Annotated in this window: 53 protein-coding genes and 1 riboswitch (2 of these 54 cut by a window edge); of the genes, 17 read left to right on the top strand and 36 right to left on the bottom strand. The window is 62.5% G+C overall.

The window, feature by feature from the left end:
* The 16 genes from ftsZ to AS9A_RS06370 all read right to left on the bottom strand — a co-directional run.
* A protein-coding gene (gene ftsZ, locus AS9A_RS06440) for a cell division protein FtsZ (RefSeq protein WP_013806131.1) crosses the window boundary here: on the bottom strand, nt 1-1,146 show its 5' portion. Its footprint begins 90 nt before the window's first position; 1,146 of the gene's 1,236 nt are visible here — the first part of the coding sequence; its start codon is at nt 1,144-1,146; its stop codon lies beyond the left edge, outside the window.
* Between the two features lie 230 nt (nt 1,147-1,376).
* On the bottom strand, nt 1,377-2,105 hold the full coding sequence (locus AS9A_RS06435) for a cell division protein FtsQ/DivIB (RefSeq protein WP_237707882.1): 729 nt from the start codon (nt 2,103-2,105) through the stop codon (nt 1,377-1,379).
* Between the two features lie 3 nt (nt 2,106-2,108).
* The gene (gene murC / locus AS9A_RS06430) at nt 2,109-3,569 is read right to left on the bottom strand and encodes a UDP-N-acetylmuramate--L-alanine ligase (protein ID WP_049793855.1); all 1,461 of its coding nucleotides are present in this window, start codon (nt 3,567-3,569) and stop codon (nt 2,109-2,111) included.
* A gap of 56 nt (nt 3,570-3,625) precedes the next feature.
* Nucleotides 3,626-4,762 carry an undecaprenyldiphospho-muramoylpentapeptide beta-N-acetylglucosaminyltransferase gene (gene murG, locus AS9A_RS06425; protein ID WP_013806128.1) on the bottom strand — a complete coding sequence of 379 codons (1,137 nt, stop codon included), beginning with the start codon at nt 4,760-4,762 and terminating at the stop codon, nt 3,626-3,628.
* Between the two features lie 18 nt (nt 4,763-4,780).
* A complete protein-coding gene (ftsW, locus tag AS9A_RS06420; protein ID WP_013806127.1) occupies nt 4,781-6,367 on the bottom strand; it encodes a putative lipid II flippase FtsW in 1,587 nt (528 codons plus the stop codon).
* The gene (gene murD / locus AS9A_RS06415) at nt 6,367-7,950 is read right to left on the bottom strand and encodes a UDP-N-acetylmuramoyl-L-alanine--D-glutamate ligase (protein ID WP_013806126.1); all 1,584 of its coding nucleotides are present in this window, start codon (nt 7,948-7,950) and stop codon (nt 6,367-6,369) included. The genes ftsW and murD overlap by 1 nt, the downstream gene beginning before the upstream one ends.
* On the bottom strand, nt 7,947-9,032 hold the full coding sequence (mraY, locus tag AS9A_RS06410; RefSeq protein ID WP_013806125.1) for a phospho-N-acetylmuramoyl-pentapeptide-transferase: 1,086 nt from the start codon (nt 9,030-9,032) through the stop codon (nt 7,947-7,949). The genes murD and mraY overlap by 4 nt, the downstream gene beginning before the upstream one ends.
* On the bottom strand, nt 9,029-10,570 hold the full coding sequence (locus tag AS9A_RS06405; protein ID WP_013806124.1) for a UDP-N-acetylmuramoyl-tripeptide--D-alanyl-D-alanine ligase: 1,542 nt from the start codon (nt 10,568-10,570) through the stop codon (nt 9,029-9,031). The genes mraY and AS9A_RS06405 overlap by 4 nt, the downstream gene beginning before the upstream one ends.
* Nucleotides 10,567-12,207, bottom strand: a complete 1,641-nt coding sequence (locus tag AS9A_RS06400) for a UDP-N-acetylmuramoyl-L-alanyl-D-glutamate--2,6-diaminopimelate ligase (protein WP_083826472.1) — start codon at nt 12,205-12,207, stop codon at nt 10,567-10,569. The genes AS9A_RS06405 and AS9A_RS06400 overlap by 4 nt, the downstream gene beginning before the upstream one ends.
* Nucleotides 12,208-12,335: 128 nt before the next feature.
* A complete protein-coding gene (locus AS9A_RS06395; protein ID WP_407636564.1) occupies nt 12,336-14,183 on the bottom strand; it encodes a peptidoglycan D,D-transpeptidase FtsI family protein in 1,848 nt (615 codons plus the stop codon).
* Nucleotides 14,180-14,875, bottom strand: a complete 696-nt coding sequence (locus tag AS9A_RS22610) for a hypothetical protein (protein WP_013806121.1) — start codon at nt 14,873-14,875, stop codon at nt 14,180-14,182. Before AS9A_RS22610 ends, AS9A_RS06395 begins: the two co-directional genes overlap by 4 nt.
* Nucleotides 14,872-15,882 (bottom strand): 16S rRNA (cytosine(1402)-N(4))-methyltransferase RsmH, encoded by a 1,011-nt coding sequence (gene rsmH / locus AS9A_RS06385; protein ID WP_013806120.1) that lies wholly within the window; start codon nt 15,880-15,882, stop codon nt 14,872-14,874. The genes AS9A_RS22610 and rsmH overlap by 4 nt, the downstream gene beginning before the upstream one ends.
* 20 nt (nt 15,883-15,902) lie before the next feature.
* Nucleotides 15,903-16,070 (bottom strand): hypothetical protein, encoded by a 168-nt coding sequence (locus tag AS9A_RS24060; RefSeq protein ID WP_158307348.1) that lies wholly within the window; start codon nt 16,068-16,070, stop codon nt 15,903-15,905.
* A 1-nt stretch (nt 16,071) separates the two neighbouring features.
* Nucleotides 16,072-16,503 carry a division/cell wall cluster transcriptional repressor MraZ gene (gene mraZ, locus AS9A_RS06380; RefSeq protein WP_013806119.1) on the bottom strand — a complete coding sequence of 144 codons (432 nt, stop codon included), beginning with the start codon at nt 16,501-16,503 and terminating at the stop codon, nt 16,072-16,074.
* Between the two features lie 446 nt (nt 16,504-16,949).
* A complete protein-coding gene (locus AS9A_RS06375; RefSeq protein ID WP_013806117.1) occupies nt 16,950-17,390 on the bottom strand; it encodes a DUF3040 domain-containing protein in 441 nt (146 codons plus the stop codon).
* A gap of 191 nt (nt 17,391-17,581) precedes the next feature.
* Entirely contained in the window at nt 17,582-18,019 is a 438-nt protein-coding gene (locus tag AS9A_RS06370; RefSeq protein ID WP_013806116.1) for an SAV_6107 family HEPN domain-containing protein, read from the bottom strand.
* A 239-nt stretch (nt 18,020-18,258) separates the two neighbouring features.
* Here AS9A_RS06370 and AS9A_RS06365 point away from each other — a divergent pair, with 239 nt between their 5' ends.
* Genes AS9A_RS06365 through AS9A_RS06345 form a run of 5 tightly spaced genes read left to right on the top strand, consistent with a single transcriptional unit; the run spans nt 18,259 to nt 23,186 of the window.
* Complete coding sequence (locus AS9A_RS06365; RefSeq protein ID WP_083826662.1) at nt 18,259-18,807, top strand: GNAT family N-acetyltransferase; 549 nt, start codon at nt 18,259-18,261, stop codon at nt 18,805-18,807.
* A gap of 19 nt (nt 18,808-18,826) precedes the next feature.
* Nucleotides 18,827-20,413 (top strand): phytoene desaturase family protein, encoded by a 1,587-nt coding sequence (locus AS9A_RS06360; RefSeq protein WP_041450916.1) that lies wholly within the window; start codon nt 18,827-18,829, stop codon nt 20,411-20,413.
* Nucleotides 20,401-21,294: a carotenoid biosynthesis protein gene (locus AS9A_RS06355; protein WP_013806112.1), complete on the top strand. Its 894-nt coding sequence runs from the start codon at nt 20,401-20,403 to the stop codon at nt 21,292-21,294. The genes AS9A_RS06360 and AS9A_RS06355 overlap by 13 nt, the downstream gene beginning before the upstream one ends.
* Nucleotides 21,295-21,298: 4 nt before the next feature.
* Nucleotides 21,299-21,991 (top strand): LppM family (lipo)protein, encoded by a 693-nt coding sequence (locus AS9A_RS06350; RefSeq protein ID WP_013806111.1) that lies wholly within the window; start codon nt 21,299-21,301, stop codon nt 21,989-21,991.
* A gap of 28 nt (nt 21,992-22,019) precedes the next feature.
* Nucleotides 22,020-23,186, top strand: a complete 1,167-nt coding sequence (locus tag AS9A_RS06345; RefSeq protein WP_237707881.1) for a glycosyltransferase — start codon at nt 22,020-22,022, stop codon at nt 23,184-23,186.
* 4 nt (nt 23,187-23,190) lie between these two features.
* Here AS9A_RS06345 and metF read toward each other — a convergent pair whose 3' ends face one another.
* Nucleotides 23,191-24,120: a methylenetetrahydrofolate reductase [NAD(P)H] gene (gene metF / locus AS9A_RS06340; RefSeq protein ID WP_049793673.1), complete on the bottom strand. Its 930-nt coding sequence runs from the start codon at nt 24,118-24,120 to the stop codon at nt 23,191-23,193.
* A gap of 218 nt (nt 24,121-24,338) precedes the next feature.
* On the opposite strand from metF, the gene AS9A_RS06335 reads away from it, so the two are divergent.
* The 4 genes from AS9A_RS06335 (at nt 24,339) to AS9A_RS06320 (ending at nt 29,724) form a co-directional block, all read left to right on the top strand.
* Nucleotides 24,339-25,445: a polyprenyl synthetase family protein gene (locus AS9A_RS06335; protein ID WP_192808167.1), complete on the top strand. Its 1,107-nt coding sequence runs from the start codon at nt 24,339-24,341 to the stop codon at nt 25,443-25,445.
* A gap of 62 nt (nt 25,446-25,507) precedes the next feature.
* Nucleotides 25,508-27,121, top strand: a complete 1,614-nt coding sequence (gene crtI, locus AS9A_RS06330) for a phytoene desaturase family protein (RefSeq protein WP_049793672.1) — start codon at nt 25,508-25,510, stop codon at nt 27,119-27,121.
* 132 nt (nt 27,122-27,253) lie between these two features.
* Nucleotides 27,254-28,810, top strand: a complete 1,557-nt coding sequence (locus AS9A_RS06325; protein ID WP_013806106.1) for an alpha-(1->6)-mannopyranosyltransferase A — start codon at nt 27,254-27,256, stop codon at nt 28,808-28,810.
* Complete coding sequence (locus tag AS9A_RS06320) at nt 28,807-29,724, top strand: phytoene/squalene synthase family protein (protein WP_013806105.1); 918 nt, start codon at nt 28,807-28,809, stop codon at nt 29,722-29,724. Before AS9A_RS06325 ends, AS9A_RS06320 begins: the two co-directional genes overlap by 4 nt.
* Before the next feature lie 12 nt (nt 29,725-29,736).
* Here AS9A_RS06320 and AS9A_RS23155 read toward each other — a convergent pair whose 3' ends face one another.
* The gene (locus AS9A_RS23155) at nt 29,737-30,123 is read right to left on the bottom strand and encodes an Rv2175c family DNA-binding protein (RefSeq protein WP_083826471.1); all 387 of its coding nucleotides are present in this window, start codon (nt 30,121-30,123) and stop codon (nt 29,737-29,739) included.
* A gap of 177 nt (nt 30,124-30,300) precedes the next feature.
* On the opposite strand from AS9A_RS23155, the gene pknB reads away from it, so the two are divergent.
* Nucleotides 30,301-32,337 (top strand): Stk1 family PASTA domain-containing Ser/Thr kinase, encoded by a 2,037-nt coding sequence (pknB, locus tag AS9A_RS06310; protein WP_041450912.1) that lies wholly within the window; start codon nt 30,301-30,303, stop codon nt 32,335-32,337.
* Between the two features lie 3 nt (nt 32,338-32,340).
* On the opposite strand, the gene AS9A_RS06305 is transcribed toward pknB, so the two are convergent.
* From AS9A_RS06305 to AS9A_RS06270, 8 genes are all read right to left on the bottom strand, one after another.
* Nucleotides 32,341-33,726, bottom strand: a complete 1,386-nt coding sequence (locus AS9A_RS06305; RefSeq protein ID WP_013806101.1) for a class II 3-deoxy-7-phosphoheptulonate synthase — start codon at nt 33,724-33,726, stop codon at nt 32,341-32,343.
* 75 nt (nt 33,727-33,801) lie between these two features.
* Nucleotides 33,802-34,290, bottom strand: coding sequence for a polyadenylate-specific 3'-exoribonuclease AS (locus AS9A_RS06300; RefSeq protein WP_013806100.1), 489 nt, complete (start codon nt 34,288-34,290; stop codon nt 33,802-33,804).
* Between the two features lie 51 nt (nt 34,291-34,341).
* Nucleotides 34,342-35,109 carry a lysophospholipid acyltransferase family protein gene (locus AS9A_RS06295; protein WP_013806099.1) on the bottom strand — a complete coding sequence of 256 codons (768 nt, stop codon included), beginning with the start codon at nt 35,107-35,109 and terminating at the stop codon, nt 34,342-34,344.
* Nucleotides 35,110-35,160: 51 nt separating this feature from the next.
* Nucleotides 35,161-36,141, bottom strand: coding sequence for an ROK family protein (locus AS9A_RS06290; RefSeq protein ID WP_041451600.1), 981 nt, complete (start codon nt 36,139-36,141; stop codon nt 35,161-35,163).
* Nucleotides 36,142-36,191: 50 nt separating this feature from the next.
* Complete coding sequence (locus AS9A_RS22605) at nt 36,192-36,752, bottom strand: hypothetical protein (RefSeq protein WP_013806097.1); 561 nt, start codon at nt 36,750-36,752, stop codon at nt 36,192-36,194.
* Entirely contained in the window at nt 36,746-38,005 is a 1,260-nt protein-coding gene (locus AS9A_RS06280; RefSeq protein WP_013806096.1) for an ArsA family ATPase, read from the bottom strand. Before AS9A_RS06280 ends, AS9A_RS22605 begins: the two co-directional genes overlap by 7 nt.
* A 32-nt stretch (nt 38,006-38,037) precedes the next feature.
* Nucleotides 38,038-38,478: an SRPBCC family protein gene (locus tag AS9A_RS06275; RefSeq protein WP_041450911.1), complete on the bottom strand. Its 441-nt coding sequence runs from the start codon at nt 38,476-38,478 to the stop codon at nt 38,038-38,040.
* Nucleotides 38,479-38,488: 10 nt separating this feature from the next.
* Nucleotides 38,489-38,902: a hypothetical protein gene (locus AS9A_RS06270; protein WP_013806094.1), complete on the bottom strand. Its 414-nt coding sequence runs from the start codon at nt 38,900-38,902 to the stop codon at nt 38,489-38,491.
* A gap of 158 nt (nt 38,903-39,060) precedes the next feature.
* Here AS9A_RS06270 and AS9A_RS06265 point away from each other — a divergent pair, with 158 nt between their 5' ends.
* Complete coding sequence (locus AS9A_RS06265; protein WP_013806093.1) at nt 39,061-40,866, top strand: AMP-dependent synthetase/ligase; 1,806 nt, start codon at nt 39,061-39,063, stop codon at nt 40,864-40,866.
* Between the two features lie 50 nt (nt 40,867-40,916).
* On the opposite strand, the gene AS9A_RS06260 is transcribed toward AS9A_RS06265, so the two are convergent.
* The 4 genes from AS9A_RS06260 to AS9A_RS06245 all read right to left on the bottom strand — a co-directional run bounded on the left by AS9A_RS06260 (nt 40,917) and on the right by AS9A_RS06245 (nt 45,368).
* Nucleotides 40,917-42,047, bottom strand: coding sequence for a glycosyltransferase family 4 protein (locus tag AS9A_RS06260; RefSeq protein ID WP_013806092.1), 1,131 nt, complete (start codon nt 42,045-42,047; stop codon nt 40,917-40,919).
* Nucleotides 42,048-42,108: 61 nt separating this feature from the next.
* Nucleotides 42,109-43,443, bottom strand: a complete 1,335-nt coding sequence (locus tag AS9A_RS06255; RefSeq protein ID WP_013806091.1) for a hypothetical protein — start codon at nt 43,441-43,443, stop codon at nt 42,109-42,111.
* A 9-nt stretch (nt 43,444-43,452) separates the two neighbouring features.
* Nucleotides 43,453-44,508, bottom strand: coding sequence for an NlpC/P60 family protein (locus AS9A_RS06250; RefSeq protein ID WP_013806090.1), 1,056 nt, complete (start codon nt 44,506-44,508; stop codon nt 43,453-43,455).
* Between the two features lie 263 nt (nt 44,509-44,771).
* Entirely contained in the window at nt 44,772-45,368 is a 597-nt protein-coding gene (locus AS9A_RS06245; RefSeq protein ID WP_013806089.1) for a C40 family peptidase, read from the bottom strand.
* A gap of 16 nt (nt 45,369-45,384) precedes the next feature.
* Nucleotides 45,385-45,549, bottom strand: a riboswitch (cyclic di-AMP (ydaO/yuaA leader).
* 598 nt (nt 45,550-46,147) lie between these two features.
* On the opposite strand from AS9A_RS06245, the gene AS9A_RS06240 reads away from it, so the two are divergent.
* Complete coding sequence (locus tag AS9A_RS06240) at nt 46,148-47,914, top strand: DEDD exonuclease domain-containing protein (protein WP_013806086.1); 1,767 nt, start codon at nt 46,148-46,150, stop codon at nt 47,912-47,914.
* A 43-nt stretch (nt 47,915-47,957) separates the two neighbouring features.
* Complete coding sequence (locus AS9A_RS06235; protein WP_013806085.1) at nt 47,958-48,233, top strand: Lrp/AsnC family transcriptional regulator; 276 nt, start codon at nt 47,958-47,960, stop codon at nt 48,231-48,233.
* A gap of 2 nt (nt 48,234-48,235) precedes the next feature.
* Here the strand turns inward: AS9A_RS06235 and trpD are convergent, their stop codons facing one another.
* The gene (gene trpD, locus AS9A_RS06230; RefSeq protein WP_013806084.1) at nt 48,236-49,291 is read right to left on the bottom strand and encodes an anthranilate phosphoribosyltransferase; all 1,056 of its coding nucleotides are present in this window, start codon (nt 49,289-49,291) and stop codon (nt 48,236-48,238) included.
* 59 nt (nt 49,292-49,350) lie between these two features.
* The gene (locus tag AS9A_RS06225) at nt 49,351-49,809 is read right to left on the bottom strand and encodes a hypothetical protein (RefSeq protein ID WP_013806083.1); all 459 of its coding nucleotides are present in this window, start codon (nt 49,807-49,809) and stop codon (nt 49,351-49,353) included.
* A gap of 220 nt (nt 49,810-50,029) precedes the next feature.
* Here AS9A_RS06225 and ctaE point away from each other — a divergent pair, with 220 nt between their 5' ends.
* From ctaE to qcrB, 4 genes are all read left to right on the top strand, one after another.
* Complete coding sequence (ctaE, locus tag AS9A_RS06220) at nt 50,030-50,638, top strand: aa3-type cytochrome oxidase subunit III (protein WP_083826657.1); 609 nt, start codon at nt 50,030-50,032, stop codon at nt 50,636-50,638.
* A gap of 61 nt (nt 50,639-50,699) precedes the next feature.
* The gene (gene qcrC / locus AS9A_RS06215; protein ID WP_083826470.1) at nt 50,700-51,587 is read left to right on the top strand and encodes a cytochrome bc1 complex diheme cytochrome c subunit; all 888 of its coding nucleotides are present in this window, start codon (nt 50,700-50,702) and stop codon (nt 51,585-51,587) included.
* On the top strand, nt 51,584-52,732 hold the full coding sequence (qcrA, locus tag AS9A_RS06210; RefSeq protein WP_013806080.1) for a cytochrome bc1 complex Rieske iron-sulfur subunit: 1,149 nt from the start codon (nt 51,584-51,586) through the stop codon (nt 52,730-52,732). Before qcrC ends, qcrA begins: the two co-directional genes overlap by 4 nt.
* 2 nt (nt 52,733-52,734) lie before the next feature.
* Nucleotides 52,735-54,378 carry a cytochrome bc1 complex cytochrome b subunit gene (gene qcrB / locus AS9A_RS06205; RefSeq protein WP_041450908.1) on the top strand — a complete coding sequence of 548 codons (1,644 nt, stop codon included), beginning with the start codon at nt 52,735-52,737 and terminating at the stop codon, nt 54,376-54,378.
* Between the two features lie 170 nt (nt 54,379-54,548).
* Here qcrB and AS9A_RS06200 read toward each other — a convergent pair whose 3' ends face one another.
* The 4 genes in view from AS9A_RS06200 to ctaC are tightly spaced (at most 58 nt apart) and all read right to left on the bottom strand, a layout consistent with a single transcriptional unit that may run on beyond the window.
* Nucleotides 54,549-55,298 (bottom strand): TIGR03943 family putative permease subunit, encoded by a 750-nt coding sequence (locus tag AS9A_RS06200; RefSeq protein WP_041450907.1) that lies wholly within the window; start codon nt 55,296-55,298, stop codon nt 54,549-54,551.
* Nucleotides 55,295-56,305, bottom strand: coding sequence for a permease (locus AS9A_RS06195; protein WP_013806077.1), 1,011 nt, complete (start codon nt 56,303-56,305; stop codon nt 55,295-55,297). The genes AS9A_RS06200 and AS9A_RS06195 overlap by 4 nt, the downstream gene beginning before the upstream one ends.
* A 58-nt stretch (nt 56,306-56,363) precedes the next feature.
* Nucleotides 56,364-56,780, bottom strand: coding sequence for a cytochrome c oxidase subunit 4 (locus AS9A_RS06190; protein ID WP_013806076.1), 417 nt, complete (start codon nt 56,778-56,780; stop codon nt 56,364-56,366).
* A gap of 33 nt (nt 56,781-56,813) precedes the next feature.
* Nucleotides 56,814-57,671, bottom strand: partial view of an aa3-type cytochrome oxidase subunit II gene (ctaC, locus tag AS9A_RS06185; protein WP_041450906.1) — the 3' portion only. Its footprint extends 213 nt past the window's final position; the window shows 858 of its 1,071 coding nt (coding positions 214-1,071); the start codon falls outside the window, past its right edge; its stop codon occupies nt 56,814-56,816.

Below are 57,671 nucleotides of genomic sequence, written 5' to 3'. Positions count from 1 at the left end.
GGGCCGGGAAGGGGCCTCCCCGCGCCGTCCATTGCCTGCTGGAATCGGAGGCAAATCGCCGCTGAACCGGTTCCGTGAGGATGAATACTCGCGTCCCGCTGGGGCTTCAGGAGCGCCACGCCGGGTGCTCTCGGGGGCGGGCCGTGCCGCTGCCTGCCGTGTCGGTTCACGACGCTCGTCACGGATGTTCCGGGCGGGTGGGGCTCCATCGAATCCCGCAGCGATGACCGTGACGCGAACCTCGTCACCAAGAGAGTCGTCGATCACCGTTCCGAAAATGATGTTGGCATCGACGTGCGCAGCCTCTTCGACCAGGCTTGCAGCGTCGTGGATCTCGAACAGGCCGAGATCAGAGCCACCGGCGATGGACAGGAGCACACCGTGCGCACCGTCCATGGACGCCTCGAGCAGCGGTGAGTTGATGGCCGCTTCGGCTGCCTTGACAGCGCGCCCCTCACCCCGGGATGAACCGATACCCATGAGCGCGGTGCCCGCTCCGGACATCACACCCTTGACGTCGGCGAAGTCGACGTTGATGAGACCCGGAGTGGTGATCAGGTCAGTGATGCCCTGCACACCGTTGAGGAGGACCTCATCGGCTGAGCGGAAGGCATCCATGAGGCTGACCGCTGCGTCACCGAGCTGCAACAGGCGGTCGTTCGGGATGACAATGAGTGTGTCGCAGGACTCGCGCAGTGAGGCGATGCCGGCTTCAGCTTGTCCTCCGCGACGCTTGCCCTCGAAAGAGAACGGCCGTGTGACAACACCGACCGTCAGCGCGCCGAGCTTTCGAGCGATGCTCGCAACCACCGGGGCGCCTCCGGTACCCGTACCGCCGCCCTCCCCGGCGGTAACGAACACCATGTCTGCGCCTTTGATGACTTCTTCAATCTCGTTCTTGTGATCTTCTGCAGCTTTACGGCCGACTTCGGGGTCTGCACCTGCGCCGAGACCTCGTGTGAGTTCACGACCCACATCGAGTTTCACGTCAGCGTCGCTCATCAGCAACGCTTGCGCATCCGTGTTGATCGCGATGAACTCAACACCTTTGAGTCCAGCTTCAATCATTCGGTTTACTGCGTTGACCCCACCGCCGCCGATGCCGACGACTTTGATAACGGCGAGGTAGTTGTGCGGGGGCGTCATGGGCTCTCGCCTTCCATGTGTCTTGCTCTACCAGCGTTCTTTGTGGACCTTCGGGGGCCGGGAACTCAAACTGTAAACTCTAAACCTCAACCACAGGGTTAGAGTTATGTCAAGTACCTGACTGCTCGGAAACGCTAGGCATGACGCAAGACGATCTCCATTAGGCGCGCCGAGACTGCACAGTTATTTCTTCTTCGCGAAACGTTGACCGTGTCGCACCGCCGGAAACGTCAGCGGATTGTCGGCAGATCTGGACTGGACACGTCGTAGATCTGCCCCGGCTGCGTAAGGAGGGCGTTCGCGACTCTGGCCTTACGCTCGGTGCCTTCCGAACTGCCCCAGATCACGGTGCGCCCGTCGTCGAGCACCAAACGCACGTCGGCAGGCGAGTCGGCACTGACTTCCACGACTTGCCCACGCATCTCGGGCGCGAGCGACGAGAGCACAGATAGGGCAGACCTCGTCGCAGAGTCGTCCGCTCCGGGGTCGTCGACTACCAGTCGAGGAACTCCAGGAGGCGGTGGTTCGATCGCATACGTCACTGCGTACAAATCCATCAGATGGGGCCCAGCCGGTTTGTCGTAGAACACCGCAGGAACACGCTCAGTGACCACGATTCGTAGCGTCGACGGATAACTCCGCTTCACCGCCACCTCAGCAACCTTGGGCAGTTCGGCCACACGAGAGGCGATATGGTGCGTGCTCACCTGCAGCAGCGGCGTCTCAGGTGCGACATCGACTACGGCCCGCACCATCTCGTCTGGAACTGTCGGGCCTGTTTCGACATCGATGCTGCGGACCGCGAGAACAGGCGAAAAATACGCCGCCGCGCCCACTCCAACAACCGCCGACACCGCGAGCACGATGATCAGGATCACTTTACCGCGCGCCAGCCGGGGGCGTCCCTCTCGTGGATTCCGCTGCTGCCGCCGTGGCCGCTGGGCTGTTCTCGAGCTCACCTGCTACCCCGAGTTTCCCCGGGTGTTCAACGCTCCTGGCCGCAGATGATTCCGCTTCGCACGCAGGGCGTCGAGAATCGATGGGCCCAGCATTGTGACGTCGCCCGCCCCCATCGTGAGGACAACATCCCCAGCGTTCGCCAGTTTCGCTACCTGACGCGGAAGCTCCGACACATCGGGCTGGAAATACACGGGCTTCGCCACCTGCCGTGCGATGAGTTCACCGGTGACGCCCGGTACGGGCTCTTCCCTGGCACCGTAGACATCGAGGACGATGACTTCATCTGCGATGCTGAGTGCCTCAGCGAACTCCGGCGCGAAGGTCTGCGTGCGCGAATACAGGTGCGGCTGGAAAACGACGACGACCCGGCCCGGAGGTGTCGCAGGGTCAGCCGCGTGCTCCTGCGCCACCATGTCCTGAGCGGTGGACAGTACGGCCCGAACCTCGGTGGGGTGGTGCGCGTAGTCGTCGAACAGACGTACCCCTGCTTCACGCCCGGTGTACTGGAAACGGCGACGCACACCGCCAAACCCCTCTAGCCCCTCCAGAATTTCGTCGGTTTGCGCCCCGACCTCACGGGCGGCGAGGAACGCGCCGAGTGCATTCAGTGCCATGTGCCTGCCAGGTACAGCGAGCCGCATGGCCCTAGGGCTGTCCTCACCCGCAATATGGATCTGGCCAGCGCCGCCGCCATCACGCGCTTCCCAGTTGATGAGCTGCACGCCAAGTTCAACTCCGGTCGGCACCGTTTCGCCCGAGCCGTAGCCAACGACCCTGATGCCGCGTGCCGCGGCGCGTTCCGCGAAGGCGGCAGCACCAGGATCGTCAAGGCACACAACCATCAGGCCACCGGGCTGCATTCGACCGGCAAAGTCATCAAAAATCCGTACGTAGGCCTCGGCGGAACCGAAGTAGTCAAGATGATCTGCCTCGACGTTGGTCACGATGGCCACACCGGGCTCGTAACGCAACAGCGAACCATCACTCTCATCAGCTTCCGCCACGAACACCTCGCCAGTGCCATGGTGCGCGTTGGTGCCAGCTTCGTTGAGCTCACCACCGACCGCGAACGACGGATCAAGTTTGCAGTGCTGCAGAGCAACGACCAGCAGCGACGTCGTCGAAGTCTTTCCGTGTGTACCCGAAACGAGCACTGGTGTGCTCCCCCGCATCAAAGTGGCGAGGACGTCGGGCCGGTAACTCGTCGGAATTCCGCGGCGCTGCGCTTCGACCAGTTCGGGGTTGGTCTTTGGAATCGCACTCTGGGTGCTCACCACCATTGTGGGGCCGCCCTCAATGAGATCGAGAGCAGCCGCATCGTGACCTACCCGCACTTCGGCGCCGCGCGCACGCAAATCGAGCAGCACCCGGCTATCTTTCGCATCCGAGCCCGAAACAGCACCTCCGCGAGCCATCAAAATGCGAGCGATGCCCGACATCCCGGCGCCACCGATGCCAATCATGTGAACTCTCTGCAGTTCGGGAGGAAGGTCAGTGGGACTATCGAGACTCTGTCCGGTCACGCGCGGTCTCCTCTCGCGACATCCATCACGATCTTCGCTACCTGAGCAGCCGCGGACCGGTGTCCCGCATCAGCTGCGTTTTCACTCATTCGCCGCAACCGGTCCTTATCCTGCAGCATCGGAATGATCGTATCGACCACCCGGTCGCGGGACAGGTCGCCGTCAGACACAACTATCCCCCCGCCTGCCGCAACGACAGGCCTGGCATTGAGTTCTTGCTCCCCGTTGCCATGCGGCAGGGGGACATACACTGCAGGCAATCCGACCGCTGAAACCTCAGCGACAGTCATTGCCCCCGACCGGCATACCACCGCGTCCGCAGCGGCATATGCGAGGTCCATCCGGCTCAAATACGGAACAGCGACATAGGGCGGGCCGACATCAACAGCGGGGACCTCGAGAGAGTTCTTTGGCCCGTGAGCATGCAACACCCCGATACCTGCTGCCGCGAGGTCCGGTGCGGCAGCGGACACCGCGTCATTGAGTGATCGTGCCCCTTGTGAACCGCCGAAGACAAGAAGCGTCGTCGCTTCCGGATCGAGTCCAAAGCTCTCCCGCGCCTTAGCTCGCAGCGCACCGCGATCGAGACCGGTGATAGCCGCCCGGACGGGAATCCCGACCACCTCGCCGTTCGGCAAGCCCGATTCCGGAAACGCCGTCAGAACGCGCGACGCTCGCCGGGCTCCGACCTTGTTCGCGAGACCTGCGCTCGCGTTCGCTTCGTGTACGACAATCGGGATACGTTGGCGGCGACGCAGCAGGCCAGGCCCCGCTGCGAGATACGCAGGCAGCGACACGTAACCACCGAAACCAATGATCACATCGGCCTCGACCTCATCGAGGATCGCCCGTGTCTGTTTGACAGCCTGGCGTACGCGACGCGGCAGGCCGAACATTTGACGGGAGGCCTTTCTTGGCAGCGGCACCGGCGGGATGAGCTTCAGGGGATATCCACGCTCAGGAATGAGCTTCGTTTCGAGGCCGCGTTCCGTTCCGAGCGCAGTGATCCGGACGTGCGGGTCGATGCTGCGCAGAGCGTCAGCGACCGCCATCGCTGGCTCAATGTGGCCAGCAGTCCCACCACCGGCCAGTACGACCGAAACCGATCGGACTCTGGACTCCGTCACTCCCACGCACCCCTATCACCTAGTTCACCGACCACGCCTGAAATCCCGGTTGTCCCCGGAACGCCCGCCGTGCCCCGGGTGGCGTGACCGATTTCCGTCTGAGCTCCGATTCTGCTGGCCGCGCCGTGCTCCACGACCTTCATCAATACCACTGCTGCCCGTGCTTCGGCGCCCACGGGTCCGGTACTCACGCTCGGGCGGAACCGGTGTTGCAGAACCGTAAGCCGCCGTGGGGGCACGACCCCCAGGATAGGGCCGGGGGCTTCCGGCGCGTCCATATTCCCACGACTCGGCCGCACGCACATCACCGTATGAGTGCGCAGTGTACGAAGCTTCACGTCGAGGTGCGCCGCGAACGGGCTTCGCTGGCACGTACTTTTCCGGATCGGGCAAGCGCAAGAAGCGCGAGAGTTTGCTCTTCTTCGGCGCTGACCGCAAGGCCGCAATCGCCTCCGGTTCGTGGCGGGCCGCATTCGCGATGATCCCGAACATAAACAGAGTCATCACGGCGGAGGTCCCGCCGGCCGAGACTAGGGGTAGCTGCAGTCCAGTAACGGGCAGCAGGCCGACGACATAGCCCAAGTTGATAAACGATTGCCCGATCACCCATACCGTTGACGTCGCAACGAAGATACGGAGAAACGGGTCGACCGATCTCGTGGCGATACGCAAACCGGTGTAGGCGAATAGAGCGAACAAGCCAAGGACAGCAACGCAGCCGAGGAATCCGAGTTCCTCACCGATGATCGCGAAGATGAAGTCGTTGTGCGCTTCAGGCAGGTATGCCCATTTCGCGCGGCTTTGTCCGAGACCGACTCCCCAGAAACCACCATCGGCGAGCGAGAATTTTGCCTGTCTCGCCTGATAACTCGCACCAAGGGGATCGTCGTCTGAGTTGAAAAAGGCCCTCAGTCGCTGAGACCGGTAGCCTTCAGCGACCGCCATAACCGCGGCGACCGACATCGCCGCACCCACACCAACAACGAAAAATCCCAGTGGCAGCCCCGCGAACCACAAAAGCCCTAAAAGGATGAAGAACAGCACGACCAGGGTGCTGTAATCCGGCTGCATCGCCACCAGATAAAAGACCACGAGTGCGCCCGGCAGCAGCGGAATCAGCATGTCACGGATGCTGCGTGTACGCACGGCGCGGTCGCCAAGAAGCACGGCGCCCCACATCGCGAGCGTGATCTTGACGAGCTCCGACGGCTGGAACGCGAATCCAGCGAACTGGAACCAGCTGCGAGCGCCATTGACGAGCACGCCGATCCCCGGTATTAGCACGAGCACGAGCATCACGGTGGACGCCAGGAAGGCGACGAGCGCAAATCTGCGGAAGACGCGGACCGGTGTACGTAACGCCAGGTAGAACATGATCCAGCCGGCTGTGATGAACATCAATTGGCGGAAGAACATGGAGTACGCCGACCCTGAGCGACCGATCTCGGACACACTCGACGCCGAGAGCACCATCACCAGGCCAAGAATCGACAGCAGCGCAGAGATCGAGAGGATCAGGTGAAACGACGCGAGCGGACGATTCAGCCACGCGCCGAACCTGGCAGCCACGGCAGTGCGCCACCCAGCGAGCCCGCCAACAGCACGGGCCATCAGTCCCCGACACCCTTCACGCCAGGGACTGGCGGAGATCCGAGCGCTGCCACCGCAAGAGAGAAGCTCCGACCGCGATGACCATAATCACGGAACATGTCTAGCGACGCGGCTGACGGCGCTAGCAGCACCGTGTCTCCCCGCCGTGCGAGCGCGGCGGCGGCGTTGACCGCACGCGCCATGACCGCATCGGCGAGGTCAGTGTCCACGGGTGCGGCGTACCGCTTCTCCTGCGCTGCCAAAGGGGTGCCAGCGCGTCCGCTCTGAATCGTCGTCACTGTCACTGACCTATCGTCGCCCGCGAACACCTCGACGACAGGAACATCCGGCGCGTGTCGCGCTAATGTCTCCGCTATCACCCGGCGATCCGCTCCTATAAGGACCGCAGCCACCAGTTGGTCTCGGACGTCGGCAATGAGTTCCTCGACGTTGGCGCCTTTGAGTAGACCTCCCGCAAGCCACACGACGCGCGGATACGTCGAGATCGACGCAAGCGCGGCATGTGGGTTGGTCGCTTTCGAATCATCGACATATGTGACGCCGCCGAGCGACGCCACCTTCGCATTGCGGTGCGGACCAGTCTCATGGGTACGCAGCCCTTCTGCGACCGCTTCCGCGGCTACGCCGAGTCCCCGGGCCAGCGCTGCCGCGGCGAGACCATCGAGCAAGCCCGGCCGCCCTCCTGGCCGTACCTCGTCCGCCTTCACCAGCCGGACGCCCGCAGCATCACCGAATGCACGATCAACCAGGTAACCGTCGGCAACGCCAAACTCGTTGCGCTCGGGGGCACCCAAACGGAACCCGATCGTCCGTGCTGCCATCGATCTGTTAGTCAATTGGGAAGCGACGGGATCATCTAGTCCCAGCACGCCGATGCGGCCCGTGAGGACCCGCAGCTTCGCCTCGACGTAGGCATCCATGCTGCCGTGCCAGTCGAGGTGGTCCTCAGCGATGTTCAGGATCACTCCCGCTTCCGGGGTCACTGAGGGTGCCCAGAAGAGCTGGAAGGACGATAACTCGATTGCGAGCACATCGATTCGGGCTTGAAGATCAGGGAGATCAGTGCCATACCCCGCCATCATCGCGTCCAGTATCGGGCGCCCGATATTTCCGCACGCTGCGCTGTGGAGTCCAGCGGCACGAAGAATCGAGTTCAGCATGGTGGTGGTAGTGGTCTTGCCGTTGGTTCCAGTGACGGCAAGCCATCGCCGCGGCGGACCGAATATTCCGGCTTGGTCGAGCCGCCAGGCGAGCTCCACGTCACCCCAGACCGGGATCCCGTTGCGTGTCGCCTCCGCTAGCAGATCGGCGTCTGGCCGCCATCCCGGGCTCGTCACGACGAGGCGGATCCCCTCGAAGATCTCCCTCCCTGGGGGCATGGCGGAGTCGAGCAGAAGACCGCGAGCCCCCTGTTCGATGGCCGGTTCGAGCGCATGCTCACGCGTGTCGGCTACTACCGCGCGCGCACCGATCGCGTGCAGCGCACGCACCGTAGCGAGGCCGGAGACCCCCGCTCCCGCAACCAGGACCTCTCTCCCCGCGAAGTCGTGCGGAAGCGGTGCGGGCGAAACGCCAGGGGTCACGAGACTCCCCCGGAGGCAGCAAGCCACTCACCGTAGAACAAGCCAACGCCGAGTGCGCATGCAATCGCTGTGAGCAGCCAGAATCTGATGATCACCGTGGTTTCCGCCCAGCCACCGAGTTCGAAATGGTGGTGGAACGGGGCCATGCGGAACACACGCCGCCCAGTTGTGCGGAATACAGCGATCTGGATGACGACGGAGAGGAACTCGGCGACGAAAATTGCTCCAACGACGATCATCAGTAGCGCGGTCTGCGTGGTGAGCGAAACACCGGCGATCAGTCCGCCCAGAGCGAGCGACCCCGTGTCGCCCATGAAGATCTTTGCTGGCGCAGCGTTCCACCACAGGAAGCCAACACACGCACCGGCGGCTGCGGCACACAAGATTGCAATGTCGAGTGGATCACGAACGTGATAGCAGCCGGGCACGAAATCTGCCTGGCAAGAGTTCCGGTACTGCCAGAAGGTGATGATGACGTATGCCCCGACGACCAGACCGGTGGTACCTGCCGCAAGCCCATCAAGCCCATCGGTGAAGTTGACGGCATTAGACCACGCCGTCACGACTAGGTACACGAAGATCATAAACACGATCACGCCCATCGAGATGGTCGTGATGTCACGCACGTAGGAGAGGTGCGGGCTGCCTGGCGTCAGATCGTCCTGGTTGCGGAACTGCAGCAGCAGACCGCCGAAAACCAGAGCGGCAACGAGTTGCCCCACGAGCTTAGACGTCTTGTTGAGGCCGAGATTGCGCTGTTTACGGATCTTGATGAAGTCATCGAGGAAACCCACACCGGCGAGCATCGTGGTGAGACCGAGCACGAGCATTCCCGACGCCGTCGGCCCTTCGCCATCGATGCCCAGCCCCACCAGGTGCGAGCCCCAGTAACCCGCCCAAATCCCGGCAAGTATCGCGACGCCGCCCATAGATGGGGTGCCCCGCTTGGACTGGTGTGACTGGGGCCCTTCGACACGGATCTCTTGACCGAAACCCTGCTTCGAGAAAACGCGGATCAGTACTGGAGTCAGGAGAATCGACACCGCAAGCGCGAAGCCCCCAGCGTAGAGAACCTGAGTCATTGGATGCTCTCCGTCCTCGTCGCCGTATCAGTGCTGTCAGTGCTCTCACCGCCGGCTAGCAGCGCCTCCGCCACAGTCCACAGGCCTACTGACTGTGATGCCTTCACGAGCACGACATCTCCGGGGCTCACCTCGGCGGTCAGTGCCGCTATCGCGGCTGCTGCATCCGGTACGAGCACCGACTCGTTGTCCCAGGACCCTTCCATCACGGCCCCTTGATGCATGGCGTGCGATGGCCGCCCAGTCCCCACCACTACGAGCCGGTCGACGAGCAGCCGCACCGCCTGCCTGCCGATCCCGTCGTGCTCGATCACCGAATTTTCGCCAAGCTCAGCCATTTCCCCCAGGACCGCCCAGCAACGACGCGACGGCTTCCCAGACCGAGCCATAGTGACCAGCGCCTTAAGCGCAGCTTTCACCGAATCAGGGTTCGCGTTGTAGGAGTCGTTGATCACTGTCACGCCATCAGATCTGGTACTGACGTCCATCCGGCGCGCTGAGACGGCCTTGGCCTCACCCAGCGCAGCCGCGACCTGGTCGACCGTGGCCCCACATTCGAGTGCTACCGCGGCCGCGCACAGCGCATTGGTTACCTGATGCTCGCCGTGTACCGCGAGCGTCACCTCAGTAACGCCCTGCGGAGCTGTCAGCGTGAACGACGCGCGAGCCTGATCATCGAGGCGAACGTCGGTGGCGCGCACATGAGCGTTCCCGGACTGTCCAATAAACACCACACGGGCAGTTGTTCGTTTCGCCATCGCAGCGACGAGGGGGTCGTCGGCGTTCAAGACTGCGACGCCTCCGGCGGCCGCATCAGGCAGCGACTCCACGAGTTCACCCTTGGTAGCCGCGATTACCTCCCGGCTACCAAACTCTCCTAGGTGCGCGGTACCCACATTGATCACAACCCCGATACGGGGTGGCGCCGTCGCTGCCAGGGCCGCAATGTGCCCCGGGCCGCGTGCGGACATTTCGAGGACGAGAAACTGCGTACCGATACCGGCACGCAGTGCAGTCCAGGGGTGGCCGATCTCGTTGTTGAATGATCCAGGCGGGGCGATAGTTGATCCGAGTGGTTTCAGGACTGATGCAATCAGATCCTTCGTAGACGTCTTACCTGCTGACCCCGTTACGCCGACCACTGTGAGGCCGTGCTGTTCAGTGAGCACATCGACGTTTGCGCGGGCTAGTTTAGCGAGCGCCGCAAGGACGGCAGCACCAGATCCATCGGCATCATGCTCGAGCGCCATCGCGGTACCCTGCCAACTCGAGTCCTGCGCTGCTATTGGCGGGACCACGACAGCCGGCACCCCGACTGGGCGGGCCGCCAGGATCGCGCATGCTCCCGCATCCACAGCTGCCCGCGCGTAATCGTGCCCATCCGCCTGTGCCCCCGGCAGCGCTAGGAATAGTCCGCCGGCCGTTACCTTGCGTGAATCGAACTCCACTGTGCCCGTGACGACCGCGTTCTCGTCCGGCACGTCATGAAGCGTCCCTCCCGTGAGATCCGCTACCTCACGCAGTGTCATGGCGATCACTCAGCTACCTCGCTCCTCAGCGCAGCATCGATGGCGTCGGCAAGGATAAGCCGATCGTCGAAAGGATGCTTCACACCTCTTATCTCCTGCCCCGTCTCGTGACCTTTCCCCGCCACGAGAACCACATCGTCGCCAATTCCATGGGCGGCGACCCACTCGACAGCAACTCGGATAGCTTTCGCGCGGTCACCGATCTCCTGGATTTCCGCGCGTTCGGCCTCCGGTACACGTCGCGCGCCAGCGAGCATCTCCGCGCGTATTGCCGACGAATCCTCATCACGCGGATTGTCATCGGTGATGATCACAACGTCACTGCCCCGTGCGCTCGCCTCACCCATCGGCTGACGTTTGCCGGTATCGCGATTGCCGCCAGCGCCGATCACCAGCGCGATCTTGCCCCGCGCCTGGGCGCGCAAGGTAGCGAGCACTGCCTCCACCGCGCCAGGCTTGTGCGCGTAGTCCACGACCGCCAAGAACGGCTGTCCACGGTCGATACGTTCCACGCGCCCGGGAACCTGAACATCCGCTAGGCCTCGTGCCGCTTGGGTCGTATTCGCGCCAGCAGCGTCCAGGATCGCGAGCGCCAGGAGCGCGTTCGCCACGTTGTATCTGCCGGGCAACCTGACTGTCACGTCGTATTGCCGACCGTCACTGCGTTCCGCTGCGAAGGCCTGCACTCCGGTACTCACCACATGAGCGCTGCGAGCGAGCCACTGAGCCGGGTGACCATCAGCGGATACTGTTACCACGTCGCCCTCGGCGCAGTCCGCCATCCGGCGGCCCCAATCATCATCTACGCAGATGACCGCACGTTCACATTTCACCCGTGATTCTGCGACAAACAGACGCGCCTTCGTGTCGAAGTAATCTTCCATGTCGCGATGGAAGTCGAGATGATCGTGCGACAGATTCGTGAAACCGCCGACAGCGAAGTGGCATCCGTCGACGCGGCCCAGCGCAAGCGCGTGGCTCGACACTTCCATCACCACAGAGTCGATTCCCCGCTCCGCCATGACGGCGAGCAAAGCCTGTAACTGTGGCGCCTCGGGCGTAGTCAGCGCGCTCGGGACCGGTTTCCCCTCAATGCGCGTCTCCACAGTGCCGATCAGTCCTGCGCGGAGTCCGGCAGCCACAAGACCACCTTCGATGAGGTATGCAGTTGTCGTCTTCCCTGACGTCCCCGTGATGCCGATCAGCTGAAGTTTGTCCGATGGGTTGCCGTAGATGCGAGCGGCGGTATCGCCCAGAATCCGGCGGGGCTCATCATGCACAAGCACCGGTACCTGGATGTCACTGCTGACGTGCGCTAGGCCAGCCTCATCCGTGAGAATGGCAGCGGCGCCGCGTGCGAGCGCCCCCGGAATGAACGAAGCTCCGTGTGCTCGAGCACCAGGAAGTGCGGCGAAGAGGTCTCCATCGACCACATGCTGGGCTCGCAGCTCCACACCTGACACAGTCTTCGCCTCGACGGGCGGTCCCGCAGCAGCGCGCGCACCTGACACGACAAGCAGCTCGGAAAGAGGAGTTGGGGGCAAGGTCGACGGTCGCGGAGACGACGGCTCCTCCCCTGGTCCGCCCGCTGCCTGTCCGATTGGCACCAGTCCACTCCTCTCCCACTTCGCTGCAGCACCCCACATTTATGCAGCCCCGAACACAGCGTCGTAGCTGGCCATAAGCTACGGCGAACGTTACCGGCCCGCCGCGCGCTTCACAGGCTCACGGCACAATACACGCGAATCTCGCTTTACGGTCGGCACGTTGCCCCTTATGGCGCACTGGTGTCGAGGACGAGCCGGGGACCGGCGTCCTCCGACAGCGGAATGTTCTCCCGCTGCAGCAGCCACGAGGCGATATTGTGGAATAGAGGCGCCCCTGACGTGCCGCCGCCGCCGTCGACCCCGCGGACCGGCGCATCAAGCATCACGCCGATCACGTAGCGCGGGTCATCGGACGGGGCGATCCCAGCGAAAGTGATCCAATAAGTCGAGTTGGAGTAGCACCCGCAATTCGGATCGACCTGCTGCGCGGTGCCGGTCTTTCCGGAAACCTGGTATCCCTCGATAGCTGCCTGGGGCCCCGTGCCCTGCTGATACCCCATCGGGTCGCGCTGGACGACACTGCGGAACATGTCCCGAACGATCTCGGCAGTCTCCGCGCTAACTACCTCCACCGGTTCAGGTCGCTCAGATTCGGTGCGGTTCCCGGACGCATCGACCGATGCCCGAATGATGCGAGGCGGGACTCGAACACCATCGTTCGCGACTGCTTGATACATACCTGTCATCTGAAGCAGCGACATCGACAGACCCTGCCCGATAGGCAGGTTTGCGAATGTGCCGCCACCCCACTGATCCAGCGGCGGTACCATACCCGAGCTTTCGCCAGGGAGTTCAATTCCGGTTGGCAGCCCAATCCCGAAGCGCCACAGCATTTCTGCATACCGTTCTTCACCGACTCGCTCCGCGAGCAGCAGTGTGCCTACGTTGGAGGACTTACCAAAGATTCCAGTAGTGGTGTAAGGCACCACCCCGTGTTCCCAGGCGTCACGCACTGTCACCCCGGCCATATTGATGCGGCCGTCGACGTCAAGCACCTCATCGGGCGTGGTAAGACCGTCTTCGATGGCGGCGGCAGCCGTCACTAGCTTGGCCACCGAACCCGGCTCGAATGGTGTCGATACTGACAAGTTTCCGAGCTCGGAAACCTTGTTCTCCGGTGCGCCGAGGCCAAGCGCCGGGTTGAATGTGCCGTCATTCGCCATGGCCAGGATTTCGCCGGTGTGTGCGTCCATCACGACAGCTGACACGTTGCGCGCTCCGGAGCGATCCTTGGCGAGTTGTGCCTGCTGCTGGACGAAGAATTGAATATCCGCATCGATCGTCAACTCGACAGTGGATCCGTCGACGGCTGGATACACATCGCGGGTGCTACCGGGAATGACCGCGCCGTCCTCGCTGCGGTCGTAGGTGCGCGATCCGTTCTGGCCCGCCAGTTCAGCGTCCATTGCCTTTTCCAGGCCCATCAGGCCGTGTCCGTCCCACCCCGTGGACCCCACGATGTTCGCTGCAAGTGCACCGCCTGGATATTGGCGGATGTCTTGGCGCTCGGAGCCGACTTCAGGGAAGTCCTCCTGGATCTCCGTGGCAACAGCGGGGTCGACTCCGCGAGCGAGGTACGTAAACGTCTCGTCGCTCATAATCTGGCGCCGAAGTGTCCGTTCCGTCACCTGATCGTCGAGCGCACGCGCGACACCCCTCGCGATTTCTCGAAGCCGCGCGTCCGGATCAGGTGCGGTCGGATCATTCTCCGCCACGGTCTCGAGTTGCTCCCGGACCCTGCGCGGCTGGAAGGTCAACGCTCGTGCCTCTGTGGTGAAGGCGATGACGTTGCCATTTCGATCGACGATCGGCCCCCGTGTGGCGGGGTCGACTAAGGATACGGTCCGCTGCATGGCGGCCTCGGCGGAAAGGCGCGGCGCGGAGAAGCCCTGAACATTGATGAGCTGAACAACGATGAGCCCGATTGCTAGGAACATGACGAATCCAGCGACACGGAAGCGGTACACGCGTGCCCCCGGCTTCGCTGGCTGCCGTCGCGACCGGGATGGGCTCACGGCAGGTCCGTCGGCTCGTCGGAATCTGGCTCCCCACCCACTGGCACCAGCGTCTCCGAAGGCTCACCATTCTCACCGAGTTGCGGAGTCATCTCTGGCCCGGGCAGTTCGTCCACCGGAATCGGTATCGCCACCTCGATTTCACGTTCCGGAGATCCGGAAAGCGGGCCTGTCAGGTCACGGCGCTGGGGGTCGATGTTGAACGGCGGAAGCGGTGCACCCTGCGCAACCCGTGGCTCGCCTATCAGGTTCACCGAGCCGTCGCGAGCAACCCTGAGATACGCAGGGTCAGGCGCTGGGATCATTCCCTCTTCGGAAGCGAGGCGGGCGAGTTCCGGGGCGGAACGGCCGCGCTCGACGTCGCGGCGCAGCGCTTCGCGCTCCTCTGCGAGCTTTTTGTATTCCATCTTCGCCTCAGTGATCTGATACGCCTGCTGCGCCGCTTGTGTCGACAGCAACAAGGTGAGCGCGAGTCCGCCTACTAGCATCGCAATGATCAGCGCCACAAACGGGATACGACTCGCCTTTTCCCGCATATCAAAACGGGCCGCTCCGCCGTCAGGACTGCCGAGCCTGGTTGAGCGGCGCGCATACGCGCGGCGCGCAGCCGGAGACATCCCATGTGCTCCCGGGCGCCCGTTCTTTCGTTTCTGGTCATTGCCGCGCCGGGTAGGGGTCAGCGTCGTCGTCATTGCGATCTCCTTGCGATCCGCTCGGCAGCGCGAAGCCGTACCGGCGCTGAACGTGGATTTGTTGCCGCTTCCGTTTCCGAGGCACGTTCGGCCCCACGCGTCAGCAACCGAAACTCAGGGCCAGTTCCGGGCAGGTCAACTGGTAGACCCTCAGGCGAGCGAGACTTCACGCGCTGCGCAAGTTCTCTTTTGACAATGCGATCTTCGAGCGACTGGTACGACATGAAGGCGACACGACCGCCCACTGCGAGCGCTGCACAGGCTGGTTCGATGACCTTTTCGAGTGCATCGAGCTCGCCATTGACTTCAATACGCAGCGCCTGGAAAGTGCGCTTCGCAGGATGCCCGCCGGTCCGTCGCGCGGCCGCGGGTATGGCGCCGTACAGCAACTCCACCAGTGGTGCACTCGTCGTGAAGGGCTGCTGTTCGCGGTACCGCACGATAGCCGACGCTATTCGCCCAGCGAAGCGTTCTTCCCCGTAAACGCTCAGCACTCGAGCCAGTTGACCTCTCGAATAAGTGTTCAATACATCCGCGGCGGTTAAATCGGTGGTGGTATCCATGCGCATGTCGAGGGGTGCGTCGATCGAATACGCAAACCCGCGGCCCTTCTCATCGAGCTGCATGGATGACACACCAAGGTCGAACAGAATTGCGTCGACAGCTTCGGACTGCGCCAAACCAGCTTGGTCGAGGGCAGTCACGATCCCGTCGAAACGGGTATGAACGAACGTCACGCGATCTCCGAAGGCCGCCAGTCTCTCCCTGGATAGGGAGAGCGCGCGCTGGTCGCGATCCAGACCCACAACTCGCAAACCCGGGAAATCCCGCAGGAACCGTTCTGCATGTCCGCCGAGGCCCAGGGTGGCATCGACCAGGACAGCGCCAGTACCGTCCGCAGCTCGCTGGGTGATCGCTGGTGTAAACAGCTCGACCGCGCGGTCTGCCATCACCGGGACATGTTTCGGCTGCCCCTCAGATGGACGCCCGGGCATCTCATCGGTCATGACAGCTCCTACGGTGATCGTCACGGGGCGGCAACCTTGCCGAACATCGGGGGATGCCACGTGGGCTCTGTCCGGACGGAGTACCTGGCGTTGGGGAAGTACGCCAGGGGCTCTACCGGGCAGAGGCCGCGTAACACCCGGCCCAAGGCGGCCTTGGCGAGCGCTGAAAGCGAACCTGATTTCGACACGTCAGAGGATCTCCTTGAGCACCTCGTCACGAGCCTGCGAGTAGTCCTCCTCGTTCTCCGAGAGATATTCCTCCCACGATCCGGAATCCCAAATCTCCAGAAAGTCCACGGAGCCGACGACGACACAGTCCTTCGCGAGCCCCGCCCATTTGCGGTGAGCTGAGGAGATCGTGATGCGGCCTTGAGCATCAACATGCTGCTCATCCGCACCCGAAGCGAGGCTGCGAATAAACGCGCGTGCCTGCGGATCGCTGCGCGAGATAGATGCCGCTTTCCTAGCAAGCTCCATGAACTCGGCGCGCGGGTAGACGGCAAGGCTATGATCCTGCCCCTTAACAACCATCACACCTCCCACGAGCGATTCCCTGAACTTCGCCGGCAATGTGAGCCGACCCTTGTCGTCCAACTTGGGCGTGTAGGTGCCGAGAAACATTCCGACACCTCCTACTCCGCCCCGAGAGACCAGTAGCGGAACTTGGGTACGTTCCACCGCGCACCACGTTACCCCACTTTCCCCCACCAGCAATCGATAACAGGGGTGTTTCATTGTGGTGTGGGCGTATTTAGCCTGATACACGAGGTGGGAGAAGGTGGGGGCGTTCAGACCGTTACGGGACCTTGGCCCAAATCGAGTCCAGCCCGCGACCTCCCCGTTACCGCAGAGCTCCCCAGCCCACACCCTCTTTACCGGCCAAGACCCGCCTGCAGCGGTGTGTGGTCAGTATTCGGGGTGTGCGGTGACTACAGCACCGCGAACAATGGGGCTTCGGGTGGGGAGATGTGGGGGACGTCCGCGAGATGCTGTGGAGCGATACCGCGCAAGCAAAGAGGGTGTGGCTCCCGGCCGGGAGCCACACCCTCTTTACATATGAGAAGCCGCTATTGCTCGAAACGCTTCCGGAATCTCTCTTCCATCCGCTTCGAGAAACTTTCGGATGAACCCCGGGGCTTGCGCGCTCCTGGCTGCGGCTTCTTGCCGCCTTGCTTGCCAGAAGCACCGGAGTCCGTTGAGGCCTCTTGGCCTTCTCCATCTGCTGTGCGCTGGTGGTTACCCGCAAGCGCCCAGACTCCTGCGCCGAACATCACCAGGAAGCCGACGAGACTCAGAATGGGAAAATCACCCAACTTGAGCGGCAGCGCAACCCCGGCGATCAGCAGGACAAGCCCCAGCAAGAAGATCGCAGCGACCTGGAGTCGCCGACGCGGAGATGCACCGCGAGTGCTTGCTGTGCGCACTTGCGAAGCGAACTTCGGATCCTCGGCATAGAGCGCGCTCTCGATCTGTTCGAGCATGCGCTGCTCGTGCTCGGAGAGTGGCACGGTCCCTCCCCCGCACTTGGTGGTGGCCGCCACACCATACGGCGCAGCGGGTTCCTGACTCTTGCAAGAACCTACCACTATGATAAGTGCACTTCTCATCCCGTACCACACAGATCGCTGTGCGGTTTGCCGCATCTTTCGTTCAGTTGAGTCCTGGACGTCGATTTGGGGACGGAACGCCGGGAACTTCCTCACGCCGCACCTGGCTCACGCAGTCCAAACACCGTCTCGTGAACCACGTCAAGGAACTCACCAGCCAATTGGCAGAGACCGTCTGCCTCCGCAAGAGTGGCTGAGGCGATCCCTGCCTCGAAAGCTGTTCGCCGACGCGAATAGGTGGCGAACTCCCCGCTCCAGCGCGCCCATTCTTCAGAGACGCCTTCCAGCAGAACCCAGGCGTTTCTCGTCCTACGGCCTCGCCGCTGAGGTTTGTCATACAGTGCCAGCACTGTTGCCGCACCCCGAAGTGCCGCCAGATAAGCGGCGCGGAATTTGTCGTCAGCCCTACATTCGCTGACTGACTCCGCGTGGAGCTGATCCGCCCGTCGCAGCAGGTCACGCGCTCGCGCTGCCGCTACACCGGCTCCAGGGCGCGAAACACAGGGCGCCGGGCTCATCTGTGAGCGCATCCATCCTCCTAACAGCGCGGGCCCGCAGACTGATGCGGGGCCGTACCTAACTTTCGGCGGGCTGGCCTGCGTCGCTTCCCTCGAACAGACCAGCCGCCGTATCGAACAGCTGTTCGACGTATTCAATATAGCTATACCCCCTGACAATTTCTGACGAAGCCGAGGAGCGGATACCGAGAAATGTGGCACTTGATGTGAGCACCGTGATCGAGCTCTCGCCCGCCACGCTGCGCGAACGAATGCATGAGGCGCTCCAGATTTATGTGGCGGCGATGGGATACCCGCCGTCAGTCGCCCGTCGCAGGGCCCCGATGTGGGCGGAACATGCCCTGCGACCAGGGTGGAAGGCGGTGGCGGCAGTCCTGGAACCAGACGACCCGCTCCGCGGGGTCAGCAAGCTCGCGCCGCACCGTGCTCCGCTTGTCGGCATCGCATATGGCTACTCGGGTGCCCCCAGCCAGTGGTGGTACCGGCAGGTCTGGGCCGCCCTCGAGTCGGGGCAGGGCGAGTTTAACGCGGAGCGCGCACTGGAGAACTACTTCGAACTGACCGAACTCCACGTCCACCCTGACGCGCAGGGCATGGGCGTGGGTCAGGCACTGATTACTGCACTGCTCGATGCCAGGCCGGAGAACTCGGTGCTGCTATCCACACCAGAAATCGGTGCGGAGGACAATCGCGCGTGGCGGCTCTACCGTCGGCTCGGCTTCGCCGACGTGTTACGGCATTTTCAGTTTGACGGCGACCCTCGGCCCTTTGCTGTCCTCGGACGGGAGCTTCCGCTCTGAGCAGCTACGCTCAGAAACCGTGAGTGAGGCTGTCGTCGTCGGGTCAGGACACAATGCGCTCGTTGCAGCATGCTACCTCGCACGCGCGGGGTGGGAGGTACGGGTGATCGAACGGGACACCGTTATCGGTGGCGCCGTCTCGACGGTCGAACGGTTCCCCGGACATCGTGTTGACCGCGGATCGTCCGCACATTTGATGATCCGTCACAGCGGAATCATTGAGGAACTCGACCTCGCCTCGCACGGGTTGCGATACATCGACTGCGACCCCTGGGGCTTTGCTCCAGCTGAGCCCGGTTCGGGTGGCAGAGGCATTGTCTTCTGGCGCGATCTCGACCGCACATGTGAGTCGATCGCACGCGCATGCTCACCCCGTGACGCACGCGCCTACCGAGAGTTCGTCAAAGTCTGGGCCCCGCGGAGCAGCCACGTCATGCGCGCGTTCAGTGCCCCGCCCTCGGGGCCGCACCTCCTGCGGTCATTCTGGGGCCTCGACAGCGGTGGTGACCCCGCACAACTCTCACGCGAGTTCCTCTCACCTGGTGACGCGGTACTCGACGAGTTCTTCACGAATGAGCGCCTCAAGGCGGCCTTGGCCTGGTTCGGCGCTCAATCAGGCCCTCCAATGTCCGAGCCGGGAACTGCGCCGATGGTGGGTTTCGCCGCACTGATGCACGTCCTCCCGCCTGGGCGCGCGGTCGGCGGCAGTGGGGCGCTGACAGCCGCACTGGCTCGCCGCCTCGAGGCCGACGGAGGATCGATCACGTGCGGTGACGCCGCCGTTTCCCTCGCACAGCACAACGGCGGGTGGACGGTGACGACCGAATCTGGCACGCAACTTCGCACACCTGTCGTGATTGCAGGGTGCCACGTCCTGACCACCCTAGATCTCTTGGCTGAAGGCAAATTTGACGGCGCCAGACTGGCCGACTGGCGGAAGCGAATCCGTGTGGGCCCCGGCATCGGAATGGCTGTTCGCGTGCGAGCGCGAACGCTCCCGATATACCCGACCGTGGACGAGGATGCGGCGGTCATAGGCGCCAGCCTGCAACTACTGGCGACCGATCGAGCGCATCTGAGGGCAGCTCACGGAGCTGCCCTGGCAGGCGAACTCCCTCCTAGACCCGTCTCCCTCGCGATGAGTTTCAGCGCTATCGACCCTTCGCTCGCGCCGCCGGGAGAACATCAGTTGACACTCTGGTCCCAATGGCACCCGTTCAGTCCCCGTGAAAAAGACTGGGACACACTGGCAGACCGCGAAGCAGACCGTATTCAGGCTGAGCTCGAGCGTTTTGCGCCCGGCTTTTCAGGGTCCATCCTCGATCGCCATGTACAAACACCGAAGGGGCTTGCCGACGAGCTAGGACTGATTGGCGGGAACGTGATGCACGTCGAGATGGGACTGGACCAGATGATGATGTGGCGGCCAGTTCCTGCCCTCGCCGGCCAGAAAGTGCCGGGCGCACCTGGCGTTTACCTCACCGGTGCGTCCACCCACCCCGGCGGTGGTGTCTCGGGATTCAGCGGGCGAAGCGCTGCGCGGTTGGCAATCCACGACGCACGGCTGCCAAGACGACTGCGGCGCGGGCTCACATGGCCCCGCTGATGCGTATCGCCGTGGTCCTTGCGACTGCGGCGATCGGGATGCAGATCGTGTTTCCACTCGCACAGGGAGCCCTGCTTGACGCCGTTACCGCGGCCGTGGTCGTCCTCCTTGCTGCCGCAGCGCTGGCCCATGCGCTGGTAACGCGGGGTGCGATTTTTATGGTCACCCTCCTGCTGTCAGCGGCAGGGGTCGGATTCGCGGCTGAAGCTCTGGGAGTCGCTACGGGTTTCCCCTTCGGCTGCTACGAGTACGCGCTCGATCGCTTGGGTCCGCACCTTGCCGGAGTTCCGCTGGTGGTGCCGCTGGCCTGGGCGGCAGGTAGTTACCCCGTGTGGTGCGCGGTTTCTGCGCTTCTTTCGGGTCACCACGGCTTGCGGCGGGCCGCAGTGCGGGTCCCGCTGGTGGCAGTGACGATCACGGCCTGGGACCTTTATCTGGATCCCCAGATGGTCACGATGGGTTACTGGACGTGGTGTGCGAGCGGGCCGGTGTTGCCAGGCGCCGGACAGATACCGCTGACGAACTTTGCCGGGTGGCTGCTTGTCGCGACTGTGATCGCGATAGCACTCGAAGTTGCCGCAGCTCGTTCTGATCCTGGTTCCGAGCCGCCTGACCGGTGGGCGCGACTCGGCGCCGATGCCGTCCCCCTCGCGCTTTTCCTCTGGACATGGCTCGGATCCGCGCTCGCCCATGCAGTTTTCCTCCATGCCCGCTTTCCCGATGCGGGCCTGCAGATCTCCGCATCGTTTGGCCTGCTCGGGATGGCTGTTACGGGCGTACCGCTGCTCTTCTGGCTTTATCGAACGGCACAATCGCGGCCACGGATTCGGGGCCGCTCGGCAGGTCAGCGCGCAACCAGCGAGTCAGACCTGGCACGATAGCGGAGTGCCGTTGCGAAACAAGATGCGATCGCCCAGGTGGAGCCGGTTTGCGCCAGCAAGCCTGCTGCTCGCCGCTGTCCTGCTGCTGACGACTGGATGCCTGTATACGGATGCGAACATCCGATTGAGCGAGGATGATCGTCTATCCGGGCGGATAATCGTGGCGCAAGAGCCCACGGAAGAGAACGATCAAGGTCCGCAACTGCGTGTGCCCGATTCGCTCTATGGACGCGCGCGCGTCCAGCGCTGGTCTGATGAGGGCTACGTTGGCAGTGAGCTGATTTTCAGCGATTTGAGTTTCACTGACTTCCGGCAATTGGGGCAGTTCGCGTCTGACGCACCCGGCAGCTTCGATTTGCGATTTACGCGCTCCGGTAACGTAGTCACCATGACTGGGCGCGCTGACCTGCGCAATGTCCCTGACGGCTCCCCCGTCACGCTCGCTGTGAGCTTCCCATCAAACATCACAACAACCAATGGGGAGATGACTACTAACAGATCTGTCGTCTGGACTCCGGCTCCGGGAGATCTCACTTCCCTGCGCGCTGAAACGTCGTACACAGATCCGAATACGCGCAGCTTCGCGGGCTGGACCGGGCTGATGATCGCGCTAAGTGTTGCTGCAGCAGTCATCGTCGGGGCATTGGCCTGGTTCAGCCGGGACCGGTCCCCCAAGCCGAGCGACCTCGTACACTAATTTGCCGCCAACCAACTGGACGTATCGCGTGGCAGCCGCTGGAGCCGCACTCTCCGTGGCTGGAGCGGCTACCGCGCTCGTCAACATGCGCACGACCCCTCAACTAAGAGACTTCCGTCCGGCACGGAATGGGGGCGCGTTGCAGCGGTCCCGTCCGAAACACCATGCTGGTACGGTCGCCGTCTGCGTTCCGGCGCGAGACGAGGAGCGGACGCTCCCGCTGTTGATCGACGACCTTCGTGCTCAGCGTGGCGTGCCGGGGATGAGAGTGTTCATCGTCGACGACGGCTCTACCGACAAGACCTTCGATGCAGCCATCGCTGCGGCGGCAGATGACACGCGCTTCAGCATCCAGCGTTCTGAGCAGGAACCTCCACCAGGCTGGCTGGGTAAGCAGGCCGCATGCTCGGCGATGAGCACAGAAGCGCTGCACGCGGGCGCTCAGATCTTGATATTCATCGACGCCGATGTCCGGCTCGGACCTGAAGCGCTCGCCCGCGCTGCGACAGCGCTCCGCAGCACCGAGGCGGGGCTGGTCAGCGTGTGGCCTTCGCAAGGGGCGGTGTCGTGTGCTGAGAGGCTCGTTCAGCCGTTGCTGGCTTGGTCGTGGATGACGACGATGCCGATCGCGCTAAGCAATCGGAGCTTAAGACCATCTACCGCTGTCGCGTGCGGCCAGTTCCTCGCGTTCACAAGGGAGGCGTACCTCCGCGCGGGCGGGCACAGCAAGGTTGCTGCAAGCCTCACCGAAGATCTGAATATCGCACGGAATCTGCGGCGGTGCCAGTACCGGACCGTCCTGGTCAGCGGCAGGGCCCATGTGCGCTGCCGCATGTATTCGTCGCGGCGCGAACTCTCCGCAGGATACGGAAGGTGGCTCAGCACTGCATTCGGGAGTACCGGCGGATCAATCGTCGTTGCGGCGCTGGCAGTGCTCGCCTACCTGGTACCGCCTGCGGTCGCGCTTTTCGGCCACGGCTCTGCACGCCGTCTCGGATTCATCGGCTATTTAGCCGCCGTGACCAGCAGGCTCGCGAGTTCCCAAACAGAACACGGCCGCCGCCCGGGGGCTGCGCGCGTCGCAGAGTGTCTCCTGCACCCATTGTCAGCGCTGGCTTTCGTCGCGCTGCTGGCTGACTCGATCCGGCAATCGCACGGACGCAGCGCGCACTGGAAAGGGCGGCCACTGCGATAACCGACTATGCGGGTACTGGTGCCAGCCCCAGATTTGTGAGGACTTCTTGGGTGGCCCGCGAGAAGTTCAGCGTGCAGAAATGCAGGCACGGCGCGCCTTCAGCAATCAGCCGCTCACTCATCTTGGTTGCCAGCTCGATTCCTACTTTCCGTACCTCCGCGCGATCTTCCTCCGGCCCGGAGCCGGCAGCTCGTGCCAGCCTCTCTTCCAGGTACGGCGGGATCTGGGAGCCGGACAGCTCAACGATCTTGCGGACCTGCTTCAATGATGTGATGGGGAGCAGGCCCGGAATGATGGGTTTTTCACCCTGGACAGGGTCAGCGGCCACGACCCGGTCTCGGAGCCGTAAATAGTCCTCCACCTCGAAAAACATCTGGGTTATCGAGTAATCAGCGCCTGCACGCAGCTTGTTGAGCAGGTAGTAGGTATCGTGATCGAGGTCCTTCGCTCGATAGTGCCCCTCCGGGAACGACGCAACGCCCACATGGAAGTCGCCAAGTTCCCTGATGAGGCGGACGAGCTCTTCCGCGTATTCGACACCTTCGGGATGCATGACCCAGTCTCCGAGGGGGTCGCCCGGCGGATCACCGCGAAGTGCGAGGAGATTCACAATTCCCCGGTCTGCGTAAGATCCCACCAGGCCACGGAGTTCGCTGATGCTGTGGTCTACCGCCGTGAGGTGTGCCACCGGGAGCAACGTGGTCTCGGTGGCGATCTGACCCGCGATTCGAACGGTGCGGTCGCGTGTCGAGCCACCGGCGCCGTAGGTCAGGGAGACGAACGCTGGATGCAGTTGTTCGAACGTCCGAACCGCACGCCAGAGCCGCTGCTCTTCCTTTTCATTGCGCGGTGGGTAGAACTCAACAGAAAACGGGGTCGAGCGCGGGTCGGAGGTAATCCGCTCCACGATCGACGGGGTCCGGCCCGGTCTCATTCCACGCACACCTGTCTGCCTCACCTGACTCGTCACCTAAGCAAGCATACGGATTCGGTGCAAATGATCGCCCTTCGATCGACCGGTATGCTGCGAGCAACGGCCATTGTCGCCGACCGATACCTTGGTCGCGCGGCTTCCGGCAGACGGACTCCAGCACAAGTAAGGCGTGCCCGTAGGTTACGCGTCGACGACAGGAGCGAGCGCTGAGCGCGCCAATGATGCCCCCCCACCTGCCTTCTGGGCTCCCGCAAGCTCCTTACGATATTCGGGAAGATGTGGCAGGTGCGCTGCGGGACTTCTTCCGCAAGCGGAGAAGCCTGGTCGAACCCGTCGGCACCGAGTTTCGTAGCGCCGTCAACCACCTTGAAGACTTCGTGCTCCGCGGGGGTAAGCGCGTCCGGCCAACATTCGCCTGGGCGGGGTGGCTGGGCGCGGGCGGCCACGTCGATGCCCCAGGTACGCACAACGTGCTTGCCGCCTGCGCGTCCTTGGAGCTGATTCAGGCGTGCGCATTGATTCACGACGACATCATCGACAACTCCCGCACCCGGCGCGGCTTTCCCACCCTCCATGTGGAGTTCGCCCGGCAGCATCGGGACAAAGGATGGGGCGGAGACCCAGAAGCGTTCGGGGAGGCTGCCGGAATTCTCATTGGCGACCTCGCGCTCGCGTGGGCTGATGACATGTTCCATGGCTCGGAGATCGGAACCGATGCTCGTCAGCGCGCGCTGCCCGTCTGGGCCGCGATGAGGACAGAGGTCCTCGGCGGCCAGCTCCTCGATATCGTTGTTGAGGCTTCGGGGGATGGCAGCCACGGTTCCGCGCTGAAGATCAACCGTTTCAAGACGGCGGCATACACCGTCGAGCGTCCATTGCATCTCGGAGCGGCGATCGCTGGTGCAGACGATGCACTGATTTCTGCATTCCGGACCTTCGGTGCAGATATCGGGATTGCATTTCAGCTTCGCGACGATTTACTCGGCGTCTTTGGGGATCCCGCTACTACGGGTAAACCCTCTGGAGACGATTTGCGCGCGGGAAAGCGCACCGCTCTGCTCGCATATGCTCTCGAGTCTGCTGACGCTAGCCGGCCTGGCGCTGCCGCTACGCTACGCAGCGCCGTGGGAACTGACCTCAGCGAAGCGGACGTCGACTCACTTCGTTCATTGATAATCAGTCTCGGAGCAGTGGCGCGCGTCGAGAAGCAGATAGCGGACCTCACTGATCGAGCCCTGACGGCGCTCCACGCGAGTTCCGCGTCCTCGGGTACAAAGGATGCGCTCCACGCGATGGCTCTGGCGGTGACGCGCCGCACCTACTGATCGACTTGATTTGCGGTCCCATAGCGGGCCGGATCGCCGCGTGAATCTACTGGAGGAAGATAATGTCTGCCTATTCGCCGGCGGCGGGAGCCGCTGCGAGCAAGCCTGGAAACAGCCGCGCTACCGTGTCGGGCCGGTCCGACCACGTTGTCGTCGTCGGGGCGGGCCTGTCCGGGCTTGCGGCCGCTCTCCACTTGCGTGGTTCAGGACGCGAGGTAACCCTGCTTGAAAGATCGAGCCACCCAGGTGGACGAGTAGGTTTCTACGCTGGCTCCCACGACGGGGACGGGTTCCGGATCGACTCGGGTGCGACTGTTCTTACAATGCCCGACCTGATCGACGAGGCACTCGCGGCAGTAGGGGCCACACGGCGATCGACCACACCGCAACTGCACATCCGTCGGCTTGACCCCGCCTATCACGCACGGTTCGCTGATGGCACAGAGATCAATGTCCACAGTGATCCCGAGCAGATGGAAGAGGAAGTCCGGCGCACGTGTGGTGCAGATGAGGCCAGCAGGTACCGGGATCTCCGCGCGTGGCTGCAATCGGTCTTTGAAACTGAGTTCGACCGCTTCATCGCCTCGAACTTTGATTCGCCACTTGACCTCGTCAATAGCCCGGCAGCTTTGCGCGAAATCAGCCAACTCGTCGCGATTGGCGGTTTCGGGCGCCTCGGGCGCCAGGTATCGAAGCGACTGAAAGATTCCCGGCTACAGCGAATTTTCACCTTCCAGGCGCTCTACGCGGGGATGCCCCCAGCCAAAGCGCTTGGCGTCTACGGCGCCATTGCTCATATGGACACGTCACTCGGCGTGTACTTCCCTGAAGGCGGAATGCACTCAATCACCGCCGCAATGGCGGACGCGTTAGTCCACGCTGGCGGCACGATCCACTACGACGCTGACGTCACATCGCTAGAATCCAGCGGTCCCCGCATCACCGCCGCGCGCTGCGCCGATGGACAACGCTTCACTGCAGACGCATTCGTTCTTACTGCTGACTTGCCGATCGTTGACGGTCTCCTCCGTTCAACACCAGCCCGCCCGGCACGGCGGAGCACGCGATGGTCACCGTCTGCATTCATCATGCATGGAACCGTTCCGAAATCCACTGCCTCACTGTGGCCGGCGCAAGGGCACCACATCATCGACTTCGGCGGCGCGTGGGATCGCACATTCCGGGAGTTGACCGGGCGCAGCGGCCGCGGCCAGCTCATGACTGACCCTTCGCTCCTGATCACTCGACCGTCCCTCACTGATGCCGGCATGCTTCTCGGGGATCCAGATGAGCCGAGCGAATTGCTTTCCGTTCTCGCTCCCTGCCCCAACCTCGACTCGGCTCCGCTGGACTGGGAGCGCGTGACGCCGGCGTACCAGGAAGAACTGCTGATGGCACTGGAGGAGCGTGGGTACAAGGGTATCTCCGGTTCAGACGGCAGCGGCTTCACGATCAGCCATGTCGATTCGCCGGCGACGTGGCAGGCCCAGGGAATGGCAGCCGGCACGCCGTTCTCTGCAGCCCACAACTTCCCGCAGACCGGCCCCTTCCGTCGACGTAACCTCGTCAAGGGCGTGGAGAACGCAGTACTAGCAGGCTGCGGCACGACGCCCGGCGTCGGTGTTCCCACCTGCCTCATTTCGGGGAAGCTCGCCGCCTCACGCATCACCGGGTGACACGTATTGCTCATGCCGCTCAAGTCGGACACGGAGCTGGCCGATACAATAAGCCGTCTTTAGCTGCGTCTTGTGGGGACCGCTCTTCAGAAGATGCAGCATCCCAGGACTCAAGGGGGTGAATCGGCGCCGATGAACGCCACGCCACGGGTGTCGCTGCGCACTACCGCTGAAGAGCGGCGCCTCGGCAGCCTCCGCGTGTTCTTCGGGCGTCCGCAAGGCAGGGCGGCGCTGCTCGGCGTAATCGGTGCGCTGATTCTTGTTGCTGGCGGACTGGGCGCGGGAAGTACTCGACGCCATGACCCGCTCCTCGAAACAGCCAACTTGTCGTGGCTTCGGTACGGCCACGGACTCGTTCTCGCGAGCATCTTCGTATGGGTCGGTGTCCTCCTCATGATCTGGGCATGGGTGCGACTCGGACGCGCCACATTGCGCGGAAACGTGTCGCTAGCGGAACTTCGATTCACGGTCTTGCTGTGGACCGTCCCAATGTTGCTGTCTGTACCGCTGTTCAGTCGTGATGCGTATTCGTACCTCGCCCAGGGTGCGCTGCTGCGCGACGGTTTCGATCCTTACGTTGTTGGTCCTGTCGTGAATCCAGGGACCTTGCTCGACAACGTGAGTATCGTCTGGACAACCACACCCGCGCCTTACGGTCCCGGCTTCATGCTCATTGCGGAGACGGTGACAAAGATCTCGGGTGACAGTGTCGTGATCGGCACGATGCTCATGCGTCTCGCGATGCTCCCCGGCTTGATTCTCACGCTCTGGGCGGTGCCCCGACTCGCACGCTATCTTGGCGGAAATCCAGCAATCGCGATCTGGCTGGCAGTTCTCAACCCTCTGGTGCTCATTCACCTCATTGGAGGCGTCCACAACGAAGTCCTGATGGTCGGGCTCATGGCCGCAGGTGTTGTCCTCGCTCTGCAGCGTCACCATGTCGCGGGTATAGCCGTCATTACTGTCGGCGTCGCGGTCAAAGCCACTGCTGGGGTCGCACTCCCTTTCGTCGTGTGGATTTGGATGGTTCACTTACGTGAGAATGCCCGGCAGCGCGGGGTACCGCCAGCACATTCCTTCATTTTGTTCGCGCGGGCCGCAGGTATCGGCTTCGGCGTATTCGCGGTAGTCCTCGGTGCGCTGTCAGCAATTGCTGGACTGGGCATGGGCTGGCTGTCAGCGCTGCAAGGCTCAGCCCGAATAGTCAACTGGCTGTCCTTGCCCACGATTCTCGCTCACGTCGTGACATGGGTCACCAATTTCTCCCTCAGCCCAGTGCTCGACATCACTCGGATGCTGTGCGGCGCAGCGATGCTCATCATCCTCGTCTACGTCTGGTGGCGTTACCGGCATTCGCAGCGAGATGCGTTGATCGGGATCCTCTTCGCACTGCTCGCGATCGTCGCACTCTCGCCCGCGGCGTTGCCCTGGTACTACTCGTGGCCACTGGCGATTGCCGCAGGTTTCGCGCTCAGCCAGCGCACACTGGTGGTGCTCGTGGCACTTTCAGTGTGGCTCATGGTCATCTTTAGACCGGATGGCTCGCACGGAATGTACTCATGGGTGCACGTACTCCTGACGTTTGCGGTAGCGATCGTGGCGGCATTGTCACTGCGCCAGGAAGACCCTCTTCGTGTGCGCGATTGGCTACGGGAGAAGCCCAAGCAGGAAGCCGACCAGGCAGCGTGAGCAGCACGTCATCTCAGCATCTCGCACTGGCCTACCAGCACTGCCGAGACATTACTCGTGCCCATGGGCGAAGCTACTACCTAGCAACGAAAGCGCTTGATTCACGGAGCCAGAGTGCAATCTATGCGCTATATGCCTTCGCCCGGGTTGTTGACGACGTGGTCGACGAAGGCGAGCACACTCCGGCCCAACAAGCCGCGTATCTTGATGAGGTCGAGTCGACGATTAGGGCTGGCTTTGCGAGCATGCCCCTCGCCGAGCCCGTGCTAGCGGCGTTATGCGACACCGTCGACCGGTACGCGATATCACACGACTACTTCTGGGCGTTCCTTAAGTCAATGCGGATGGACATCCCTGGTACTAGTGTGTACCGAGCGCGGTACCGAACGATGGATGAACTGCATGACTACATGTACGGGTCGGCAGCAGTGATCGGCCTCGAATTGCTGCCGGTGTTCGGCTCACGCAGCGAGGATGCTCAGGTGGGCGCCGCCGCACTCGGAAATGCCTTCCAGCTGACCAATTTCCTGCGCGATGTGGCGGATGACTACCGGCGAGGCCGGATCTACCTCCCTTTCGATGAGACCATCCCGTTCGGTGCGACAGAAGACGTCATCGCAACGTGCGTGCAGAGCGGCAGGACAGACCCACGGATGCGCGCTGCGCTCGCACACCTCATTGCGGTGACTCGCAGCTACTACCGCGCCGCTGAAGCGTCCTTACCGTCTCTGCACCCCCCGGCGCGGCTCTGTGTCGAAACCGCACTCCAACTCTACGGCGGCATCCTCACCGAGATCGAACGCTCTAACTACCAGGTCTTCTCACAGCGGATCGTGGTCCCGAACCGGCGCCGAATTCGCGTTGCTGCACCGCGCATCGCCGGCGCACTGGCGTTGCGGATGCGTCGATCCTGACCGCGGGATCCGTCAGAAGCCAAGCGCCTGCGCCCGCCGCAGCACTTCCCTCGCGAGATGCCCGTGGAGCGCATCCACTGGACGACCCGGCAGGGTCGGGTCCTCCTGATACATCCAGCGCAACGACTCGTCATCAGTGAAGCCGCCGTCGCGCAGCACCGCTATGAGCCCGGGCAACTGTTTGAGGACTCGGAGTTCGCCCCTGTGGTGGGCATCCTCAGCGAGGAAGAGGCGAGGTATACCGATCACGCCTTCTCTCCTGACGGCGAGGAGCTGGCGATCGCGCAACATCTGATGCACTCGGGTAACTGGGACATGCAGACTCTCTGCGACATCTGGGAGCGGCAGAACTTCGTCAGACTCTGACAGGACATCGTCGCAGACCGGAAACGTACTCACACGCCTACAGTATCGTCCCTCCGCAGCCGGTCCTGCCCCGCTACCACCGTCCGGGTCGGCGCGCCTCTTCACGAATGCGGCACTCCAAGCGCCGTCCGGCTACCATCGGTGAGGCGCCGAAGCCGCTGAGCAGGGCGCTCAAACGACGATGTATCTGAATCCGCTGGAGGTGGACCACTGAGCAGTGATTCGCTGAAGCTCGTCGGTTCACTTTTAGACGGGCGCTACAGTATCGACGCGCCGATTGCCCGTGGCGGCATGTCCATGGTGTACCAGGGCATGGACCTGCGCCTTGATCGCCCTGTCGCAATCAAGGTGATGGATCCGCGCTTCTCTGACGATCCCCAGTTCCTCGATCGTTTCGAGCTCGAAGCACGCTCGATCGCCAAGCTCACACATCCGTCTCTCGTCTCGGTGTTCGACCAGGGAACAGATCAGCACCACGTGTTCCTCGTGATGGAGCTTGTCCAGGGGGGTACGCTCCGGGAACTCCTGCGTGAGCGAGGCCCAATGCCTCCTTACGCAGCCGCTGCGGTCGCCCGCCCCGTACTGCGAGCACTGTCTGTCGCGCATCGTGCCGGACTTGTCCACCGCGACATCAAGCCTGAGAACGTCCTGATATCCGACTCGGGCGCTGTCAAGATCGCTGACTTCGGCCTGGTTCGCGCCATAGCTGCATCTGGGACCACTTCGGGCAGCATGATCCTCGGCACAGCCGCTTACCTCTCGCCAGAACAGGTGAGCGTTGGCAGCGCCGATGCGCGGAGCGACGTCTACAGCATGGGAATCTTGCTGTACGAGATGCTGACAGGCAAGACGCCGTTTACTGGTGACAACTCCATCACGATCGCGTACCAGCGCACCAGCGCCGACGTCCCGCCTCCAAGCTCCGTGATCGCAGGGGTGCCGCGAGAATTCGACGAGCTCGTGAAGAAAGCAACAGCGCGCAACCCCGACGAGCGGTTCTCCGACGCAGGTGCAATGGCCAGCGCGCTGATGGCAGTGTGCGAAGAGCTGGCGCTGCCCGCATATCGGGTGCCCGCACCGCAACGCTCAGCACAGCACCGCACCCGGGAAAACCTGCACGGCGCTGTACCTCCGGAATCAGGCCCTCCTGCCCCGGAGCCGGACTCAACCAGGCAGATGACGACGGCCCCGCCACTAAGTGAGCCCAATGCCGACAAGTCTCACACCGCTGTGCTCCCGCCCCACGCCCCGGCACCTCCAGCCGTGCCAGCTTCGTCATCGCCGCCTGCGAACGCCACCCAGGCGCTCACTCACCAATATCCGCCCGCCGAACTACCGCCGACTCAGGAAGGGCCACCGCTCGATTCCGCTCGAGGACGCAGATCCCCCATCGTGGTCCTTCTGGTCGTTCTGCTCATTGCAGCGCTCGTCGGCGTCGCGGCGTGGTGGCTGGGTTCAGGTCGCTACGTCGATGTGCCCTCCGTCGCGGGGCTCGACCTGGTGGCCGCTGAGTCCGCGATCGCAGCTGCTGGGCTGACGCCAGCGCGAAACGGCATCTACCGGGACGCCGAGCCAGTCGACACGATTCTCGGCATGGATCCGGCTCCTGGCAGCCGGATCCCTCGCGGCAGCGAAGTCACTCTGGACGTCTCCCTCGGACAGCCTGCCGTTCCTGAGATCGATGGCGACGTCACCATCGACGAGATGGCCGATATTCTCGACGACCGAACGTTCAACATTGTCGTCGACGATGGTGTTTTCGATCGGGTGCGCCCCGAAGGAACAGTTGTGTCACTCTCGCCGAGTTCGGGAACCGTTCTTGCAGTGGGATCAACCGTCACTGTCACCCCCAGCCTGGGCGAACCAGTGATCGTCCCCGATGTCCGCGGCCTCAGCGCCTCTGAGGCCCGCGACATTCTCACCGATGCAGGTTTGACTATCAGTGGTGTTCGTGAGGACTTCGATGGCGGGATCGACGCTGGCCGTGTCGCAGACACTGAACCATCCATCGGATCTGAGGTGGCGTCCAATGGTTCCGTCACCCTCGTGGTGTCGAACGCCGTCCGGGTTCCCTCAGTCCTCGGTCGCAGTGTCAACGCCGCCCGAGACGAGCTTTCGCAGCTTGGTTTCGCTGTCGAGGTGCGGCAACTCGTCAACTCCGGCTCCTCGATCGTCGTGGGCCAAAGCCCCAGTGCCGGATCGAGGCAAAGCCCGGGCGGAGCGATCACTGTCACTGCGCTGCCCTGACTGTCAGCCCCTGAGCATTTCCGCGACGAGGAACGCTAGTTCCAGGGACTGCTGCGTATTCAGACGTGGGTCGCATGCCGTTTCGTAGCGCCCTGCGAGGTCGAGATCCGAGATGTCCTGAGCGCCGCCTAGGCACTCTGTGACGTTCTCGCCAACAAGCTCAATGTGAATTCCACCGGGGTGCGTTCCCAATGAATGATGCACCTCAAAGAAGCCTTGTACTTCGTCGACGATGCGGTCGAAATGCCTAGTTTTGTATCCTGTCGTCGCCTCATGCGTGTTTCCATGCATCGGGTCGCATTGCCAGATGACTTGGTGCCCGGTTGCCTGCACCTTCTCCACGATGGGCGGTAGGAGCTCACGCACCTTCCCATTCCCCATCCGGGATACGAGGGTCAGCCGTCCTGGTTTGTTGTGCGGGTCGAGCCGCTCTACGTACTCGACAGCCATCTCGGGTGTCGTCGACGGACCGATCTTCAATCCGATCGGGTTGGCAACGAGCTCAGCGAAAGCGACGTGCGCTCCATCGAGCTGACGAGTGCGGTCCCCGATCCAGAGGAAGTGCGCCGACAGGTCATAGAGACGCGGCTCTTCTCGGCGCGTGTCGAGCCGAAGCATCGCACGCTCGTAGTCGAGCACGAGTGCTTCATGGCTCGCATAGATCTCGACCGTGTGCAAGGCTGGATCGTTGACGCCGCAGGCCTCCATAAAGCGGAGCCCGCGATCGATCTCCCCAGCGAGCGCTTCGTATCGAGCACCAGCGGGCGATGTGCGCACGAATTCGCGATTCCACTCATGTACCTTGCGAAGATCCGCCATACCTGCGCCGGTGAGGGCTCGAACGAGGTTCATCGCCGCGCTTGCGTTCGCGTATGCACGAACCAGGCGGGACGGATCATGAACTCGCGTGGCCGGATCCGGCGCCAGCGAGTTCACCATGTCACCGCGGTACGAGGGCAGCCCCAGCGCGTCGACATCCGACGACCGCGGCTTCGCGTACTGACCCGCGATTCGTGCGACCTTGACTACCGGCATGCTCGCACCGTAGGTGAGCACAACTGCCATTTGGAGCAGCGTCCGGATGTTGGCTTTGATGTGCGGCTCAGTGTTGTCAGCAAACGTCTCAGCGCAGTCTCCGCCCTGGAGCAAGAACGCTTCTCCACGCGCGACAGCGGCGAGTTTCTCCTGGAGGATATCAACCTCAGGAGCGACGGTGATCGGCGGTACGGACTCGAGTACCGTCCGCATCATCGCCGCCTGACCTTCCGGCCAGGAAGGCTGTTGCATGGCAGGTCTCGCTAGAGCATCGTCCAGCCTCGTGCGCAGATCCTGCGGCAGCGGCGGAAGCTCTGGCAAGCTATCGATCGGAACATCGACGGTCCAGTTCACCCCTCTAGCGTAAGACGTCGCCACAAGGTTGCGCTCGTTGGGTGGGGTTCGATCCGCGCGAGCCGATCACCGCGGTCATGACCGCTGCCGATTTCGTTCGATGGCGAGGAAACGCGCCCGGTTGTGCCTCGCATCGGCAAGCGCATCGTGGGCATCGTCGGGCGCTTGCGGCAGCGCGGGCCGTCCACTGGATTCCCAGTGCTGCTTGATCTCCCGGGTAAACCTTGGCATCCCAGTCGGCAGCGCCGTCATCGGCCCCCAAAGTTGGCACAGAGCTACATGGTCGTAGGCGCCCACCCACGCCCACAACTCAATGTCTCGGCCGTCCTGTTCGAAGTACTCGGTTAGCCCGTCACGGATAGCACTGCGGCTGCGCCACACTTTTGACGCAGGCGACGGCAGCTTCGGAAGCACGTTGGCCCGCACCCACTTCCCCGCACGGCTGGGGTCAAACTCCGTCGAAACGGCATAGAACTCCCGTCCCGTCTCACTGACAAAAGCAATGGAGATCAAGTCGATCGTGCGTCCATCCTCGATGAACTCACAGTCGTAGAAGTACCGCACGGTGTCTGCGTGCCTGCCTGTCTAGTGTCTGAGGGAAATTAACGAGCTCGCCTAGCTTGCCGCAGCTGACGCACCGGGCTGTGTATCGGCCTTCGGCTCTGGAGGCGAGACAGGCGACACCTCCCCTGGCTTTGTTTTGTTCGCTGCTTTGTCTGCCTTGTAGGTCGCAGCGTAAATATCGACGTATTCCTGTCCAGACAAATTCATCAGTTCGTAGAGCACCTCATCGGTGATGGCGCGCTCAACGAACCGGGTCCCGCGCATGCCGTCAAACCGGGAGAAGTCCAGCGGTTTGCCGATGCGGATCCGCACTTTTGCTGGCTTCCACATTTTGGAACCCGGGGGGTTCACCTTCTCGGTCCCGATCATGGCGACAGGAATGATCGGAGTACCTGTCTCGAGGGCGAGACGAGCAATACCGGTTTTCCCCTTGAACAGGCGGCCGTCTGGGGACCGTGTGCCTTCCGGATAGAGTCCGAGCAGTTTTCCTTCAGAGAGAATGCGTCTGCCAGTGTGCAGTGCCGCCTCGGCAGCAGCACCACTCGCTCGATCGATCGGGACCTGACCTGAACCCGCATAGAAGAACTTCAGGAGTTTGCCCTTGATCCCCGGCGTGGTGAAGTACTCACTCTTAGCAAGGAACGTGATGCGACGGCGCACCATCAGGGGTAGGTACAGCGAATCAGCAACCGCGAGGTGATTGCTGGCCAGGATCGCTCCGCCCTTAGCTGGAATATGCTCCGCACCCTCGATCGTTGGCCGCCCTATTAGGTAAAGCAGCGGCCCGATAAGGATGTATTTGAATAACCAGTACCACATCGGCCCTCCTCGTGCGCCGGCCCCCACATCGCCGGGCGACTGCCTTGAACTCTACCCAGACGTGCTTTCGCTGCGCGCGGCGCGTGCCACGTCTGCGGCACCAATCATGGCCGCTTCCTCTCCCATCTGAGCCCGTCTGATTCTTGCGAGCGGTCTATGACCTGCTCCAGTGACCATCGCCGCATAATGCTCGCGTGCCTCGTCGAGATACATCGGCGCGGAACTGCCCACGCCACCGCCGATCACGATCAGATCCGGATCGTAAATGTCGCTGACCATCGCCAGCCCCACACCAAGCCAGCGCGCAAACTCCGCAACAGTCGCTTCCCCGAGCGGGTCGCCATCCTGCGCCGCAGCGGTGATGCGGCGCCCCGAGATCGACCCTGGATCCATTCGTACCTCACGCGCGAGCGGGGTCGACATCGACGGTTGCGACGCGAGCAACTCGATCGCGGTATCGATCAGACTGGTGCCACTGCAGTACCGCTCCCAGCACCCGCGCTTCCCACACGGACATGTCCGCCCATCCGGCACAACCTGTATGTGACCCAATTCAGGGGCGATGCCGTAGCTTCCCCGAAAGATCTCGCCGTCTATCAGCAGAGCGGCACCAATACCGGTGCCGATCGCAATGATGACAACATTTTCACTGCCCTTCGCTGCTCCGAAGCGGTACTCCGCCCACGCTGCGGAGTTCGCATCGTGTTCGAGCACAACGGGGACACCGAGCCGCCTGGTCAGGTCGCTGCCGACCGCGGCCTGCCGCCATGGCAAATGAGGCGCGAACCGGACGGTGGTGCGGTCGCGAGTCAGGAAGCCAGCGATCGCTAAGCCGACAGCGCTTATTTCGTGGCGCTGCATCAGTTCGCGGATCGTGCCTTCCAAAGCGCGCTCGAGCGAAGCAGCGGAACGCGGCGTCGGCGCATGCACCGTGTCGAGGATTTCTCCGTCCCAACTGACCACGCCCGCGCGAATATTCGTTCCACCGATGTCGACACCGATCGCATGTGTGCGCTGCTCGAGGTCGGACATGCCCAGCCCCTCACTGTCGTACCGCCGCAGGTAACCGTCCGTTGGCTTGGTCACGATCCGATCAGGACGGGTATGTGTTCGAACCTGCCCCGTCGCGGTGGACGCGGTGACCCCGATCTGTGTCCGGTAGATCGCTTCCGGCCCTCATCTGTTTCGCCATTATCCGGGCACGAACCCTTGTGGCGTGCACGATCGGATACGTTGGCGGAATCCGGTTCCGGCATACTGCTCGCGAACCCACGCGCATACTCGGCCATTTCCGCGAAGGTAGTCATGAGGAGATCCCCAGACTCGTCCTCATCCGCGCTGTCTAGCAGCGCCCGGACGAAGCTCAGCAGACTCGCACCGTGGCTAGCCACGTAACCAAGCAGTTCGTGATTCTCACCGCGCGAGAGCGCCATTAGCGCACACACTGGGCACCACGCACACCCCGAACGCAGATAGGGCCCAGCCTGCTGCGTCTGCGCGACCTGCGCGACCATCGGCTCGAGACGGTCGACAACTGACCGGGCCAACAGCTTTAGCTCGCGTGCTGCCTGCCGGACGCTATCGCCGTCACCGAGGTCATGCCGCTCTCCGTTGCTGCACGCGCCCTCGTCGACCATCACCATTGCGGCCACACTTCCGGGTTCGGCTGGAACCTGACACGCAATTCGCTCCCGGTGATCTCCGCGCCTGCGACAACGCACCGCCGTAGGACCGGCGCGAGAGGCACGCGCCGTTTTATCCCCGCTGCGCCCACAACCAGATCATCATCGATGCGGCCCAGCCGTATGCTCCGGGGATCGACCAGCGGGAGCGTCAACCGCATCAGATAAACAGAATTAAGCCCCGTTCCTGACTCATGTTCGACCTGGCAATCCGCCGCACGCCGACGCCGGGCATCGTCGGGTGAACCAGATGCCAGCGGGGTACGGACGAGCCCCAGGTTCTCAACGTTACGTGCCAAATCGCCGAGCGCCGCGACACCCACCGGCTCTGTCGCGGCGTAGCCAACTGTCAGCAACGGTATGTCCCCCAGCGCACTCGTGAGCTCATCGATCACCGCGACCTGCTCGGATACCCGGTCTCGATACCAGCGATGGATCGGATCGTCGTTCCGGGATGTCGGCGCGGTCACATTCCCGGATCGATCATAGGCAACAAGGACCCGATTGGCGATGACCCGGTCCAGAATCATGCCCAGCAACGACATCGCGGTCACCGTTCTCCGGGTCTCTTCGAAGACAATCCGTTCCGGCGTGACCACGAGTCGCACCAGGGTGCTGTCTCCAGTCAGCAAGTCACGGAGTTGCCGCGTGTGCTGAGTCAGCTGGTCCAGGATCCCGGCTGCTATCCCTGCGAGCGAATCTTCAGACATCGCCTGCAGCCTGCGATTCTGCGGCCATACCCGGTCGACGTACGCCATCACGGACTCCGGCAGGGCCACGAGCCGCAGCGTTTCAGCGGTGGGCGCGCAGTCAACGACGACCACATCCCAGTCTTCCCCTTCGGCATAGCGGGCCACCTCACCCAAGGCAAGAAGTTCCTCAACCCCCGGTACGCCAGTGAGTTCCTCTGGTTCTAAACCAAACCATTCGACGCCATGGCGGTGCTCCGACCCGAGCCCCGCGACAGAGGTGATGATGTCGCGCCATTTCCGCTCAACAAGATCAAGAGCGTTGATGTGCAGCGCATCAAGCCCTGGGGTCACAGTCCAGATCTCACCGTTACCTGTATCTCCTGCAGAACCAAACGCATCCGCGAGCGAATGGGCTTGATCCGTCGACACAATGAGGACCCGCTTGCCCTGCTCCGAGAGCGCGACAGCCGTCGCCGCAGCAAGCGTCGTCTTCCCCACGCCGCCTTTGCCCACGAAGAGCATCAAGCGAGCATCAGGCGCGCTTCCATCTACGTTCAGCGTTCAACCCGCTTCTTCAGCTCTTTGAGCGCCGTATCCGTGATGACCTTTTCCGCACGACGCTTCAGCAGCCCAATGACTGGAATTGCCAAGTCGACCATGAGCTCATAAGTGACTTTCGCTGACTGGCCGCCACGCTGAGGCTCGAGCACATATGAACCGCTCTGAGCTTTCTGAATACCTCCAGACACAAGCTCCCAGCTGACACGCAGCCCATCGCGTGACCACGTGTACGAGAGCTCGTAGGTGTCCTTAATGACACCAGCATCAAGGACGAAGCGAACGCGGGACGCTCTGCCATCCGGGTACGTTTCAAGCACGTCGACCTGCTTCGCCGCAGAAACCCACGAGGGATATTCGGGGAAATCAGCGATCACGGCCATGACGCTCTCCGCGGGGGCGTCGATCACGATCGACTGCGTGGTCCTCTCAGCCATGACGCAAACGCTACCCTGATGTCGCGGACGATACCGCCGGCTCGCCCGGTCGCCGTCCCTGCTCGGCCCTGAACTTGACCTCGAACGCCATCGCACGGCCCGTGACCCGCCAGGCGCGATTCGCCTGTGCAAGTTCGGGGAAGGTCAATGGAGTCTGCCGAGCCGGCTCTGCGTGCAGAAAGTAGTGGATCATCGTGCCGTCCAGCACGGGCTCGAGCCATACCTCCATCGTGCCGTCCAGCGAGTCTCCCACTCGCCAGCGAACCCCTTTGTCGCCACGGTTCTCCTGCACCGTAACCGAAAGGTCGGGCCACCAGCGCGACCAGTCGGCACGGTCCTGAAATTGCCGTGCAACGAGGTCTGGGCTCGCCGCAACGAACGTGTCGTCCGCGACATGAATACTGCTCACGCTAGAGAGCATCACACATACCTCCAGGGCGCGGCCACACACCCTGGCCGGAAGTCTGCACAGGACAACCCCCAGCCTCCTCATTGGTAACACTCCGACGCAGAACCGTGCAGTGTCCCATTTGGGATCGATTGACGTTAGAGTGTGAGTCGCAAAGCTAGAGGAATCCCCTGATGGAGGTACCAGTGCGCGAGTTCAGCGTCCCAGCAACCTATACAGTCCCCGAGGACGCGTCCTGCGCCGATGCCGTCGCGCGGAACGCTGCGGAAGACCCGGCATACCCCCTGTTTCGCCGTCTCGTGGGCGGCAGCTGGACCGATGTGACGGCGAAGGAGTTCGCAGACCAGGTAGCCAAGGTCGCGAAAGGGCTGATCGCCCTCGGTGTCAATCAGGGCGACCGAGTCGCGCTGCTCTCGGACACCCGCTACGAGTGGGTCCTCATGGACTACGCAATCTGGACCGCTGGCGGCGTGACCGTGCCGATCTACGCGACCTCATCCGCTGACCAGGTGGCCTGGATCCTTGAGGATTCCGACGCGGTGGGCATTGTCGTCGAGACCCCAGCGAACGCGGCGACCCATAAAGAGGTCACCGACGCGGCGGAGAACCTGAAGAAGGTCCTCGTCCTCGATGAAGGTGCGATCGATGAACTCGTAGCGTCCGGAGCTGACGTCGCTGACGATGAGGTCACGAACCGCGTGAAGGCGCTCAAGTCGTCCGATCCAGCCACCTTGATCTACACATCTGGCACCACCGGCCGCCCGAAGGGCGTCCAGCTGACGCACTACAACCTCCTTGCCGAGGTGAAGAGCATCCTGGCGTCTAGCTTGTCCGAGTACCTGAATACCAACAGCCGCACGCTCCTCTTCCTCCCCCTTGCTCACGTATTCGCGCGTGCCATCAGCGTGGCCTGTGTTGAAACTCGGATGACCGTCGGTCACACGTCGGACATCCCCAATATCGTTGAGCATCTCGGTGTCTTCAAGCCCACCGTTATCCTCGCCGTACCGCGTATCTTCGAGAAGGTCTTCAACGGCGCACGCCTCAAAGCACACGCAGCCGGCAAGGGTAAAATCTTCGACAAGGCCTCGGATGTGGCTATCGAGTGGAGCAAGTCGCTGGACACCGGCGGTGCTGGCCTTGGCCTCAAGGTGAAGCACGCACTGTTCAGCAAACTCGTCTACTCAAAGCTTCTCGCCGCGCTCGGCGGTGAGTGTGTTGCCGCTGTGTCCGGAGGCGCCCCGCTCGGTGCTCGCCTCGGCCACTTCTTCCGCGGAGCGGGGCTGAAGGTGTACGAGGGCTACGGTCTGACAGAAACCAGCGCAGCTATCACCGTCAACACCCCCGACCACCACCGCATCGGTAGTGTGGGCCGTCCGTTGCCCGGAAACAAGGCGCGAATCGCCGAGGACGGCGAAGTGTTGCTCTCGGGCCCTGTTGTCTTTGGCGGCTACTGGCGCAACGAGCAAGCGACGCAGGACTCGATCATCGATGGCTGGTTCAACACGGGCGACCTCGGATCACTCGACGATGATGGCTACCTCTCCATCACCGGTCGCAAGAAGGAAATCATCGTGACCGCGGGCGGTAAAAACGTCTCGCCGTCCGGTCTCGAAGATGTGCTCCGCTCAAGCGCGATCGTGAGCCAGGCGATGGTCGTCGGAGATCAGAAGCCATTCATCGGCGCTCTCCTCACCCTCGATCCTGAAGCTCTCCCCGGCTGGAAAGAGCGCAACGACAAGCCCGCAGACGCGACGGTCGACGATCTCAAGAACGATCCCGACCTTATCGCCGAAATTGACGAACTGGTTGTACAGGCCAACAAGACCGTTTCGGCTGCCGAGGCCATCAAGAAGTACCGCATCCTCTCGATCGACTTCACCGAAGCTACCGGGGAACTCACCCCGTCCATGAAGCTGAAGCGCAACGTCGTCGCACAGAAGTTCGCGGACGAGATCGAAGCGCTCTACAAGAAGTAACCTCAAGATAAGGCCGACGGGCACGAGCGACACTCGTCCGTCGGCCTTTTCTATTGAGTGAGGAAGGTGCGCAACCGGCTGGCCATCGTGGCCCACTGCCAGTTTTCGGTGACCCACTTCCGGCCTTGTGCGCCCATGGCGGTCGAGTTATCGAGGTCGCTGAGCAGATCCGCAATCCTATCGATGATGTCCGGGACTGACCGGCCATCCACGACGTAGCCGGTCTCGCCTTCTCGCACAGTCTCGGGAGCCCCACCTGATTGCCCTGCGATGACCGGCACTCCGGTGGCTGAGGCCTCGAGAAAGACGATTCCCAGCCCTTCGACATCGAGTCCGGCTCCACGGGTACGACACGGCATCGCGAAAACATCGGCGATCGTATGGTGCGCGGCAAGTTCACTCGAGGGGACAGACCCGGTAAACACAACGTCATCCTCGACACCGCATTCGCGCGCTAGCGTCCTCAAATTTTCGGCGTAGGGTCCGCCGCCAACGATGACCAGAGCGGCGCCATCCACGCGACTGCGAATCCCTGGCAATGCCCGTATGAGCATGTCCTGGCCCTTTCGCGGTACCAGGCGCGAGAGGCATACCACCACCGGGCGGTTGCCCAATCGGTAGCGTGCGCGCAGTTCACTGCGTGCACCGCTGTCGGGCTTGAACTTCTCAGTATCGACACCCGGGGGCACGTGCTCTAACGCCGAGTTGGGCCCGAACGCCGCCCCAAACCTTCCGCGGGTGTATTTGCTGACATACGTGACGACATCGGTCTGCTCCCCGATCACGCGAAGGGCTTGTCGAGCGGCGGGAATCATGGACCACCCAACCTCGTGTCCGTGGGTGCTAGCAATGATTGTCTCCGCACCCGCCGAACGCAGCAACGGCCCCATCAGAGCGAGCGGTGCGGCTGCACCGAACCAGATACCAGAGCACGCATGATGCCTCATGATCTCTTTAGCGCGCTGCACGACATTCGGAGTTGGCAGCATGAGCGTAGTGGGATGCCGCACCACCTCAAATGATTGTTGCGCATCGAACCGCGTATGGCTGTCACCCCGCCAGCGCGGGGCATACACGACGAGTTGCTCCGGCGGCAGCATTTCGGCGAGGGTGTGCACGTAGGACTGGATCCCTCCGGGCCGCGGAGGAAAATCGTTGGTCACCAGCAGGGTGCGACGCATAGCTCTACCGTATTGGTTCCCCGCGCAACGCGACTCGGCACACGCGGCATCGTTACGCTTGTCACGCGAATTCACGTTCGAGCCATGCACCCCACTCACGGACCGTTTCGGCGAGACCACGGCCAGTTGTTTCACGCATGCGGTCCTCGAGGACCGCAGGTCCAGCCCCCGGAGCAGCAAGAGCGTAATAGACCCGCGGTAACTCCGCTTCGCCAAATGTCTCAGCGAGGTAAACGGAGAACGTCCACGCAAGTTCGTACGCAAGCGCGGAGGTTTCCCCGCCTGCCTGGAAGTGATCATCACGCGGCAGCGTATCCGGTGGGCCAAATTGCCGGACCAAAGCGCGCACCATCGACGCCCCCTCGTGAAGGGTGACTCCTGCAGTCGCGCGGCCAGCGTACTCAGCTGTCCCTTCAAGCAGCCACAATGGACTCGACTGGCCAGTTTTCGGGCGCGTCACCACATGAGATAGCTCATGCCGCAGCACAACCGCCCGCGCCTCGTCAGGGAGAGTCCGCATGACGGGGGCGGAGAGTACGATCCGCTGACCCGTTGCCGCACCACTGCTGTCGCGTTCTGGGTCTGCGATGGCAACTGCCGCCGCTGAGGCATTGTCATGAGCGCCCCCTGTCAGCGCGGAGAACTCTTCTTCGGTTTGGCTGACGAAAACGACTACTCGCCCCTCCCACTCCGATCGCCAGAAGCGGTCCACGTCCTCAAGAGCCTCTTCGAGTTCCGCGACCGTGTCAGATACGACATCTTGGTCACCTGGATGGCCCAGCACCAGTGACTCAGCACCCTGCCACGTCACAGTCTCAGTTATCACCGGGCCGAAGTCCCACGGGCCCCGCCAAGTTCGCGCGTCGGTTGTGACGTCGCTGTCGCTTACCAGCAGCCACTCATCACCCACACGAGCGACGATGAGGCCCACGGGCAGACTCGTTGCAGCGTGATCAGCCGTCAGCTGATAGACAAGCTGCAGAGACGGCGCCCACACGTCTCTTGCGTCGATGCGGTCCGCGATCTCCGCGGGAACAAAGATCTCCGGTGCGGAGGTTAGTTCGTAACGCCACTCACGTAGCGGGACGTCGTCAAGATGCACAGCCTTTCGCCGCTCCGATTCCACAAAATCCGGGTCTGCGTCCGGATGGAACAGACGGGTCAGGGCCTCCGGGTCACCGGTGCGCTGAGCATCAGCCCACTCTGCCAGCAGTGCATTGAGACCTTCGGTCCGGATGGCCTCGTAGCTGTTACCCGGAGTTGCTGCCGGGGGCGCTGTCGACTCCGGCGGCGCTGATGTGCTGTCCTCAGGACCGATCGTCCCACACGAAACGAGCGGCAGGGTCACCGTGATGGCCACGGCAGTCGCGGCGCAGCGCCAGCGCGTGAACCACATATGGACAGGCTAGTAGCGCCGGATCGAGTGCACTGGTGCTGAATTGACCGCGTCGACTTTGACAGGAACACCGAATGTCGATGCGTGGACGATCTGTCCGTTACCGATATAGAGGCCCACGTGGGAAGCATCGCGGTAGTAGATGACAACATCACCCGGCTGAATATCGCGCGGCGACACAGGCATCCCACCCTGTGCTTGCATCTGGCTGGTTCGCGGAATTGAACGGCCCGATTGATTGTGAGCCCACATCACGAGCCCTGAACAGTCGAATTGGTCGGGTCCCGTCGCCCCCCACACGTACGGTGCGCCGAGCCGAGTCAGAGCGGCACGTGCGATATCAACTCCAGTGCCCGAACCGCGGAGCGAACCTGGGTCGAACCCAGGAGGTACGGTCACGCCGGCCCACTGCTGGCGCTCCTCCGCGCTCAGCGTTTCGTAGAGTTCCTTGATCTGCTCGATCTGCGCTTGCAGGGCGGACTGCCGACTGGCAAGCAGTTCGTGCTGGACCCGTGCGTCCCCAGTGAGTGCGCGGAACTGGGCAGCGGCTTCGCGTGCATCCTGCTCGGCACCCTCATATGTGGCCCGGGCTGATTCGAAGTCTTTAATTCGTTCGAGGGTGTCGCGCGAGATGATCTCGAACGCCGACATCTGTGTGATCAGGTCCTGCGGCGAGTCACTGGTGAGCAAGGCGAACAGCGAGTCGAACCGGATACCTTGGTAATTCGCGAACGCGAATTTGTCCACGATCTCCTGGAGCGCATCGATCTGCTGACGGGCGTCGTCCATCAGCCGGGCACTGTCCTGCTGGCGCCCCTCCGCATCCGCTAACTGCCCCTGCAGGTCCTCCAACCGGATCTGCGCAGTCAGAACCTCGTCGTTGGCGCGTGTTGCCTCGCGACTGAGCGAGGACAAGCGCTCTAGCGCTTCTGTCGCATCCGTGATCACGGGATCCGCGGAAAGGCGCGGCGCATGTACAAGACTTACGGCAACGATCAGCAGGGTCGCCACCATCGCGAGCCAGACACGGGTCGCTGCTCGGCCCTCATAAGCCGCCACACTCACCTCAACTCTTCACCCATCGGAATCTTGCTGACCCTGGGTGGCGGATGGCGCACCGTACTGACAGCACCGCCCATCAGACCGGAGGTTACCGGAGAGTCAGGCCAAAGATCTCGATCAGATTACGGAACTAGCAACCAACTGTCCACTTGAGACCGTTTTCCGCTAACACGCCGTAAAACACGATGTGGGGCGGGACCATTCGCATGGTTCCGCCCCACATCACTGTGCAGCGCCTAATGGTCGCTGCAACTAGTCGCTAGCTGTCATGCATAGCGGCGTGCGCTGTGGAACGGAAGCGATCCAAGCGCGTCGACCTTGACCGGCTGTGATGAGTTCAGCGCGTGGACGATCTGGCCGTTGCCGATGTAAATGCCGGCGTGTGAAGCGCCGCCGTAGAAGAGAACGACGTCACCGCGGCGCAGGTCGTTGTATCCCACAGGGATGCCGCCACCGGCTTGTGCCTGGCTCGTACGTGGCACGTTCAGGCCAGCCTGCTGGTGCGCCCAGTACACGAGGCCGGAGCAATCGAAAGCGTTAGGTCCTGCTGCACCCCAGACGTAAGGCGAACCCACCTTGGTCAGCGCGCCGTCGGCAACCCGGTCACCGTTGGAGAAAGGTGCGGCAACGTCACCAATGCTGCCAGTGTTCAGCTCAGGAATCTGGACCCCTGGAACCTGCGGCATCTGTGGCACGTCAAAAGTGGTCGGAATCGCAAGGTTGTCAGGAACGTCGAACGTGCCGATTCCCGGAATGGTCACCGGAGCTGCCATTGCGGGTGCAGCCGGGATAGCGATCGCAGCGGCCGCAATCCCAGCAGCGACGGCAGTGCGAACAGTCCGCTTAAGCGACTTCGTGGCCATATTGAGTAAGTCTCCTGTTTCTTCCATCGACCGCCGACCGAGTTAGCTGACGGGTTCGGGCCTGGAAGACGGCCCTACCCACATCCGGTGTCAAGTCCGGCGCGGGATTCACCCCAGTGGAAACGTGGTTCCCCGGTTCAGTGCTCGCTTCGTGCGGGCACTGATTAGGCGGCTGACCTTCGGCGCCATCCCGGTCGGGTCGGCAGGACTCCGCAAGGTCTCGAAAAGATTACGAAACAGGATCGGATCAGTCCATGCCCTCGTCTATTGGGCGATCCTTGTGGTAGAAGTCACACGCTGCTAACGTAACGGACTCACCGTCGCGGTACGACTACAAAAGTGCAGCTCAGGGTCCTTCGTTCAGGGGACACCGCACCCAAGCCCACCATTCGGGCGTGTCTGCAGGCTCAGCCAGGCCGCGGGAGCAGTTACATCGGGACACCCCCGGCGAAGACTCGGTTTGATCAGCACATCCGTCCAGGTAGACAAAATATTTGATGGTGGCGCCATTCTGCTGCGCACGCCTCACGAACCGCAATACACGGGGTGCAAGGATCACACAAAAAGAAAATTGTGACCCTTCTCTCACTTCTTGCCTGAGTGCTTGCTGAGTGCTTGCTGCGTCCGACATGCGAAGTTTCGTACCCGATGGCGCACTCGGACGATTCGGGCACGTGTCCCGCTCTGCTGTGCACTACGACGCGCATTCCAGTGCCTGTACCGGCGCGTTCTTCTACGCGTTGACTCGAATTGTCAGGGGTGACAATTAATCTGACCGCGTGAGTCCGGTTTCCACCTTCGCGCCAAGTCGCCAGAGCCCCGCCTCGATCGCATCCGGCGACGGCGGAACGCAGCTGAGTTTTGAAGAACTTGGAACGACGTTGCGTGACATCACCTTCGTCGTCGTGGATCTCGAGACTACTGGCGGCAGCTCCGACAGTGACCGGATAACGGAAATCGGTGCAGTCAAAATTCAGGGCGGCGAGGTGCTTGGCGAGTTCGCGACGCTGGTCAATCCGGAGCGGGACATTCCGCCCTACGTCGTCCAGATAACTGGCATCACGTCCGCGATGATCTACCAAGCGCCGACGATCCGCGAGGTGATGCCCGGCTTTCTTGAGTTCGCGCGGGGCACCGTCCTGGTTGCTCACAACGCCGGTTTCGACATGAGCTTCCTCAAGGCGGCTGCGCAGCGCTGTGACCTAGCCTGGTCGTTCCCTCGACCTGTATGCACTGTCAAACTCGCCCGGAGGATCCTGTCCAAAGACGAGGCGCCATCCGTCAAACTCTCTGCGCTGGCCGACCTGTTTCGCGTTCCACACCGTCCCACTCACAGGGCCCTCGACGACGCCCGGGCGACAGTAGACGTTCTGCACGCTCTATTCGAGCGGGTCGGTAATAAAGGGATCCATAGCCTTGGGGAACTGACGGAGTACTACCCATCAGTCCCCTCAGTTGTGCGCGAGAAACGCGACCTTGCCCGCCACCTCCCGGAAACGCCAGGCGTCTATATCTTCCGCGGACCGTCGAACGAAGCGCTCTATGTCGGAACCGCCACCAACCTTCGCGCTCGGGTTCGGTCCTACTTCACTGGGTCGGAGCAGCGGACCCGCATGCGGGAAATGGTGGCACTCGCGGAAGGCGTCGATCACGTCGCCTGTTCCATCCCCCTTGAAGCCGGGGTACGCGAGTTGCGGTTACTTGCCGCTCACGCGCCTCCATATAACCGGAAGTCGAAGTGGCCGCAGCGCGCGTGGTGGGTCACGCTGACGGACGAGCCATTCCCGCGACTATCCGTGACGCGGACGCCACATTCCCAATCGGTCGGCCCGTTCCCGAACCGAGGTACCGCGACAGATGCGGCACACACTCTCGCGGAGAGTGCGGGCCTGCGAACCTGCACTCGTCGACTTACGGAACGTGATCTTCACGGCTCGCACTGTCCCCCCGCCCCCGTCGGCGGCTGCCCAGCAGCCAGGGATGGTCTGCTCGCTGCCACCGCATACCGCGCCACCGCACTTCGGGTTGCGGAAGTGCTCGCAGGGATGCGTGATGACCCCCTCACTGAACTGCAGAACAGGATTGCCCAGCTCGCTGTTGATGAGAAGTTCGAAACCGCTGCCCGGCTACGTGACAGGGCCGCACACTTAGGGCTTGCGTTGCACCGCAGTCATCGTATGTCGGCCCTTACCTCGATCGAGGAGATCGTGGCGGGGCGGCCCGATGGTCGCGGCGGCTGGGAGCTCGCGATCATCCGCCATGGACGTCTCGCGGCGGCAGGCCGTGCGCCCCGCGGCTCGTCACCGTTACAGCTAGTCGACTTGTTGACGCACACCGCGGAAACCGTGCTGCCTGACGGAACACCACTAAGCGGCACGCATCCTGAAGAGGTGGGACTGCTCATTAAGTGGCTGAGCGAGCCTGGCGCGCGAATTGTGCGGACAACGCACGGCTACTGCGAGCCCGCCCACGGTGCGGGCAAGCATCTCGCGTGGTGCAAGCGGGCCCGATCGAGTGCCCGCGAGGCCCACTCACTCATCGGTTAACCCATGCGGGCCCGAGCACCACGCTGAGCGATACAGTCAGCGGATGATCACCGTCATCGTTCACATCCACGCCGATGCTCATAGCATCCCGGAGACCGCCCAGGAAGTTGCCGACCTACCAGGCGTGACCGAGGTATATTCATGCGCCGGCGACATCGACCTAATCGCGATCATCCGTGTGCGCAGTCACGAAGACATCGCGCATGTTGTCACCGAACGGATCGCCAAAGTTGCGGGAGTACGAACGACCCGCACGCACATTGCATTCAAGTCTTACGCGCGTGCTGATGTCGAGGCCGGCTTTTCGATCGGAGAATAAACCTACCCGGTGATCCGGTGCGTGAGTTCCGCCCAGCGCGCGAGCAAATCCGCTGCGGCCCCTGTATCGATCGCGCTCGCTGCCTGCTCTACGCCTGAAGCGATCGCGTCCGTGAGTTCCTTGTCGCCGACTCCCCTGAACGCAGCTATCGCCGCTGCTGAGTTGAGGATCACGGCATCACGTACAGGCCCTTGCTCCCCAGCGAGAACCGATCGGGCAATCTGCGCGTTCTCCTCGGCGTCGCCGCCCTTCAACGCCCCCGGGTCCGAGTAAGGAATACCCACGGACCGTGGATCGAAGGTGGTCGTCGTCACCGCGCCATCCGCTACTGCGTGCACTGTGGTGGTTGTGCTGGTGGTGATTTCGTCGAGCCCATCGTCGCCGCGCACAACGAGCGCGGAATGTCCCCTATTGGCGAACACCTGGGCCACCACGGGAGCGAGCGACGGGAAAGCACAGCCAACGAGGCCCGCACGAGGGCGCGCAGGATTCGTCAGCGGCCCCAGAACGTTGAACGCCGTCGGGATACCGATTTCTTTCCGCGGAGCAGCGGCAAACCGCAAAGCCGGGTGGAAGACGGGTGCGAAGCAGAACCCGATCCCTACTTCATCCACGCAACGCGCAACCGCTTCTGGCCCGAGGTCGATCCGCACGCCGAGAGCCTCAAGTACGTCCGCTCCACCGCTGCGCGACGATGCCGCCCGGTTCCCGTGCTTGACTACCCGTACCCCGGCCGCGGCGACCACGATCGAGGACATTGTCGAGATGTTCACGGTATGAGAACGATCACCGCCGGTGCCCACTACGTCGACGGCCTCGGGACTCACCGGGACCGAGCGTGCATGTGACAGCATCACATCAGCGAGGCCACCGAGTTCCTCGGCCGTAGGGCCCTTCATCTTGAGGGCGACACCGAATGCCGCAATCTGCGCCGGAGTCGCTTCGTCCGACATGATCTCGTTCATTGCCCAGCCTGTGGCGGCCGAGGAAAGATCCTGCCCCTCGGTTAGCGCCCCGAGAACTAGCGGCCAGCTGAACTGAGCATCACCAGACGTCACAACGAAGCCTCTCTTGCCGATCAATTTCAGAGTCCAGCCGATCCTAGTACCCAGCGCCGCTACTCATGGAGCGGCTGGAGGGCGTCCCATCCGTAGCACTGTCCACCGAGGCGCGACGCAAGACTCGCCATCCTGGAAGCTTCTTGCGCGCACGAGAGGGCCGACAGCTTCTGCACACGCTGCAGCACGATCAATTCATCGCCATCTTCGGGGGCAGGCCTCGACGGTGACAGGTAAGGCGCTGCGACCGCCACTGAATATCCATCAATCGCGGCAATCTGAGCCGCCTGCTGGGCGTTCCCGCGGAAAGCCAGATGATGGCGAAGAACCGCCGCGTCCGTCGCACGCCACACCGGATGCGTCGAGCTCGCCCTGGCCAGTACGCCACTGCACGACTCGGAGGGGTTAAAAGCTTCCGCGACAACCACAAGATCCGCTCGCCCTGGCTCTAGTTCCTCCGTGGTCCTACGCGCCGTCAGCCAGTTGCGTAACCGAGCACTGCGCATCCACTGCCACATAGTGCATCTCCTGTCCGCGTCCGGCCGTCACCCGTCGGCACGTGCCGCCTTTCCCGCCCTATTAGCGGTGATCGGACACATGCTTTACGAGGCGCGACACTCCGAGAGACACTACCAGCGAGCCGCCAAAACAACCGCGACCTGGGGAAACACCCGCGCTCGAAACGAAATACCGGACCCGGCTGCACGTTTCTTACGACGGGGCGTCATACTTCCAATTGTGACGAGCGCAGTAGGGACCTCAGGAACGGCAATCACACAGCGTGTGCACTCGCTGAACCGCCCCAACATGGTCAGCGTGGGCACTATCGTCTGGTTGTCCAGCGAGCTCATGTTCTTCGCGGGCTTGTTCGCGATGTACTTCGTATCGCGTGCCCAGGCTACGGAGTGGCCACCACCACCCACGCACCTCAACATTCCTTTCGCGCTGACGATCACTGTCGTCCTGGTGGCATCCTCGTTCACCTGCCAGTACGGCGTGTTCGCAGCCGAGCGGGGCGACGTATACGGCCTACGGCGCTGGTATCTGATCAGCTTCTTCATGGGCTTGTTCTTCGTCATTGGACAGGGCTACGAGTACTACGAGCTCGTCCATGAGGGAACGACCCTGTCAAGCAGCGTCTACGGCTCGGTGTTCTTCATGGCGACGGGCTTCCACGGCCTGCACGTCATCGGCGGTCTCATCGCGTTCCTCTACATCATCGCGCGCACAAAAATGAGTAAGTTCACGCCATCGCAAGCCACCGCAGCGATCGTCGTCTCGTACTACTGGCACTTCGTCGACATCGTGTGGATCGCACTCTTCGCGACGATCTACTTCATTCAATAGTCACCGAAATGCCGAAAGACCAGCCCCGTCCAGCCCGTCCCCCGATACCAAAGGGATCTCGATGAGCTCATCTCCACCACCCACAGCCGACGACTTCGGCGGTGCACCGGGCGTTCCCGAGAAGTCGCCCGGAAACTCGCCGCGCCAGCAGCGCCGCGCACGTAAGTTGCGCAGGCGCGCCGCCGGAGCAGTAATGCTCTTGATGGGTCTTGTCGGCGCGGGTGTCATCGCCGCCGCGATCACTCCTGAACCACAGATCGCTACAGCCCAGGAAGACAGTGCCGCTCTGATTCGCGAAGGAAAGCAGCTGTATGACACGTCCTGTGTCACCTGCCACGGCGTGAACCTGCAGGGCGTGCCTGACCGTGGCCCGAGCCTCATTGGTGTCGGCGAAGCTTCCGTCTACTTCCAGGTCGCATCCGGCCGCATGCCCGCGATGCGCAACGAGGCGCAGGCGCTGCGCAAGCCTGCCAAGTTCGAGGCTCGTCAGATTGACGCACTTGGCGCGTACATCCAGGCCAACGGCGGGGGCCCAATCGTCCCACGTGATGCCGATGGCGAAGTCGCAACGGCCTCGCTGCGCGGCAACGACCCCGCGCGCGGTGGCGAACTCTTCCGCCAGAACTGCGCGTCATGTCACAACTTCACCGGCCAGGGCGGCGCCCTGTCTGCCGGAAAATGGGCACCTGAACTCGTCGGTGTGCCGGAACCCGATATCTACACAGCGATGCTGACTGGCCCGCAGAACATGCCTGTGTTCTCCGACCGCCAACTGTCGCCTGAGGACAAGCGCGACATCATCGCGTACGTCAAGGCCGTCAACGAGCCACGCAACCCTGGTGGATATGGGCTCGGCGGCTTCGGCCCAGTCTCTGAGGGTGTAACGATGTGGGTCCTCGGAACAGCAGTAGTTATCGGCGCCGCAATGTGGATCGGAGCAAGGTCATGAGCAGCGGGGATCCAAAGCAGAACCCCACGCCGGAGGAACTGGCCAACATGAGCCAGGACGAGCTCGCGAAGCTCGGCGCCAACCTGGATGATGTTGATGTTATCTACCGGCGCAACCGTTGGCCCATCAAAGGTTCCAAGGCTGAGAAGCGCGCTGAACGCCAGATCGCATTCTGGTTCGCGCTAGCTGGTCTCTCGGGTCTCGCCTTCGTCGCTATCTTCGTGTTCTGGCCGTGGGAGTATCGCACGGTCGGGGAAGAAGGATACGCGCTCTACAGCCTGACCACGCCGCTATATGGTCTGACCTTCGGCCTATCGATCCTCAGCATCGGAATCGCGGTCGTGCTGATCGCAAAGAAGATGATCCCCGAGGAGATCGCGGTCCAGCAGCGGCACGATGGGCCGTCAGAGGAAGTCGATCAGAGAACGACAGTCGCGCTGCTCCGCGATGCGTACGACACGTCCACGATCGGCCGCCGCGGCATGATCAAGTGGAGCGCGGCCTTCGGGATCGGCGCCTTCGCGGTGGCGGCTCCGGTCGGGCTTGTCGGCGGCATGGTCAAGAACCCCTGGGCGGACCGGGACGACTCCGCGCTGTGGCGATCGTTGTGGACGCCCGACTATCCGGGCGAAACTATTTACCTGCGCCGCGACACCGGGCGCATCACTGACGTCGCGCTAATTCGTCCCGAAGACATCGACGCCGGCGGTATGGAAACTGTGTTTCCATTCAAGGAATCATGGCGGGGAGATCACGACGCGCTGCTCAAGTCGTTCCGGCACGAGTATTCTGCAGTTATGTTGATCCATTTGCGCGCCGAGGACGCCAACCGCGCGGTCCGACGCGAGGGTCAGGAAACATTCAACTACGGAAATTTCTTCGCATACTCGAAGATCTGCACCCACCTCGCGTGCCCAACGTCGCTCTATGAACAGCAGACACAGCGGATCCTGTGCCCCTGCCACCAGTCACAGTTCGACGTGATGCAGTACGCCAAGCCGGTCTTCGGGCCAGCTACCCGTGCTCTTCCGCAGCTGCCCATCACAGTGAACGAAGAGGGCTATATGGTCGCTAACGGCGACTTCATCGAACCGCTCGGCCCAGCGTTCTGGGAACGGCCTGGCTACAGGAATCTGGAATCATGAGCATGAGTCAAGCGCTCAAGGCGCGCAGTACAGCCGAAGCGAACCGTGCCGCTGGCGACATGGATGACCGCTACCGCATGGCTGCTGGTATGCGGCGGCAGATGAACAAGGTGTTCCCCACCCACTGGTCATTCCTGCTTGGTGAGGTGGCGCTCTACAGCTTCATCATCCTTCTGATCTCCGGCGTTTACCTGACGCTGTTCTTCGACCCCTCCATGGCGCACATCGCCTACGAGGGTGTCTACCAGCCGATGCGCGGCGTTGAGATGTCGAAAGCCTACGAAACCACGCTGAACCTTTCCTTTGAGGTGCGCGGTGGGCTCTTCGTCAGGCAGCTGCATCACTGGGCCGCTCTGCTGTTCGCAGCATCGATCATCATGCACCTTCTCCGGATCTTCTTCACGGGCGGTTTCCGTAAGCCGCGTGAAGCGAACTGGGTAATCGGCTCGCTGATCTTGGTTCTCACCATTGCTGAGGGCTTCCTCGGCTACACCCTCCCTGACGACCTGCTGTCCGGCACCGGTCTTCGTATCACCTCGGCGATCATGCTTTCGCTGCCTGTGGTTGGTACGTGGATCCATTGGCTGGCATTCGGCGGGGACTTCCCTGGTGAACTGATCATTCCGCGCGCGTACGTCCTGCATATTCTGTTGCTTCCCGGCATTCTGCTGGCGCTCATCGCGGCGCACCTCGCGCTCGTGTGGTACCAGAAGCACACTCAATTCCCCGGCCCTGGGCGCACAGAGAACAACGTCGTTGGCGTCCGCGTACTCCCCGTCTTCGGTGTGAAGGCTGGCGGCTTCTTCGCGGTGATCTTCGGAATCCTGGCACTCATGGGCGGACTGCTGCAGATCAACCCGATCTGGAATCTCGGCCCGTACAACCCGTCGCAAATCTCTGCGGGTTCGCAGCCTGACTTCTACATGTTCTTCACCGAAGGAATGGCGCGCATCTTCCCAGGGTGGGATATCTATCTCGGGAATTACATGATCCCGTCGGTTGTCTGGGTTGCCGTGATTCTGGGTGTCGTGTTCGCGCTGCTCTTCACATACCCGTTCATCGAGGCGAAGCTCACGAAGGACGACGTCCACCACAACCTGCTACAGCGTCCACGTGACGTCCCGGTCCGCACCGCGCTCGGTGCCATGGCCCTGGCGTTCTACCTGGTGCTGTTCCTGATGGCTATGAACGACATCATCGCGTTCAAGTTCCACATCTCGCTCAATGCGACGACGTGGGCTGGTCGTATCGGTATGGTCGTTCTGCCCCCGCTGGCGTACATCATCGCGTACCGCTGGTGCCTCGGCCTGCAGCGTTCCGATCGCAAGGTTCTCGAGCACGGTATCGAGACCGGCATCATCACGAGGCTCCCCCACGGCGAGTACATCGAATTGCATCAGCCGCTAGGACCGGTGGACGAGCACGGCCATCCGATCCCGCTCCCCTACCAGGGCGCAGCTGTCCCGAAGCGGATGAACCAGCTCGGTTCTGCTGGCAAGCCGGGCTCCGGCGGTCTGCTAGTAGCCGACCCGCAGGACGAGCACGAGGCCCTCGAACGTGCGGAGCATCAAGCGCACGTTGAGCACGCACGGGCTCTGCGCGAACTACAACAGCGCAACATCGATGGTGGCAATGGCCAGCACTAGGCCTGCAGCACGCGTGTAAACGGGGTTCCAGCGATTCGCTGGGACCCCGTTCGCGTGGCCCCTCCTGCACACCTTCCCCACTAACGGGACATACTCATAGGACGTTTCCTATGAGTATGTCCCGCTATGGGTGAGTCTGCCTCGATGTTTCCGCGCAGCTGGCCGGAGGCTCACCCGCCCGGGTATTCGTACGTGTTTGCCGGTGCTTCGATAGCGCGGACCCCCGTGACCCGCAGATGCGGCACATACCCATTCGACGCGGTCGCACTGCCCGGTGTTACTTCACCGCGTACTTCGAACCACGCGTGGTCGTTGGCTGCCTCGAGGATTGTCCCGCGCACGTCGCTCAAGCGGACGCTCACGAGCCTGGCGTCTGCGGCGCAGCAAATGATGCTGACACGACCCAATAACGGCTCTGGACGCGATTCAGAAGCAGCGAGCCAGAACCCGGTCACCGTTACTTCCCGGCCACTCAGGCTCCTGGTGGTATCGAATGCTGCCCTTCTCGTGATCTCGAGAATGTTCAGCGCCGGAGCCGGTTCGTCCGGCAGCGGGTCGAAAGCAATCGCCGGTGCACTTCGCAGCGATACCTGTTTCGCCGGTCCGCTAGCCGAGGCCATCGTTTCCGGGCCCAGGGGCGGCGGCAGAATGAACAGGAGCAGAAGGACCGGCGCGCCCAGCATCCATGCCGCCCGCCCTGCCCGTCCAGCATTGGGGCTGGTCTGGTCGTGTGAACGCCTAAGCGCACGAAAATCCTGGACCATGCCCGCAAGGGCCAATCCAGCGACGACCACGCCGCTTGCTAATAGAAACGGTCCAAAATCTTCGCGAACGTACCTTACGTGCACGTCAGCGACCACGATCTTTATCAGCACGCAACCGAACAAGAGAAGTAAAGCGTTCTGCATTTCTCGGGTCATGCGTCAGCCCCGAGAAACACCAGACCTGCTGCGCATCCGCAAATAACCGCAATCAGGAACGTGAGCGGCGCGAATCGGCCAGCGAACCCCTTGCCGAACGTGCCGGCTTGCATGGCAATGAGCTTCACATCGACGGCAGGCCCGACAACAAGAAAGACTAGGCGTGGCAAGAGTGGCATCATCGTCAGACTTGCCGCGACGAACGCGTCCGCTTCGGAACACAGTGCGAGCAGAACGGCCAGCGCCGCCATCACTAGCACTCCAATCAGCAGGTTCCCCGCGATGTGGTCGTAGACCCGGTCGGGGACGAAGACCCGCAGAGCCGCTGCGATTGCGGCGCCAAGCGCGAGGAAGGCACCTGCCTGAATGAGGTCATGGCGAGCGGCAGAGCTGAAGGTGTGAAAACGGCCCCCGCGGGGATCATCGTGTGAGCATCCTGGGGCGGCTGCGCTGCGTGCGCTTTTCATCCAGTTGGGCTTGGCGATGGCCATCCACACCCAGCCAACAATCAGCGCAGTGGCGAGGGAGCCCGCGAATCGCGCTGCCACCATCTCGGGATACCCCGTGAATGCCACCGCAGTCGATACAAGGACAACAGGGTTGATTGCGGGCGCCGACAACATGAAGGTCAGCGCGACCGCACTGGGAGCCCCTTGGTCGATCAGGCGGCGCGCGACAGGCACTGAACCACATTCACAGCCCGGCAGCGCCAGACCGGCCATTCCGGCAGCTCCCACCGCGGCGTGCCGCTGACGGGGCAAAATTCGCTGGAGGATTTGCGGAGACGCGAACGTCGCAATGCTCGCGCTGAGCAGAACTCCCACGATCAGGAATGGCGTCGCCTGCACGAAGACCGCAACAAACACGGTGAGCGCGGCGAGGACCCGAGGACTGCCGGCAAACAGACCGGCGATCCACTCATGTGCGGCGAGCAGTGCGAGCAATGCCGCCGCGAACATGTACAGCGACCTGAACCGAACGTTGCCCGACTGTTCGCGGTCCCCCATAGAGACGGCAAATCCGCCCTGGGCCGAAACTCTGCTCCAGGGCGGATTGTGCTGCTGATCAGTGCTGCTCAGGACCGAGGTGGTATTCGAAGACCAAACCGGCGGTAGCAACGAGAATAGCGACTACGCCAGCTGCAACCACCCACCACTGGACGAAAGCGAACCCAACGGCGGTGACCGCCGCCGCTAGTCCCAGGATTAGCGGCCAGAAGCTGTGAGGCGGGAAGAATCCGAGGTCGCCGGAGCCATCCTGAATGTCAGCTTCGTCATAGTCTTCCGGCCGCGTGTCGATGCGGCGAGCAACGAAGCGGAAGTACGTGCCCACGATCAATGTGAGGCCCGCGGAGAGGGCAATCGCTGTAATGCCGACCCACTCGAGACCTGCACGGGAAATATTGGTGAACACCACGTAAATGATGCCCACGATGATGAAGAAAACCGTCAACAGCTCGAAGAGCTTCGCTTCGATCTTCATGTCAGTATTCGTCCTCGCTCGGGATGGTCAGCGTCAGTTCTCGGCCCTAAACGGGATGGCGGTCTGGACCTCACGCCGGGTCTCGAACGGAACCGTCGTGATGGAAACGGGCTCTTCACCGATCGCTGCGAGCGCTTCGGCGTTCGAGAGACCCTCGCCACCGTCTTCAACCGGCTTGCGCAACTCGATGTACTCGGCGAACCGCTCAGGGCTGACGGCACGCACCTCGAAGTTCATCATCGCGTGGTAGGTGCCGCACATTTCCGCGCACCGGCCAACGAACGCGCCTTCCCTTTCGATCTCGCTGATCTGGAACGAGTTGTCAGAGTGGTTCTCGATCGGGTTCGGGAGTACATCGCGTTTGAAGAGGAACTCTGGCACCCAGAAGGAGTGGATTACGTCCGACGAGTTCAGGACGAATTCGATGCGACGGTTAGTCGGGAGAACCAGTACCGGGATCTCCTCGCTCGAACCCACTGTCTCGATCTTGTTGTACTGGAGGTAGGACAGGTCGCGCTTCGCCGTGCCGTGGATCGGACCGTAGTCTTCTTCCTGCTCGTCAGCTTCTTGTCCGGCCGCGATGACCTGCGGCGTTTCCAGATCTTCCCCATCATAGGAAGGGGTGCCGTCCTGCATGTCGATCGTCCGGTACCCGAACTTCCAGTTCCACTGGTACGCCGTGACATCTACGACAACCTCGGCCTGGCCATGTTCCTTGTCGTTCACGAAATTCTGCACTACTACGGTGAAGTAGAACAGGACCGCGATGATCACGAATGGAACGGCCGTGTAGAGGAGTTCTAGCGGCACGTTGTAGGCAGTCTGCCTCGGGAAATCGGGGGAATCCTTCTTTTTACGGTGGAACGCGACCGTCCAGAATGTCAGGCCCCA

This window comes from Hoyosella subflava DQS3-9A1 (assembly GCF_000214175.1).
Lineage (GTDB): Bacteria > Actinomycetota > Actinomycetes > Mycobacteriales > Mycobacteriaceae > Hoyosella > Hoyosella subflava.
The sequence above is the reverse complement of the archived record's forward strand: the minus strand, read 5'-3'. Positions and strand labels throughout refer to the sequence as shown.

Bases quoted from the DNA above. Each gene is read 5' to 3' on its own strand.
- murC (WP_049793855.1), bottom strand. From the start codon at position 3,569: ATGATTGGCATCGGTGGCGCCGGGATGTCGGGCATCGCTCGCATTTTG.
- ftsW (WP_013806127.1), bottom strand. From the start codon at position 6,367: ATGGCCCGTGCTGTTGGCGGGCTCGCTGGGTGGCGCACTGCCGTGGCT.
- mraY (WP_013806125.1), bottom strand. From the start codon at position 9,032: ATGACTCAGGTTCTCTACGCTGGGGGCTTCGCGCTTGCGGTGTCGATT.
- AS9A_RS06400 (WP_083826472.1), bottom strand. From the start codon at position 12,207: ATGTGGGGTGCTGCAGCGAAGTGGGAGAGGAGTGGACTGGTGCCAATC.
- AS9A_RS22610 (WP_013806121.1), bottom strand. From the start codon at position 14,875: ATGACGACGACGCTGACCCCTACCCGGCGCGGCAATGACCAGAAACGA.
- rsmH (WP_013806120.1), bottom strand. From the start codon at position 15,882: ATGACCGATGAGATGCCCGGGCGTCCATCTGAGGGGCAGCCGAAACAT.
- mraZ (WP_013806119.1), bottom strand. From the start codon at position 16,503: ATGTTTCTCGGCACCTACACGCCCAAGTTGGACGACAAGGGTCGGCTC.
- AS9A_RS06370 (WP_013806116.1), bottom strand. From the start codon at position 18,019: ATGCGCTCACAGATGAGCCCGGCGCCCTGTGTTTCGCGCCCTGGAGCC.
- AS9A_RS06365 (WP_083826662.1), top strand. From the start codon at position 18,259: ATGCATGAGGCGCTCCAGATTTATGTGGCGGCGATGGGATACCCGCCG.
- AS9A_RS06355 (WP_013806112.1), top strand. From the start codon at position 20,401: ATGGCCCCGCTGATGCGTATCGCCGTGGTCCTTGCGACTGCGGCGATC.
- metF (WP_049793673.1), bottom strand. From the start codon at position 24,120: ATGAGACCGGGCCGGACCCCGTCGATCGTGGAGCGGATTACCTCCGAC.
- AS9A_RS06335 (WP_192808167.1), top strand. From the start codon at position 24,339: ATGATGCCCCCCCACCTGCCTTCTGGGCTCCCGCAAGCTCCTTACGAT.
- crtI (WP_049793672.1), top strand. From the start codon at position 25,508: ATGTCTGCCTATTCGCCGGCGGCGGGAGCCGCTGCGAGCAAGCCTGGA.
- AS9A_RS06325 (WP_013806106.1), top strand. From the start codon at position 27,254: ATGAACGCCACGCCACGGGTGTCGCTGCGCACTACCGCTGAAGAGCGG.
- AS9A_RS06295 (WP_013806099.1), bottom strand. From the start codon at position 35,109: ATGTGGTACTGGTTATTCAAATACATCCTTATCGGGCCGCTGCTTTAC.
- AS9A_RS06290 (WP_041451600.1), bottom strand. From the start codon at position 36,141: ATGTCCGACCTCGAGCAGCGCACACATGCGATCGGTGTCGACATCGGT.
- AS9A_RS22605 (WP_013806097.1), bottom strand. From the start codon at position 36,752: ATGGTGATGGTCGACGAGGGCGCGTGCAGCAACGGAGAGCGGCATGAC.
- AS9A_RS06280 (WP_013806096.1), bottom strand. From the start codon at position 38,005: ATGCTCTTCGTGGGCAAAGGCGGCGTGGGGAAGACGACGCTTGCTGCG.
- AS9A_RS06275 (WP_041450911.1), bottom strand. From the start codon at position 38,478: ATGGCTGAGAGGACCACGCAGTCGATCGTGATCGACGCCCCCGCGGAG.
- AS9A_RS06265 (WP_013806093.1), top strand. From the start codon at position 39,061: ATGGAGGTACCAGTGCGCGAGTTCAGCGTCCCAGCAACCTATACAGTC.
- AS9A_RS06260 (WP_013806092.1), bottom strand. From the start codon at position 42,047: ATGCGTCGCACCCTGCTGGTGACCAACGATTTTCCTCCGCGGCCCGGA.
- AS9A_RS06255 (WP_013806091.1), bottom strand. From the start codon at position 43,443: ATGTGGTTCACGCGCTGGCGCTGCGCCGCGACTGCCGTGGCCATCACG.
- AS9A_RS06245 (WP_013806089.1), bottom strand. From the start codon at position 45,368: ATGGCCACGAAGTCGCTTAAGCGGACTGTTCGCACTGCCGTCGCTGCT.
- AS9A_RS06235 (WP_013806085.1), top strand. From the start codon at position 47,958: ATGATCACCGTCATCGTTCACATCCACGCCGATGCTCATAGCATCCCG.
- AS9A_RS06225 (WP_013806083.1), bottom strand. From the start codon at position 49,809: ATGTGGCAGTGGATGCGCAGTGCTCGGTTACGCAACTGGCTGACGGCG.
- qcrC (WP_083826470.1), top strand. From the start codon at position 50,700: ATGAGCTCATCTCCACCACCCACAGCCGACGACTTCGGCGGTGCACCG.
- qcrA (WP_013806080.1), top strand. From the start codon at position 51,584: ATGAGCAGCGGGGATCCAAAGCAGAACCCCACGCCGGAGGAACTGGCC.
- qcrB (WP_041450908.1), top strand. From the start codon at position 52,735: ATGAGTCAAGCGCTCAAGGCGCGCAGTACAGCCGAAGCGAACCGTGCC.
- AS9A_RS06200 (WP_041450907.1), bottom strand. From the start codon at position 55,298: ATGACCCGAGAAATGCAGAACGCTTTACTTCTCTTGTTCGGTTGCGTG.
- AS9A_RS06195 (WP_013806077.1), bottom strand. From the start codon at position 56,305: ATGGGGGACCGCGAACAGTCGGGCAACGTTCGGTTCAGGTCGCTGTAC.
- AS9A_RS06190 (WP_013806076.1), bottom strand. From the start codon at position 56,780: ATGAAGATCGAAGCGAAGCTCTTCGAGCTGTTGACGGTTTTCTTCATC.